Here is a 49,119-nt window from a genome sequence, read left to right as displayed (position 1 = left end):
GACCTTCTCGTCGTGCCCTCTGCCGAGCTCTCCCGCGGCCGCGGCGGCCCGCGCTGCATGAGCATGCCCTTCTGGCGTGAGGACCTCTAAGTCTTTCCGTTTCCGGTGCGGTCTCCCTACAGCCGCACCGGCTTCGCCCGTCAAACGGGTGACACTAATACTTACGTAATTCATTTTTTCGAAAGGAAACGAACCATGGGTGTTAACCTCTCCGGCCGTAGCTTCCTCAAGCTTCTCGACCTCACCACCGAGGAGATCGAGTACCTGCTCAAGCTCTCTAAGAACTTCAAGGATATGAAGCGCGCTGGCGTTCCGCACCGCTATCTCGAGGGCAAGAACATCGTTCTGCTCTTCCAGAAGACCTCCACTCGCACCCGTTGCGCCTTCGAGGTCGGCGGCATGGATCTGGGCATGGGCGTCACCTACCTCGATCCGGGTTCGTCGCAGATGGGCAAGAAGGAGTCCATCGAGGACACCGCCCGCGTTCTCGGCCGCATGTATGACGGCATCGAGTTCCGTGGCTTTGCCCAGGACGACGTCGAGGAGCTCGCTGCTAAGTCCGGCGTGCCCGTGTGGAACGGCCTGACCACTGAGTGGCACCCCACCCAGATGCTCGCCGACATCCTGACCGTCCAGGAGAACTTCAACTACGACATCAAGGGCAAGACCCTCGTCTTCATGGGCGACTGCAAGAACAATGTTGCTCGCTCCCTCATGGTTGTCTGCTCCAAGCTCGGCATGAACTTCGTGGCCTGCGGCCCCGAGGAGTGCATGCCCGCTGACGACGTCATTGAGGCCTGCAAGCCCATTGCCGAGGCTAACGGCTGCACCATCAAGCTGACCACTGACGTCAAGGACGGCGTCACCGGTGCCGACGTTATCTACACCGACGTGTGGGTCTCCATGGGCGAGCCTGACGAGGTCTGGGCCGAGCGCATCGCTCAGCTCACCCCGTATCGTGTCACCTCCGAGGTCATGGCTATGGCCAACCCGGGTGCCATCTTCCTGCACTGCCTGCCCAGCTTCCACGACACCAACACCACGATTGGCGCCGAGAAGTGCGAGCAGTTCGGCATCACCGAGCAGGAGGTCACCGACGAGGTCTTCGAGAGCCCTGCTTCCAAGGTCTTCGACGAGGCCGAGAACCGCATGCACACCATCAAGGCTGTCATGTACGCCACGCTCAAGTAAGAGCATCTAGCATCTCGCTCGGGGTGTATTGCTGCACACCCCGAGCGGCTTTGTCTGGTAAATATCTCGCACCAGGCGGCAGGCACGGCACGGAAGAGCCGCTTCGGGCGAGATCAGTAAATGATTTATGAAGGGGGGATGAGAACTATGACTGAGACCGCTAAGAAAAAGCGCGGTATGCCTTCATCGTTCACCATTCTTCTTGCTCTGCTGGCAATTGTTGCAGTGATTACCGTTATCGTCTCCGGCACGTCCGGCGGCGCGGTTACTGCCGCCCGTCTGAGCGATTTCTGCACCGCCCCGATTAAGGGCTTCGCTGACGCTCTGCCCGTCTGCCTCTTCGTTATGATCCTGGGCGGCTTCCTCGGCATGATGACCGAGACCGGCGCTCTGGACAACGGCATCGCCGTCCTGGTGCAGAAGCTTAAGGGCAACGAGATCATGCTCATTCCCGTGCTGATGCTCATCTTCTCCCTCGGTGGTACCACCTATGGTATGTGCGAGGAGACCGTTCCCTTCTACGCCCTGCTCGCCGCAACCATGATGGCTGCCGGCTTCGACCCGATGGTTGGCGCCGCCACCGTCCTGCTCGGCGCTGGCTGCGGCTGCCTGGGCTCCACGGTTAACCCGTTCGCCGTCGGCGCTGCCGTCGACGCTCTGACCGGCGTTGGCATTGAGGTCAACCAGTCCATCATCATCGGCCTCGGTGCCGTCCTGTGGATTGTTACCACTGCCATGTCCATCTTCTTCGTCATGAGCTATGCCAAGAAGGTCAAGGCTGACAAGGGTTCCACCATCCTTTCGATGCAGGAGCTCAAGGACGCCGAAGAGGCTCACGGCAAGGCTGCTTCCGAGGTTCACAATGAGGTCAAGCTCACCGGTCGTCAGAAGGGTGTTCTGATTGCCTTTGCTTTCACCTTCGTCGTCATGATCGTCGGCTTCATTCCGCTGGCCGACCTCAACGAGGGCGTCGCCAACTTCTTCGACGCTGGCGCTGTCTACGACGCCGACGGTAACGCCGTCGTCCAGGGCTGGTCTGCCCTGATCACCGGCCTGCCCATTGGCCAGTGGTACTTCGACGAGGCTTCCACCTGGTTCTTCCTCATGGCCGTCCTGATCGGTATCATCGGTGGCCTGTCCGAGAAGCAGATCGTCAACACCTTCATCACCGGCGCTGCCGACATGATGTCCGTTGTTCTCGTCATCGCCCTCGCCCGCGGTATCTCCGTCCTCATGGCTAACACCGGCCTCGACGTCTACGTTCTCGACGCTGCCGCCAATGCCTTGGCTGGCCTGTCCGGCGTGATCTTCGCTCCCATGAGCTTCCTGGTCTACTTCGGCCTGTCCTTCCTGATCCCCTCGACCTCCGGTATGGCCACCGTTTCCATGCCCATCATGGGACCGCTGGCTGTTAAGCTCGGCTTCTCGCCCGAGGTCATGGTCATGATCTTCTCCGCCGCCATCGGTGTCGTGAACCTGTTCACCCCGACCTCCGGCGCCATCATGGGCGGTCTCGCCCTGGCCAAGATCGAGTGGACGACCTGGCTCAAGTTTGCCCTTAAGCTCATCGTCGCGCTCTCCGTCGTCTGCGCCATCATCCTGACCGTCGCCTGCGTGTTGCTCTAAGTACCCAACGGGTACCCCACGGAAACCTTGACGATCCTGTAAAGGATCACCTGGTCATCGTCTGTCCGGTGGGGTCAACCCACCGGTAGACTCCTACCTTTAGCCCCCTCCCGTTCCGTGCGCGGGAGGGGGCGCACTTATGTTGCGCGGTTCTACGAACCGCGCAACCAGTCGACGCTGCGCGCCGTCCAGGACGACAATTTGTCATTCAAAAGGCAAGGCATGACCAAAAGGTCTATGCCTTGCCTTTTTCATGCCAACTTGTACGTCCTGGACGTCGCTCGCTGACTCATGCTCCACCTGCGATGTTCCCCTTATTGGTGCAGGGGGCTGTTTGCTCGCTCTGGTGCCCGTTCGCTGTCCGTTCTCTGCCCGCGACGTTTCTGTTGTTGGTGCAAAGGTGTGAGGTTACTTTGCGCCAAAAGGGGAAGTTGCGGTGGAATAGTTCCTGTTTGGCCGTCTTGAGGGGTTAAACAGGAACTATTCCAACGCAACTTATCGATGGCATGTTTGGTTCATGCCTGTTGATGGCCTGGGCATCGGGGAGGGTCTGCTCCGTTATAATCGCCTAGGACATTAAATGGAAACGGGACGGGAGCCATACATGCGTCAGGGTTTCGACAACGCGAAGTATATCGAGCTGCAGGCTGCTCACATTAAGGAGCGCATCTCGCAGTTTGGCGGTAAGCTCTATTTGGAGTTTGGCGGCAAGCTGTTCGATGACTATCATGCCAGCCGCGTGCTGCCGGGTTTTGAACCGGACAGCAAGTTCCGCATGCTCAAGAGCATTGCCGATGATGTTGAGGTCATCATCGCAATCAATGCAAACCATATCGAGAAGAACAAGGCCCGTGGCGACCTGGGCATTACCTATGACGAGGACGTCTTGCGCCTGGTCGATCTGTTCCGCGGCAACGGTTTTGCTGTCGCGGCCGTGGTTATCACGCAGTATGCCGGTCAGCCCGCTGCCGACGTCTTCCGCAATCGTCTGAATGCACTCGGCATTCCCGCCAAGCTGCACTATCCCATCGAGGGCTATCCGCACGACGTCGATCTGATCGTGTCTGACGAAGGCTACGGCAAGAACGAGTTCGTTGAGACCACGCGTCCGCTCGTTGTCGTGACGGCACCCGGCCCTGGCTCGGGCAAGCTCGCCACTTGCCTCTCGCAGCTGTATCACGAGCATAAGCACGGTACCGCCGCCGGCTATGCCAAGTTTGAGACCTTCCCGGTCTGGAATCTTCCTCTGACGCATCCGGTCAATATTGCCTACGAGGCCGCCACGGCGGACCTCGACGATGCCAACATCATCGATTCCTTCCACCTTGAGGCCTACAACAAGACCACGGTCAACTACAACCGCGACGTCGAGGCCTTCCCGGTGGTCCGTGCCCTGATGGAAAAGATCCTGGGCAAGAGCCCCTATCAGAGCCCTACGGACATGGGTGTCAACATGGTTGGATTTGCCATTACCGATGACGATGCCTGCCGCGACGCTTCCAAGATGGAGATCGTCCGCCGCTACTTTACCGCGGTCGAAAATGTGCGCCGCACCGGCGTGGGCGATGAGCAAGTCGACCGTCTCAAGATTATTATGAAGAAAGCCGGCATCGATAAGAACTACTCGCCGGCGCGCTCGGCTGCCCTTACCAGGGAGCAACTGACGGGCGGTCCCGTGGGTGCCATGGTCATGCCCGATGGCTCCGTGGTGACCGGTAAGACCTCCACGCGCCTGGGCGCCGCGAGCTCGCTGATCATGAACGCTCTCAAGCATGTCTCGGGCGTCGACCTTGAGCTTGAAGTCATCAGCGACGAGGCGATCGAGCCCATCAGCAAGCTTAAGACGCACTTCCTGGGCAGCAAAAACCCGCGTCTCCACACCGACGAGACGCTTATGGCGTTGTCAATTACCTCGGCTACGAGCGAGACGGCCGCTCGTGTCCTTTCGGGCCTGGAGCAGCTGCGCGGTTGCGATGCCTTCTTTAGCGTGATTATCTCGCCGACGGACGAGACGGTGTTGCGCAAACTGGGCATCAACGTGTGCTGCGAGCCCAAGTTTGAGCGCCGCGGTTTCTTCCATCGATAAGTTTGAAGTACCGCGGTAATTGCATTGCATTTTGGCCGTATCGGGTTAGCGCCCGGTACGGCTTTTTGATCAATAAAGCGTCTATTTCGGCGAAAAATAGCCGTTTACCTGCTTAGAAACAATTTGAGCGGTATAAAATAACCGTAACTGTTTCATCCTTAGCGGGATGCCGCATGATGGATATTACCTGCCATCGTGAGGTGTGTCGGTCGTGCACGGCGCGCTGGATGCTCGTGCTCGGTTAGAGGAGGCTGCCATGGCGGGCAAGGGTCGTGCGAGTGTCAACGATATGAAGCGTGTCGAAGTGCTGGTGTTGATGGAGATCGCCCAGCAATCCGAAAGTGGCGGGACATATGGTTTCTCGCGCAAAACGCTTGCGGAGCACGTTGGGGTGTCTCCGTATCGAGCCCGTGCCGCAATTGAACGTTTGGATTCTGATGGCTTGATCGAGGTCGTTTCGCGATATAGCGAGGATGGCGGCCAGCTTGCAAATGGTATTTGCCTTACCGAGCGCGGCGGGTGGTATCTAAAGGGCATCCGCGCGGGTATGCTCGTTCAGGATATGCTCGGAGACGAGCTTGCCGATCGGTAGCGATCTGTCGCCTAAGTTGTTGTGACGCCGCTCGGGCCCCGGTCGGCGTTTTGTTTCGAGATTGAGAAATGCGAGCGCGCGCGAGAAAAGATACGAACGGCTTGCGGTCCGAGTATTACAATGAAGACCCGTAAGATGTGTATGGACAACTTCTACGGGAAGCGCAGGTAACTCAATATGACCAAGCATGTGTTCGTAACCGGTGGCGTGGTTTCGTCCCTAGGCAAGGGTATCACCGCGGCCTCATTGGGCCGTCTGCTCAAGTCACGCGGCTACAAGGTAACGATGCAAAAGGCCGACCCGTATCTGAACGTCGACCCCGGTACCATGAGTCCGTTCCAGCACGGTGAGGTCTTTGTGACCGAGGACGGCTACGAGTCCGATCTGGACCTGGGCCACTACGAGCGCTTTATTGACGAGAACCTGACCCGCGATTCTAACTTTACGACGGGCGCCATTTACAAGAGCCTGATTGCCCGCGAGCGCCGCGGTGACTTTTTGGGCGGCACCGTCCAGGTGATTCCGCACGTTACTAATGCCATCAAAGACAAATTCCGCCGCATCGAGGAGCAGACCGGCTCCGACGTTGTCATTACCGAGCTGGGCGGCACGATCGGCGACATCGAGTCGCAGCCGTTTGTGGAGGCTATCCGCCAGTACCGCAAGGAGGCCGGTCCCGAGAACGTCTGCTACATCCACGTATCGCTCGTTCCCTATATCGCCGCCGCACACGAGGTTAAGACCAAGCCCACGCAGCACTCCGTCAAGGAGCTGCGCAGCTTTGGTATCCAGCCCGACATTATTGTGCTGCGCTCCGATCACCATATTGACGACGCTATCCGCGGCAAGATCGCAAGTTTCTGCGACGTCGACACAGACTGCGTCTTTACCAACGAGGACTGCGCGAGCATTTACGACGTGCCGCAGCTGCTCGCTGAGCAGGACTTTGACCTGCGCATTTGCGAGCGCCTTGGCCTCGATCCGCGCGAGCGCGATATGAGCGAATGGAATGAGTTCCTGCGCAAGCAGAATCATGCCAACCATCACGCCGATAAGGTTAAGGTTGCCGTCGTGGGAAAGTACACCCAGCTTCCCGATGCATATCTGTCGGTTATCGAGGCCCTGCATCACGCGGGCGTTTTCTACGATCGTCACGTAGATGTGCAGCTGGTCGATGGTGAGAGCCTCGATGCCGAAAACGTCAACGAGGTTCTGGGCGACGCATCGGGCATCCTGGTTCCCGGCGGCTTTGGCAAGCGCGCCCTGGAGGGCAAGATCCTTGCTGCCGAGTTTGCTCGCGAGCACAAGATTCCGTATCTGGGCATTTGCCTGGGTATGCAGGTTGCCGTGTGCGAGTTCGCCCGCAACGTTGTCGGCCTTGCCGGTGCCAGCTCCTCCGAGTTTGATCCGGACGGTCCGTATAGCGTAATCGACCTGATGAGCTCGCAGGAGGACGTGACCGAGAAGGGCGGCACCATGCGCCTGGGCGCCTATCCATGCAAGCTCGCTGCCGATACCCTCGCGCGTGAGGCGTATGGCGAGGAACTTGTCTACGAGCGCCACCGTCACCGTTTTGAGTTCAACAATGCCTTCCGCGATCAGCTCGAGGACGCCGGTCTTGTCATCTCGGGCCTTTCGCCTGATGAGCGTCTGGTCGAGATGGTCGAGCTGCCGCGCGACGTGCACCCGTGGTACGTGGCCACTCAGGCCCACCCCGAGTTCAAGAGCCGCCCCACCAATCCTCAGCCGCTGTTCCGTGAGTTCGTGCGCGCCTCGATTGGCCAGCATGAGGGTGTCGATCGCCTACAGGTGACGCCCATGAATCGTGCGACGGACTAAGGTTGCCGTCGAACAGGGAACATATCGAAGAAGCTCCTTCGTCGCTCGCTGTGGCGGCGGGGGAGTTTCTTGATTACCTTGCAGTCGAGCGGGGCTTGGCGCGTAACACGATTGCCGCCTATCGCCGAGATCTGACGACCTACTGTGCCTATCTGGAGCGGACGGGTATTGCATCCTTTGAGGAAGTGAGCCGGCGGGTCGTCGAGGATTTTATCGCCGATCGGCGCGACGGGGGCTATTCCGACGCTTCGGTGGAGCGCGCGCTTGCGGCCGTCAAAGGTCTGCATGCCTTTCTGGTGCGCGATGGGGCCGTGGCCCAAAATCCCACGGCGGCATTGCGCTTGCCAAAAAAGGCCGAGCGCCTGCCGGAGTGCCTTTCGGTGGAGGATGTTTCGGCGCTGCTTGACCAGGATTTTCCCGATGGAGAGATGGGTCTGCGCGATCGCGCCATCTTGGAAGTGCTGTATGGGTGCGGCCTGCGCGTGAGCGAGCTGGTGGGGCTCGATGTGAGTGATATCCATGTCGATGACGGCTTTGTGCTGGTTCGCGGCAAGGGCTCCAAGGAGCGTCTGGCCCCTTTGGTGGGAAGTGCGGCGCGTGCCCTGACGCGCTATATATGCGATGGACGCCAGCTTCTGGCGGTTCACGCCCGTGGGACAGAGACGCCGGCGGTTTTTTTAAACAAGAACGGCGGGCGTCTGTCGCGTCAGGGTGTTCACGTCATATGCGAGCGCTACGGGCGCCAGGTGGGGTTGGTGGGCCTCCATCCGCACACGTTGCGCCACTCCTTTGCCACTCACATGCTTGCGGGCGGTGCGGACCTTCGCGTGCTGCAGGAGATCTTGGGGCACGCCGATATATCGACCACTCAGGTCTACACGCATGTCGATCGTACACAGCTGACCGAGGTTTACCTGGCGGCCCACCCGCTGGCGCATCGCTAATACGCTGCCGAGCTGCAATTACATGCTATCAAGGGCGGACCCTCGATTGCTGGAACGTGCTGTTGCACACGTTTTGGCAATCGGGGGTCCGCCCCATTTTGCGCCGTCGGCCAATGTCGCGGTGGGGCGCGCATACCGTGCATGGGGGAGTTTGGGGGCGATGTGAACGGCGTGTAAAGGGATATAAAATTCGCCTCAAGGTCAACTTGAAGGTTGAGGTTGAAAGGCGGGGTGCTACAGGTGGCATCTCGCCTTTGCGTTAAACACAACATATTGTGTTTTCGAACATATGCTCGGGGGTGGTGCCCAATAGTTAGGGGATGGAGTAGTGGGGCGGGGTGGGGGAAGGGGTGGGGAAAGGTGTTGAAAAATGGGGCGGTTCCCCATATTATTAATGACGTCGACAGGCGGGGTGGTTCCCCGCGTACGTGCCATCTGAGTAACCGAGGGGAGGGCGCACATGGGAATGACTGGTGCATACGAGCGCAATCTCGATGCAAAAGGTCGCCTGTCCCTGCCTGCACCCCTTCGCGAGGAGCTTGGAGAGCACGTTCGCGTGTTCAAAGCCCTGGATGTCGATGCTCTGTACGTGTTCTCTGCCGAGGCCTTCGATAAGTGGGTCGAAGGACTCTTCGCGGGTCGTGAGGGCCACGAGGGTTTTAACCCGCGTGACATCAACGACCAGAAGCTCATGAGGGCGATCAACAAGCGCACCACGTCGATGGATGTGGACAGCGCCGGTCGTATCGGTCTTTCTGAGTCTCTCCGCAAGCAGGCGAACCTCGACCGCGAGGTCACGGTTGTGGGTAACTACGACCACCTTGAGGTTTGGGACCGCGCCGCGGCCGATGAGGACGATGACGACGAGGCTCTGCTTGACCTCTTCTTCTCGTAAGGGCAAGGCACGAGTAACGGATGGAGCGTGGGATCTTGACACAAGAATATCGGCATGAACCTGTCATGCTCGGCGAAGTACTTGAGTCGCTGCAGCTAAAGAGCGGCTCCGTTGTCTGCGATTGCACCCTTGGCGGTGCCGGCCATTCGGTAAAGATGGCCGCGCAGGTGGGGGAGACGGGCCTTTTGCTCGGCGTCGATCAGGACGACATGGCCCTCGAGGCCGCTGGCGCCCGTCTGGACCGCGAGGTTCCCGGCGTCCCGCACCAGCTGCTGAAGGGCAACTTCGGCGACTTGGACGAGCTGCTTTGCTCGGCCGAGGTGCCCGGGGTCGATGGCTTCCTGTTTGACTTGGGCGTTTCGTCACCGCAACTCGATATCCCTGGCAGGGGCTTTTCGTATAACGAGGACGCCCCATTGGACATGCGGATGGATCCGGGCAATAACACCTTAAACGCAGCTGAGGTCATCAACACCTATAACGAACACGACCTCGCCCGGATTCTACGCGTCTACGGCGAAGAGAAGTTCGCCTCGCAGATCGCGCGCGAGATCGTGCGCCGCCGCGAGCAAGAACCGATCGAAACCACCGGCCAATTTGTCGAGATCATCAAGGCGGGTATCCCGGCTGCCGCTCGTCGGCATGGCGGACACCCGGCCAAGAAAAGTTTCCAGGCCATTCGCATCGAGGTCAATCACGAGCTCGATGTGCTCGAACGAGGGCTTGATGCCGCCACCAGGTGGCTCAACCCGGGCGGACGTATCTGCGTCATCTCGTATCACTCGCTCGAGGACCGTATCGTAAAGAACCACTTTAAGGAGATGAGCCAGGGGTGCACGTGTCCGCCGGAGATTCCGGTGTGCGTGTGCGGCAACGTGCCGATACTCAAGGTCATCACCCGCAAACCCTTGGTTGCCCAGCCTGATGAGGTTGAGCGCAACCCTCGGGCGAGATCAGCCAAAATCCGCGTGGCGCAGCGTCTGTAGGCGCGACCGCGCGATATTGGACCTCCCGCTCGCACCATAAACGAAGCTTAAACACACTACCAACGTACTCGGGATGGGAGGCGGCATATCATGGGCTACAACACTTCAAGCGCAGCACTCGCCTATGATATGAACGCCATGCCCGCCTATCGTGAGACGCCGCAGGCCCCCGTTGCTCCCCGTGAGCAGCGCGCGCCGCGCTTTGATGTCTACACGGGCGCGGGCCGTCAGGCAAACCAGGCGGTAAGCCCGGTTTTCATGAGCGTTCTTAAAACGTTTTGCATCATTGCGGCTATCTTCATGACGATCGGCGTCGCCCGCGTGGCGCTCGCCGGCGTTACGGCCCAGGTGCTCAACAGCAACGCCGAGCTTACCAGCACGCTCGAAAAGGCGACCGATGAGAGCTCCGACCTGGAGGTCATGCATTCGGTCTATGGCGCCGACACGCGCATTCGCGACCTTGCGGGCGCTTATGGCATGGTGGAGCCCAGCGAGAGCGTTACACTTGACTTTTCGCAGGATGCAGCCGCGGGCGCCAACGCGACCGCGACCGCTCAGTAGCAAGACGGTAGCTGAGTATGACAAATGACTATCGCCGCGGTTCCGATGGGGGCCGCGGTTCTGGACGTCCCTCGTCGCGGGGACGTTCTGGTTATCAAGGAACGGGTCGGCAATCTTACAACGCCGGGCAGTCCCGTGGCAACGACCCGGCGTCGCGACTTCGCGGCTCGGGCGACCCTCAAGTGCATAACACCAGGTCGCGCAAGAGTTCGTCGACCGAATGGCTCACAGGCGCACCTCTGCCTCGCCGCAAAGCCGTCATGGGCTTCATCGGGCTTGGCTTGGGCTTGGGCGTCTTTCGCCTTGCCGACTATCAAATTGTCGAAGCCGATAAACTGCGCGAGCGTGCCGATGCGCGCCGCCTGCTTGCGCAGACCCTCTATGCCAAACGCGGCACCATCTACGACCGCAACGGCAACGTGTTGGCGTCGTCGGTCGAATGTCGCAACATCGCCGTGAACCCGCAGCTTGTCGAGGATGTTGACAAGACGGTGTCGGCGCTGGTCAAGGCAACTGGAATCGATAAAAAGACCTGCCGCAAGCTCGTTGAGTCCGATGGAACCTGGGTGTATATCAAGCGCCAGGTGGACGAAGACGATGTTGCGGCGCTGGAGAAGAAGAACCTGCCCGGCGTGCTTTTTGAGCAGGCCATGAAGCGCGTATATCCATACGGCAATCTGGCATCGCAGGTGCTGGGTGTAGTGAATGTAGACAACGACGGCTTGACGGGTCTCGAAAAGCAATACAACAAGCTTCTGACCGGCACGAACGGTTCTCTCGTACGCGAGCGCGCGAGGGACGGCAGCTATATCGCGGGCGGTGCCTATAAAAAGGTGGCTGCGGTCGACGGCGTTGATATCGTGACGACGCTCGACGTCAATATCCAGCGTGCGGCCGAGGATGCCCTGGCAGAGGCAGTTGAGAAGACTAAGGCCAAGAACGGCTCGGCGCTGGTCACCGATCCTACGACAGGCGAGATTTTGGCAGCCTGCTCGTACCCGACCTACGACCAGACCGATCTGGAGAATGCCAAGACCGAGGATATGAATCTGCGCCTGGTCACCGACGCCTACGAGCCCGGCTCGGTCTTTAAGACGCTCGTGGCGGGCGCCGGCTTCGACTTGGGCGTCGTGCGATCGAGTACGTCGTTTGAGGTGCCGGCGAGCATTAAGGTGGGTGACGATACCGTCACCGATGCCGACAAGCGCGACTATGCCATGACCATGGATGTGCGCGAGATGATGCGCCGTTCGTCCAACGTGGGCTTTGTCCTGGTGGGGCGCAAGATCGGTGCCGACGACTTTGCCGCCTATGTGGACAAGTGGGGCATCGGTCACAGCTCGGGTGTCGATTTTCCGGGAGAGAGCCTGGGTATCGTCAAGGAGCGTGACCAGTATGACGGCGCCACGCTGGGCTCGATGAGCTTTGGACAGGCACTGTCCGTCTCGCCGATTGAGATCGCACGTGCCGTGGGCGGCATCGCCAACGGCGGCGTGATGATGACACCGCACTTCTATAAGTCCAGCAAAGGCGACGAGAAGGACTGGGGTGAAGGCGAGCGCGCGATTTCGGAGGACGCCGCATCCCAGGTGACATCGTGCATGCAGACGGTCGTGTCCGAGGGAACGGGCGTTGGCGGCGCGGTTGACGGCTATGACGTGGCGGGTAAGACCGGTACGGCCGAACGAGCCGACGAGAACGGCGGCTACCTCAAGGAGAACTACATGTCGTCCTTTATGGGCTTTGCACCGGCACAATCGCCCAAGGTGCTGTGCTATATCACGCTCGACGGAACGCCGAGCGGCTCAGATGCCGCTGCGGTGCCGTTCCAGTCCATTATGGCCAACGCGCTCGACGTGCTGGGTATCCCGCGCACGAAGTAGGGGGTTACAATCTTTGGGGCGTGGTTTGTTGTCCCATATGAGGGGTGTTCACATGCCCTGCACCACGCATGCGCGGCGCTGGGATACAATACGCCGATAGCATTATTAGGTTTACAGGGGAGCTGCAATGATAGAGATCGCCGTCAACAACCTCGTGGCCGCAACAGGGGCCCGAACCGTGACGGGAGAAGCCGATCGGGTATGCCGCGGGTGCGTTATCGACTCGCGCCAGGTCGAGGAAGGGACAATTTTCGTCGCCTTTCCCGGTGAAAACGTCGACGGCAATGATTTTGCTTCCCGTGCCGTCCAGTCGGGTGCCGGCGCCGTCGTGATGACGCGTGAGCCCGAGGCCGAGCTGGTCTCGCTGGCGCAGGACAAAGGATGCGCCATCCTGCTGACCGATGATCCCGAGGAGTTTCTGCTGCGTTTGGCGCACGCGTATCGCCTGGAGCTTGGCTGCCTGGTCGTTGGCATTACCGGTTCCATCGGCAAGACGACGACCAAGGACGTGCTAGCCGCTGTGCTCGCCAAGCGCTATCGTGTCTGGGCCACCAAGGGCAATTTCAATAACCTGATCGGCATGCCGCTCACGGTGCTTTCCGCTCCGGCCGATACCGAGGTCCTGGTGCTCGAGATGGGCATGAACCATTTCCACGAGATCGAGCGCCTTTCCCAGTCCGCCAATCCCAACTTTGCCATCGTGAGCAAGATCGGCACCTCTCATATCGGTATTTTGGGCAGCCGCGAGAACATCGCCCGCGCCAAGTCCGAGATCGTCCAGGGTATGTGCGCCGCCGGCGACTATTTGCCGCTGCTGGTTTTGGGTGGCGAGGACGACTTTACGCCGTTCATTCGCGATACGTTCGCCCAGCCTGCTGGTATCGACGTGATGCTGGCCGGCGTCTCGGACGACGATGAGGTCCGTGCCCGCGACATTCGTGTTGATGACGAGGGACGTCCGGTCTTTACGCTCGATTTTGGCCAGGGTGAGACGATCGATACCATGCTTGCCATCCCCGGCGTGCAGTCCGTTCCTAATGCCGTTAAGGCCGCCGCGGTTTCCTATCGCCTGGGCGTGACGCCCGAGCAGATCGATGCTGCTTTTAGGGGCCTCACGATCACCGGTCACCGCCAGGAGATCAAGCGCGCCAAGAGCGGTGCCCGCGTCATCGACGATTCCTATAACGCCAGTGCCGAATCCATGGCTGCTGGCCTCGATCTACTGTGCTCGCTTTCGTGCACGGGGTCTCGCATGGCGATCCTGGGCGAGATGGGCGAGATGGGCGATGAGGCTCCTCGCATGCATGAGCTCGTGGGCGCCTATGCCGCCGCCAAGAAGCTCGACATGCTGGCGTGCGTGGGTGGTGAGCTGGCCCAGCTTATGGCCGATGCCGCGCGCATGATGGGTATGGACGAGGACCGCATCCAGGTGTTCTCCGATTATCAGCAGGTGCTCGACCGCATGGGCGGCGCGCTTGAAAAACATGATGTTGTACTGGTCAAGGGTTCCCGCTTTGTTGAGCTCGACCGCTTTGTGGAAGGTGTGTGCTAGCCCATGTTCGGCAATCCCTCGTATCCAACGTATCAGGCTTTTTTGGGGCTTGGCATCGCCGCTGCCATTGCGCTGCTGCTCATGCCGTGGTGGATCAAGCTGCTCAAGGTCGAGGGTATCGGCCAGCAGGTTCGTGCCGACGGCCCCAAGCGTCATTTGGTTAAGCAGGGAACGCCCACCATGGGTGGCGTTGTCATCCTCGTCGCGATCTCGCTGACCTGCCTGCTGATGGGCAAGCTCACCACCGAGCTCGTGCTCGTGCTGCTCGCCACGCTGGCGACCGGCGTGCTGGGCCTGATCGACGACCTGACCTCCGTTACGCACGGGCGCTCGCTCGGTCTGACGCCCCATGCCAAGATGATCGGCCTAACCATTATCTGTGTCACCTTTACGGTACTTGCCGTCAACTGGTGCGGCGTCGCCCCCGAGATTCGTTTTCCCGGCGGCCTGACGATTGACCTCGGTGTTCTTTCGACCACCATCTGTGGCCTTTCGTTCCCGTGGCTCTACATTGTCTTTTGCTGGCTGATGATCGCCGGTCTTTCTAATGCCGTGAACCTGACCGATGGCCTTGACGGTCTTGCTGGCGGCACCTCCATGATTGCCATGCTCGCCATGGCCGCCATGGCGTTTTTGCACGGAGACGTGAACCTGTCCATCTTCTGCACCGCGTGTGCCGGTGCCTGCTTGGGCTTTCTGTGGTTCAACTGCTATCCGGCGAGCATCTTTATGGGCGATACCGGCTCGCTTGCCCTGGGCGCCGCGTTTGCCTGCACGTCCATCATGACCAACACCGAGGTCGTCTCCCTCATCATCGGCGGCCTGTTTATCGTTGAGACCCTGTCGGTCATGATTCAGGTTGTCTACTTCCACTTTACGCACAAGCGCGTCTTCCTTATGGCGCCCATCCATCATCATTTCGAAAAGAAGGGCTGGGCCGAGACCAAGGTCGTCATCCGTTTTTGGATTATCGCTGCGGCCTTTGGTGCCGTTGGCCTTGCTCTGTTCTTCCAGTTGGGATAGTGGTCTTTCATGCCTCTTGCTGATGTCTTTAGCCTGCTCGTTTTGGGTCAGGGCAAATCCGGTCTCGATGTCGCCCGCTGGGCGCTGGCACATCCCGAGCGCGTAAGCGCCGTTACCGTGTATGGCGGCGGCACCTCTGAGCCCAATGACGCCACGCGTGCGCTCGAGGCTGCTGGTGCGTCGTTTGTCTATGGGACCGAACAGGTCGAGGGCGCCTATGACGTATGCGTGACGTGCCCGGGCATCTCGGAGTTCTCGGGCTTCTTTAAGGCCGGGCGCGAGCATGCCGCCCAGATTATGGGTGAGCCCGAGTTAGCCTATCGCCTGTCGCCCGATAACTGGATTGCCATTACGGGTACCAACGGCAAGACGACTACCACGTCGCTGACTGATTATCTGCTCAAGGCTGCTGGTGAGGCCAGCGTAGCTGTCGGCAACATCGGCGAGCCGCCGGTCAACGAGATTGACGGCCGAGCCCACAACGAGTGGTTTGTGGCTGAGCTCTCGAGCTATCAGATTGCTACGACAACCGAGCTCCACCCCCGCGTGGCGGTGCTGCTCAACATCACTCCCGACCACTTGGGCTGGCATAAGAGCCATAAGAACTACGCGCTTGCCAAGATCAAACTGTTTGACAATATGGTCGATGACGATCTGGCGGTTGTCGACGTCGAAGACGCCGGCATTCACGAGTTCGATGAGTACATCTACACGCCGGGTCGTCGCATCTGCAAGGTTGCCTTTGACGAGCCTGAGGGCGAGGATGCCGCCTTTGTGCGCGACGGCAAGATGGTCGTGCGCCTGAAGGGCGTCGAGACCCCGCTCATCGCTACATCCGAGCTCAAGATCTCGGGCCATCACAATGTTATCAATGCCCTGTGCGCCGCCACGGCTGCCTTGGCGGTCGGTGCCGATGTCGATGGTGTCTGCCGCGGTCTTGCCTCGTTCCAGCCGCTCGAGCACCGCGTGGAGCCGTGTGGCGAGATTGACGGCGTGCGCTACGTCAACGATTCCAAGGCGACCAACACCGATGCGGTCGAGAAGGCACTGACGGCATTTCCCGATGACGACGTGATCTTGCTGCTCGGCGGCCACGATAAGGGCACGCCGCTCACGGACTTCGCGCGCGTCGTTATGGACAACGTGCGCTCGGTCGTCTGCTTTGGCGATGCGCGCGAGCGCTTCACCGCCGCTATGGACGAGGCCGATGTCGATGGCGATGTGGATATCGCCCAGGCGGATGACCTACGCGACGCCGTGGACGTCGCCCGTTCGCTGTCGAGCCGTGGTGACGTGATCTTACTTTCTCCTGCCTGCTCTTCGTTCGATGAGTTCTCGGGCTATGAGGAGCGCGGCCGCGTGTTTAAGGACTACGTGGCCCAGCTTGCCGCTGCAGCGAAATCACAAATGGAATAGGGGTTGCGGTGAGAGAGGAGAGCCCCCGACAAGGTATGAGGAGGCCCGACTCGGACCGTGCTTCCTCACGTCGTATCACACCGCGTTCCAGCCGCGGCGGGCAGTCGTTTAGCGAACGCTATATTGCCGGCGTTCCCGCCCGTATCATGCGCCCCCGTTTGATATTCATGGCCTGCTTGTTTACCTTGGTATGCTTTGGCCTGTTGATGGTGTACTCGGCGTCTTCGGTCGAGGCGCTGCACGAGAATGGCTCGGCGACGTTTTTTCTGGGTCGACAGGCCGCGTTTGCCGTGGTCGGTGTTCTAGCGCTGATTGCCATCGTGCGCGTTTTGCCGGACAGCTGGTTTGGGGAGGATATGCTCAGGATCTTCCTTATCGGCATGATAGGGCTACTGCTTCTGGTGTTCTTGGTGGGCAGCGGCAGCCGTGGCGCCACGCGCTGGCTCAACATCGCCGGTATTCAGTTCCAGCCTTCCGAGTTTTTAAAGCCATTTGCCATTGCGTATTCGGCCATCATGCTTGATCGCTTCTTTTCGCCCGGTGGCAACATCAACGAATTCCTTCGCAAGATGGGCATCTACCTGGGTATTTCGCTCTTTCTGATCTTTATCCAGCCCGATTTCGGTACTGTCCTGATCATCCTGTTGACCCTCATGTGCATGGCGTTGTTTGCGGGTCTCGACCCCAGATTTATCATCGGCGTGCTAATCTTCGGCATTCTCGTGATCGTGATTGCGCTTGTCGCAGAGCCGTACCGTATGGTGCGCATTCAGGTTGCCTTGAACCCTTGGGCCGACGAGTATGGTGACGGCTATCAGGCCACGCTTGCCATCATGGCCTTTGCCTCGGGCGGTCTGTTCGGCCGTGGCATCGGCAACTCAACCATGAAGTACTCGTATCTTCCCGAGGCGCACAATGACTACATCCTGGCCATCATTGGCGAGGAAGTCGGTTTTGTCGGAACCGTGCTGTTCTTCTTGGTGTTTGCGATGCTGATCTACTCGGCGTTTCGCATTGCCGAGCAGGCGACCGATCGTCGGGGCGCGCTTATGGCGTCTGGCTCCGCGGTCATTCTCGCGGTGCAGTTTTTGATTAACGCGCTGGGCATCCTCAACGTGTTTCCCATGACGGGCAAACCGTTGCCGTTTATTAGCTACGGCGGTTCGTCGATTATCGTGTCGCTTATGCTCGCCGGTCTGATCCTGCGCGTTTCGTATGAGAGCGCCCGTCGCGATGAGTACGACCGTCGCCGCGAGAGCTTTGCCGTTATGGACGAGAGCACTGCCGGCGTGGCCCATGTGCGCGGTGAACGACCTTCGCGTAGCGGCTTTACCGTTCTTGATGGTTCTCCATCCGAGCCGGCAGCTCGTCCACGCCCGCGAATGGCTCCGCAAGGTCGTCCTCAGCGCCCCAGCCCTCGCAACGCGGGCGGCGGATATAATCGAATCGATTTGAACTCGGACCCGTCGGCGCGTCTGCGCACCGACGACCAGGGACCGCGTGTACGAAGGGACTACCATGACCGATAAAATGACCGTTGCTATTGCAGCCGGCGGCACGGCAGGACACATCAACCCCGCGCTCGCCTTGGCCGAAGAACTGCGTGATCGTGGCCACCACGTTGTGTTCGTGGGCCAGTCGCGCAAGCTCGAGGGTCGTCTGGTCCCCGAGGCTGGGTTTGATTTTGTGCCCATTACGGTCACGGGCTTCGACCGCTCCCGTCCTTGGACGGCGCTGACCTCGCTGTGGCGTGTCAACAAAGCCAAGCGTGCGCTCGCCAGTCATTTCTCAAAGGTCGGCAAGCCCGACGCCGCCATCGGTTTTGGTGCCTATGTCGAGGTTCCGCTGCTGGGGTGGTGCAAGGGCGCGGGCGTTCCGTATCTGCTGCATGAGCAGAACTCTGTTCCGGGCCTGGCCAACAAGATGATGAACTCCCACGCCGCCCGCGTGTGCATCTCGGTGCCGGCAGCGCGTTCGGTTTTTGAGCGCGAAGGTGGCCCTGACCACGTGCTCATGACCGGCAACCCCGTACGTCGCTCGGTGATCGAGGGCGATCGCGCTCGCGGCCGCAAGGCACTTGGCGTTCCCGAGGACGCTACGCTGCTGCTCGTCTTTGGCGGTTCACTTGGCGCCCAGCACCTCAACGAGCGCGTGGTCTCGCTCAAAAACGAGCTGCTTTCGCGCAAGAACCTCTATGTGTTGCATTCGACGGGTGCCGACGGCTTTGAGGAGACCGAGCGCGCTTTGGCGCTGACGCCCGAGGAGGCGAAGCGTTACCGCGTCCAGCCTTACATCGACAACATGGGCGATATGCTGGCTGCTGCCGATTTGGTGCTCTCGCGTTCGGGCGCATCGAGCGTGGCCGAGATCGCTGCGCTCGCTGTGCCCTCAGTGCTCGTGCCGTATCCGCATGCGACGGCCGACCACCAAACCACCAATGCCCGGTATCTGGTCGACGCCGGGGCCGGCGTGCTCTGCGCCGATGCCGATATCGACGGTTCTGCCTTTGCCGATGAGCTGCTGCATCTGGTCGATGACGCGGCGGCGCGCGACGCCATGCGTCAGGCGGCGCGTGGTCTGGCTCAGGATAGGGCCGCCGCTCTTCTGGCGGATGCGGTAGAGGGTTTGCGTTAGTTAGACGGGATATCGTCGGTCGCCCTCGCGCTGATGCGGTAGGTGCGGTACAGTTAATGGGTTACAGGCAGTGTTTACGCAAGGAGTACACGAGCACATGGCTGATTCCCAGACTGCAACCTTCGCGCCCGAGTTTAAGAGCGCCCACTTTATCGGTATCGGCGGCGCCGGCATGAGCGGCATCGCCCTCGTTCTGCACGAGCGCGGTTATGCCGTTACCGGCTCCGACCTTAAGACGTCACGTTATATCCGCCAGCTTACCCGCGCTGGCGTGAAGGTGCATGTGGGCCATGAGGCCGCCACGATCGACGAGGTCAAGCCCGACGTGGTTGTTGTCTCCACCGCTATTCCGGAGTCCAACCCCGAACTCGTGCGCGCTCGCGAGCTTGGTATTCCCGTGTGGCCCCGTGCCAAGATGCTCTCTGCTTTGGGCCACGGCTACACCACCGTCGCTGTTGCCGGCACGCATGGCAAGACTACCACGTCTTCGATGTGCGCCACCATGCTCGACCGCATGGGTCTGGATCCGAGCTTCTTGATCGGTGGCATCGTCGAGGGCTATGACACGAACGGCAAGAACGGCTCGGGCGACTACTTTGTCGCCGAGGCCGACGAGTCCGACAGCTCCTTCCTGTTCCTGAACCCCAACGTGGTCATCGTGACCAACGTCGAGGCCGACCACCTCGATCACTACTCGGGTATCGAGGAGATCGAGGCGACTTTCGCCAAATTCATGAGCCTGGTGGGCGAGGACGGCACCGTCATCGTCTGCGGTGAGGACCCGCATCTGGTCGAGCTCGCCAAGTCGACGGGCCGTCACGTGCTTTCCTACGGCTTTGCCGAGAGCAACGACATCGTCTGCATGCACCCGGATGTCAAGGGCATCCAGAGCGACTTTATCGTTCGCTTTGAGGACGGCACTGAGCACGCTGTGGAGATCAAGAGCAATCCCGGTCGCCACAACATGCTCAACGCCACGGCGGTGCTCACCGTCGCCCATGTCCTGGGCCTTGACATCGACGCCGCCGCCAAGGCGCTCTCGAGCTTTGAGGGCGTCCGCCGTCGCTTTACCCACGTGGGCGATATCGATGGCATCACCGTGGTCGATGATTACGGCCATCACCCCACCGAGATCAAGGCGACGCTTGCTGCCGCTTCGTCGCTGGGCTACAAGCATGTCGACGTCGTGTTCCAGCCGCACCGTTATTCGCGTCTGCAGGCCCTGTGCGACGACTTTGCCGATGCATTTGCCAATGCCGATAAACTGCTGCTGATTGATGTGTTCTCGGCTGGCGAGATGCCCATTCCGGGTGTTACCTCTAAGATGCTCGCCGATACCGTGCGCGCCAAGCATCCTGGCAAGGAGGTCGTGTACTGCTCCAGCCGTCTTGAGCTCAATCAGGAGCTCGAGCAGATGGTGGGCGAGGGCGACCTGCTGCTCACTATGGGTGCCGGTGACGTTACGACCGTCGGTCCCGAGTTCATTGAGTATCTGACTGCCAAGAAAGACGCTTAAGTCTAATGGGTCTGTTTAACGCCGTCATGGCGCTCTCGGGCATGATCGACACGGATGTGATTGAGGACGAGCGCCTTGCGCGTCATACGAGCTATCGTATCGGCGGCAAGGCCGACCTCTTTGTGACGTGCCATAGCTATCATGCCCTCCGCCGCGCCGTGGCGGTGCTCGATCGCGAGCAGGTGCCGTGGGTCATCATCGGCAAGGGCTCCAATCTGCTGGTTGCCGATGGCGGTTATCGCGGCGCCGTCATTTCGCTCGGACGTGAGTTTCAGCGCACGGTTGTTGCCGATGACGGTTGTACGCTGACGGTCGGTGCGGGCGTGATGTTTGCGCGCCTGGTCAACGATGCCCTGTCGCGTAGCCTCTCGGGCCTTGAGTTTGCCGTTGGCATCCCTGGCTCGGTTGGCGGTGCGATATCTATGAATGCCGGCACACGGACCGAGTGGATTGGCTCGCTGGTTGAGGATGTCGTAACGTTTGACCCGGCATCCGGTATCAAGTATTATGCGGGGTCCGAGATCACTTGGGGCTACCGCGAATGTAGCCTTCCCCGCAATGAGATCATCCTCGAGTGCGTGCTCAAGCTTAAACCGGCGCCCAAGGCCGACATTCGCGAGCGCATGGAACGGTACCTGACGAGGCGCAAGCGTACGCAGCCCATGGGTCGCGCATCCTGCGGGTCGGTCTTTCGTAACCCGCCCGATGCGAGTGTGGGCAAGCTTATCGAGGATTGTGGATTAAAGGGTTTTTCGATTGGCGGCGCGGAAGTTTCGCCCGTTCACGCTAATTTTATCGTTAATAACGGAACTGCCTCGGCCGATGACGTTGCCGCGGTTATCAGACATGTGCATGGAAAGGTGAGGGAGGCGTATGGCATCGAGCTCAGACCGGAAGTTAAATTCCTCGGCTTCTAGAGCATCGAAACCCACCTTCCGCCGCGCCGGAGGGCGTTCCGGCGCGCCTGCCAAACCTCAACGCAATACCGTCGCGCACTCTAAGCCTGTCGGGCATGCTCGACAGACCAGTCGTCCGGTCGTCGGCTCGCAGCTCGGTAATCGTCCGGCTGCAAAAAAGTCCTCGCGTCCCTCGGTGACGTCAAAGCCTGTTATGGGCGCCAAGCCTGCCCGCCCCATGGCAACTCCTAAGCCCTCGACGGGAACTAAAGCGGCGCGTCCAGGTCGCACACTGGGCGCATCGAAACCGCGCTCGCTGACATCGGTGCCGCCTACCGCCAAGAAGCCTTTGAGTAAAAAAGGCGTAAACCCGTTGTCTTCACTTGGGGCGATGGCAAATAAAACATCAGACGCCGCTTCTGTCGTTGCAGGCAAAGGCAAAATCGTGGGCGGAGTTCTGGCCGCCTTGGCCGTGCTCGTCGTCGTTGCCGTCGTGGTGATCAACTCTGGATTGTTTACCGCCACTGATATTCAGATTCAAGGCAGCGAGCATGTGACGAAGCACGATGCTATCCAGCTGATCGATTTGCCCGAGGGAACGTCGCTTTTTAACGTCGATCCCGACCAGATTACCGAGGATCTCAAGCAGAACCCGTGGGTCTCGGGCGTGGATGTCCAGCGTCAGTTCCCGCATACGCTCATCATTACGCCGATGGAGCGCAAGGTCATCGCAATTGCCTATATCAGCTCCGATGACCTTGCCTGGGCCATCGGGGATGATGACACCTGGATCGCCCCGCTGTCGACGTCGGTCGAAGTTGACGACCAGGGCAACGTCATCACGACAGGGCAGGGCTCAAATACCCTGACCGGCATTGATGCCGCACTTGCGCTCGCTAAGCACTATGGCGCGGTGTTGTTGACTGATGTCTCGGCGGATGTCGCTCCGGTTTCCGGCCAGGCAGTGAGCTCCAAGGCCGTTAAGGCTGGGTTGGATTATGTGCGTGGTTTTTCGAGCGAGTTCTTGGGACAAGTCAAGGATATTTCCACGCCTTCGGTCGAAGCCATCTCGGCAAACCTCAATAACGGCATTGAAGTGTCGCTGGGCGATTCGGACGATATCGTCAAGAAGGAACGCGTAGTCACCAAGTTGCTTTCGCAGGTAGAGGGCGTAACGTATATCAATGTGCGCTCTCCGGGTAACTACACATTTAGGAATGCTCCGACCTCGTAGCGCTGGTTGATGCTTTGTTGAGGGGCCATACCACGCCGTTTATCTGGTTTGTTTGGTTTTCACGGTCAATTATTTGACTGATACGTTCATAATGTGCAACCATAATACGGTTTACCTTTGCATTTACTTTCAACCTGAAGGTTAATGTGCGCAGGGGTCGACCCATGCTATGGCTATAACCTTTGTTCGGAGGACCGACATGCACGAGACAGAGATCAACAACTACCTTGCCGTCATTAAGGTGGTCGGCGTCGGCGGCGGCGGTACCAACGCGGTCAATCGAATGATCGAAGAGGGCATCCGCGGCGTCGAGTTTGTTGCCATCAACACCGATGCTCAGGCACTCGCGATCTCTGATGCCGATATCAAGGTGCACATCGGCACCGACCTTACCCGCGGCCTGGGCGCCGGCGCCAACCCCGAGGTTGGCCGCAAGGCTGCCGATGAGTCCCGCGACGACATTGCCGAGGCGCTCGCTGGCGCCGATATGGTGTTCATCACCTGCGGCGAGGGCGGTGGCACCGGTACCGGCGCTGCTCCTATCGTTGCCGATATCGCGATGAACGAGGTCGGCGCACTGACCGTCGCCGTCGTGACCAAGCCCTTCACCTTCGAGGGCCGCAAGCGCAAGAAGAGCGCCGAGGAGGGCATCAAGACCCTCTCCGATTGCGTCGATACCATGATCGTCATCCCCAACGATAAGCTGCTCGACATCGCCGAGAAGAAGACCACCATGCTCGAGGCCTTCGCGATTGCCGATGGCGTCCTTTCCCAGGGCACCCAGGGCATCACCGACCTCATCACCGTCCCCGGTATCATCAACTTGGACTTCGCCGATGTTAAGACCATCATGAAGCAGGCCGGTACCGCCATGATGGGTATCGGTACCTCTTCTGGGGATACCCGTGCCGTCGACGCTGCCCAGCAGGCCATCTCCAGCCCGCTGCTCGAGAGCTCCATCGATGGCGCCACGCGCGTGCTGCTCTCCATCGCCGGTTCCAAGGACCTGGGCATCCAGGAGATTAGCGACGCCGCCGACGTTGTCGCCAACGCCGTCGACCCCGAGGCCAACATCATCTTCGGTACCGTTGTCGACGAGTCCCTGGGCGATCAGGTGCGTATCACCGTCATCGCTACGGGCTTCTCCGACTCCAACGTCAACCGTCAGGACGAGCTCTTTGCTGCTCAGCAGTCTCAGAGCAAGGCCGCTGCCTCCGCTGAGCCGCAGCGCACCGCTCCTGCCACGAGCCCGGCTCAGGCCGCTCCGACCCGCAACGTCGGTGGCACCGAGCTTCCTAACTTCGGCAACGATCAGTTCGAGCTTCCCGACTTCCTGAAGCGCGGTAGCTTCTAAGTCGTTCTTTGCATTGTTGTGCACAGGGGCGTGTCCGTATGGACGCGCCCTTTTTATTTCGACTTTGTAAACTAGAACCTCCAATCTCTTTACGTTCCCTTTACGATTGCCTCCAGCGCAGCAGGTATCCTTTTAGAGAAGTATGACAGCCGTATAAACGCGGGCTGTAGCGGCGATGCCGCGGTACTTGTGTTATTAGGAGGCTTTAGTATGGCAGCACGTGCGGACAAAGTTTCGCGTGTCGACCATGATGGAGTTACGTTGGTGGAGGGCGCGACATCCGATGTTCGCTTTGCCTTCACCGAGCGCGCCGGTGGCGTTTCCGAAGATGCGTACTCCTCACTCAACTTGGGCTCGCATGTTGGCGATGACCCCTTTGCTGTTCAAGAAAATCGTCGTCGTGCGCTCGAGGCTATGGGTGCCGCCGAGTGCGAACACAACCTGCTCGTTCCCAATCAGGTCCATGGTGATCATATCGTTGCGGTGACCTCGAACGGCGCCGATGACCTTGAGGACGTTCGCGAGCAGATTGCCGAGGGCTGTGATGCCATCGTCTGCACGGCGCATAACGTGCCCGTGCTGCTCTGCTTTGCCGACTGCGTTCCCGTGGTGCTGGTGGCCCCTGGCGGATTTGCCGTGGTGCACTCCGGTTGGAAGGGCACGATTGCACGTATTTCTGCCAAGGCGTGCCAGGCGCTTTGCGATGCTGCCGGCTGCGATGCGAGCAACGTTTCCGCCTATATCGGCCCCCATATCTTGGGTGACGAATATGAGGTATCCCAGGAACTCATGGATCGCTTTGCCGCCGAGTTCTCTTGCATCGATGCGAGTGCCTCTCACATGCTCGATCTTTCCGCTGCCATTCGCGAGGCGCTGGTAGATGTCGGTGTCGACGCGGATAATATCGTGGATACCCAGCTTTCGACTGTGCGTCAGAACGACCGCTTTTATTCCTACCGTAACGAGGACGGCACCTGTGGGCGCCATGCTGCGATCGGCGTGATGCTATGAGAAAGATCGTATCGGTCCTGAGCGCCGCTGTGCTTACGCTTACGCTGTGCGCCTGTTCTTCGGGATCTTCTACCTCTTCCATTACCGTCGCCGGCTCCACGACCTGCCTTCCTATCGCCGAGATTGCGGCCGAGGGCTTTAAGGAGGAGACCGGCATCGACGTGCTCGTTTCCGGTTTGGGTTCTTCCGCTGGCATCGAGGCCGTCAGCGCCGGCACAGCCGATATCGCCAGCTCCTCCCGTGGACTCAATGCCGACGAACAGGATCTGGGCCTGACTCCCATCGTCATTGCCCACGACGGTATCGCGGTCATCGTGAACGACGATAACCCGGTCGATAACCTCTCGACCGAGCAGCTCCGCGATATTTACGCCGGCAAGATCACCAACTGGAAAGAAGTCGGTGGCGAGGACCTGAGGATCCAGGTCATCAATCGAGATGAGGCGTCCGGCACGCGTGAGGCCTTCCGCACCATCGTGATGGACGGCACCCCGTTCGATCGCCGCTCGGCCGTTCTTTCGGGCACGGGCCAGGTGCGCGACGTGGTATCTCGTTCGCGCGGTGCCATTGGCTACATTTCGCTGGGCTTCGTCGATAGCCTCAACGCCAAGACCTCGGTCAAGGCCGTCTCGGTCAATCATGTTGAGGCGTCCGAGAAGACGGTCGCGAGCGGCGGCTATCCCATCTCACGCGACCTTTACTTCTTTGTGAAGGGTGCGCCTTCGCAGCAGGCGCAGGATTATATCGACTATGTGACGTCCGAAAAGATGGACAAGCAGATTCGCGAGGCGGGCTTTATTCCCGTCACCAACGACGAGAAGGGGAGTGAGTAGCATGGAAGCACAGGAAAACTCCCAGACTGAGCAGAATGTTCAGACGCCCAAGAAGCGCGAGCTGGCGCTCGTATCGCGCAGTACCTATATCAAGGAGAAGGCGCTGCAGTGGATCTTCATTGCCTGCGCGTTCTTGGCGGTCGTTACCGTCATCCTGATTTTTGTCTTTACCACGTACTCGGCGCTTCCCGTCTTTACTGACATCGGTCTGGCGGACTTCTTTAGCTTTACGTGGGCGCCTTCCGAGGGCCACTACGGCATCTTGTCGCTGCTTGCCGGCTCGGGTCTGGTGACCGTCGGTGCGCTCGCCATGGGCGTGCCGCTGGGCGTGGGTACGGCCGTTTACCTGGTCGAGATTGCCAGCAAGCGCGTGCGCAAGCTCATCAGCCCCGCCGTTGACCTGCTGGCGGGCATACCCTCCATCATCTACGGCTTCTTTGGCATGATCATCATCCGCCCGTTTATCGCACAACTGACCGGCGGCCTTGGTTTTGGTGCGCTGACGGCGTGGTTTGTGCTCGCCATCATGATCGTCCCTACCATCACCACGCTCACCATCGATGCTCTCAATTCCATTCCCATGGGCATTCGCGAGGCATCGTATGCCATGGGCGCCACCAAGTGGCAGACCATCTATAAGGTCGTGCTACCTGCCGCGAAGCTGGGTATTGTGGACGCCATCGTTTTGGGCATGGGGCGCGCCATCGGCGAGACTATGGCCGTGCTCATGGTCGTGGGCAATGCTCCGGTCATTCCCGATAGCATCGCGAGCCCCATCTCGACGCTCACGAGCCAGATTGCGCTCGACATGAGCTACTCCTCGGGCTTGCACCGCTCGGCGCTCTTTGGCATGGGCGTGGTCCTGTTTATCATCTCCGCCGCGCTGGTGGGCATTGTCCGTCTGATTTCCAAGAAGAAGAGGGGGTAGGCTATGTCCGATTTCGTTGACACGACGGTCGATACGACCTCGTCGCGCGAGCGCATTAAGCGTGCCCTTTCCCACGGCAAGAAGGGCCGCATCAACAAAGACCTGTCCAACAAGATCATGCTTGGCGTGTTTCGTGCCGCTGCCTACATCACCACGCTGGTGCTGGTCGCTATCATCGCCTACGTGGTCATTAACGGCCTGCCACATATCTCGCTCGACTTTATCTTCGGTTGGCCCCAGGGCGTCAACGCCGAGGGCGGAATTTGGCCCACGATCGTCTCGACCGTCTATGTGACGGCGCTCGCCATGCTTATCTGCACGCCGATCGCTGTGCTGGCAGCCGTCTATCTGGCCGAGTACGCCAAGCAGGGCAAGGTCGTCGAGCTCATTCGCTACGCTGCCGACGCTTTGGCCTCGGTGCCCTCCATCGTTATGGGTCTGTTTGGCTACGCCTTGTTTGTCGAGGCCATGGGCCTGGGCCTTTCGATGGTCTCGGCCGCTCTGGCACTCGCGCTCTTGATGCTTCCCATCGTCATGCGCACCACCGAAGAGGCCATTCGCGCCGTTCCGCGCTATATCCGTTGGGGCGCGTACGGCCTGGGCGCTACCAAGTGGCAGGTTGTCTCCAAGATCGTGCTTCCTTCTGCCTTTGGTCGCATCGCCACCGGTATCGTCCTTGCCATCGGCCGTGCCATCGGCGAGACCGCGGTGGTGCTCTACACCATGGGCCAGGCCATCAATCTACCTATTTCGCCGCTCGATTCCGGCCGCCCCATGACGGTTCACCTGTACCTGCTTGCCAACGACGGCATCAACATGAACGCAGCCTACGGCACCGCGCTCTTGCTGATGGTGATCATTCTGGCCTTCAACCTGTTTGCGCGCTTCCTGTCGCGCAGGCGTCGCTAGTTAAGGAGTCCCATGTCCGTTTATCAGTCCGCTCCCACGCTGGAGCAAGCGGCCATTACGGCCAAGGATTTCAACTTTTGGTACGGTGACTTTCATGCGCTGACGGGGCTTGACCTCAACATCGCCAAAAACGCCATCACCTCCTTCATTGGCCCTTCGGGCTGCGGTAAGTCGACGTTTTTGCGCTGCATCAACCGCATGAATGACCTGATCGAGGGCACGCGCGTCGAGGGCACCATGACGCTCGACGGCAACGATATCTATGCCGAGGGTGTCGACCCGGTCGATCTCCGTCGTCGCGTGGGCATGATCTTTCAGCAGCCAAACCCGTTTCCTAAATCCATCTACGAGAATGTCGCCTTTGGCCCTCGTCTGCAGGGCGTGACTAGCAAAAGTGACCTCGATGACATCGTGGAAGAATCGCTCAAGCGCGCCAACCTCTGGAAAGAGGTATCCAATCAGCTCAACAAGGATGGTTTGGCGCTCTCGGGCGGTCAGCAGCAGCGTCTGTGCATCGCGCGCGTGCTTGCGGTGCAACCCGATGTCCTTCTGATGGACGAGCCCTGCTCCGCCATCGACCCCACGTCTGTCTCTAAGGTCGAGGATCTGATGGCCGAGCTGGCGCCCGAGATGACGATCATCATCGTCACGCATTCAATGCAGCAGGCAGCTCGTATTAGCGACTACACCGCATTCTTCTTGCAGGAAGTTGCCGGCGAGTCCGCCACGCTCATCGAGTATGGTCAAACCGACGCGATCTTCACCAGTCCGGTGGACTCGCGGACGGAAGACTATATCACCGGCCGCTTTGGCTGATCGGTGCGACTAGTCCCAAGCTGATCGGACCTGGTCCGGTGTGTATTTACTGTGCGGGCGGCATGACCGCACCCAACTGATTGGAGTGAACCATGCGCAAACTGTTTTCCCGTCAGCTCGTCGAGGCCCGTCACGAGATGCTGAGCATCTATGAGGCCGTCGATCTGGCCCTCCACGATGCCGTGAAGGCCTATGTGACCGACGACCGCAAGCTCGCCACCAAGACCAAGAAGCGCACGCTTTCGATTGACGCGCGCTGCGCCAACCTGGAGGCCGTCTGCTACAACCTGATCGCCACGCAGTCACCGGTCGCCTCCGACTTCCGCCTGCTTCAGACGATCATCTACGTCGACTTTAACCTGCAGCGCATGACCGATAAGGTCCGTCAGATCTGCCGCGCCACGCGTCATATGATCAAGGCTGACATCTCGCTGCCCAAGGAGCTTGTCGGCACGGTCGAGGCCGAGGCTGAGGCCGTCTACCAGGTGCTGGGCTCTTCGCTTTCTGCGCTCGTCACCAATGACATGTCCATCATTTGCAACTTGGCCGTCGAGGACGAGCCAGTGCACGCCGCCTACGAGAAGTTCTTCCGCACCTTTAACCGTATGGATGCGGGCGACTTTATGGACGACGACAGCAACTATGACGACCTGCGCCGCGCCATCATGGTTTCGCGCTACCTCGATCGCATCGCCTCGATTTCCATCGATGCCGCCTGCCGTCTGACCTTCCTGTTGACTGGTCAGCGCATGAATGCCGGCGATATCGCCCGCACTGATGAGGATGAGCTCGAGAGCATGCGCGTGCCTTCGGGCGAGGGTGTTATCATGAGGCCCGCCGTCGACGCTCGCTACGTTGCCAAGGTGCCCGCTAACGAGGTCAGCGAGGGTCTTCGCTACCTGCTCGATCATCTTGAGGATGAGGACGATGGCGAGGACGACGAGGAGTAAGCAACCCCGTTCGTCGAAAGATTGTAAATACCTAAGTGAGCGCGGCCTTGCACATGCGGGGCCGCGCTCTTGCGTTAGCATGGGACTACTTGTTTGGCTGTCAGCGGAGGCGATTAGCAATGGATAACTATTTGGACTTGATGCGCGCTCGCCGCGAGCAGATTCTGGAACGTTTTTATGCGGCGCTCGATCGCGCAGGCCGTCCCCACGACGCCGCGCGCCTCATTGCCGTGTCCAAGACCGTTGGTGTCGATGAGACCGTTGCCGCCATCCAGGCGGGGTATCGCCATTTTGCCGAGAATCGCCCGCAGGAGCTGGTTCGCAAGCTCACGGGTCTGGCGGAGCATCCGGAGCTGCCCGAGGTGCGCTTCGATATGATCGGCAACCTGCAGACCAATAAGATCAATGCGGTGCTGGGCTCAGCCGAGCTGATTCACTCGGTGGGTTCGCTGCATCTGGCGCAGGCGATCTCGAGCCGTGCTGCCCGCAAGATTGAGGCAGGCGAGCTCGCCGGCCCCCAGCGTGTGCTCATTGAGGTCAATGTGAGTGGTGAGGAGTCGAAGGGAGGCTTTTCGCCCGATGAGATTCGCGCCGCCGCGGGTGAGCTTGCGGAACTTGAGGGAATTTGCGTACAGGGGCTTATGACTATGGCGCCCCGGGGGAATAAGGATGTGGCACGCCGCACCTTTGCGGGGCTTCGTGAGCTGAGGGATGAGCTGGAGGCGGCGCATCCCGATTTGAACCTGCCTGAGCTTTCCTGCGGTATGAGCGAGGACTTTGAGCCTGCCCTTGAGGAGGGCTCTACGCTCGTTCGCCTGGGCAGGGTAGTATTTAGCCCGGAGTTTGCAGTAAAATAAGGCTCTGAAGTGTGCACTGATTATCGGGGCGCCTGCACTAAACCGCGAGAGGACACAACCATGGGCTTCCTTGACGAGATTAAAAATAAGATGCACCTGGGCGGCCAGCAGGGTTACGACCAGGGTTATGGCCAGGACGACGACTACGGCTACGATGATGGCTATGACGATGGCTATCAGGGCAACGGCTACAGCGGTGCTTCGGGCGAGGGCTTCTACACCCAAGACGAGCCGAGCAACGGCCTGCTTGGTCAGACGCGCCGTGGTGAAGCTGAGTCGGTTGCCGTGTATACACGCTCCGGACAGCTGGTCGGCGATGACTCTCGCCATGCCACGACGTATAACCCGCCTTCGCGCTCGCAGGACAGTGTTGCGAGCGGTTATCGTCCTGGTGCCTATGACACGCCGTCGAGCTACGCCGAGAACACCCGCGCCCGTGCCGCCGCTGCGCCCGCGCCTGCACCGAGCGATGCCTCGGCCTATGCGAGCAATATCATCAACGCCACACCGCAGCTGCCGGCCTATGTCCTGCGCCCCGAGAGCTATGACGACGTGGAGACCGTGGTGCGCCGCGTTCGCACCAAGCAGCCTGTCGCACTGATTTTTGTGGGCGTACGCACCGAAGTTGCCAAGCGCGTCTTGGACTTCTCTTACGGCTTTGCCTGCGGTCTGGGTGCCACGGTCAAGGAGGTGGGCGACCGCGTGTTCATGGTGCTGCCCGCCGGTTGCGAGGTCAAAGATTCCGATCTCAAGAAGCTTCGTGCCGACGGCTACCTTAAGTAAAGACAAGACGAGGAGATTCCCATCAACATCTACACTGTCGTCCAGCTGGTCAACACGCTGTTCAACTTCTATTCCACGCTCATTGTCGTCTACTGCTTTATGACGTGGATTCCCATGAAGCAGGGTGGTTTGCTTCAGGATATTGCCGCGGTGCTTGATAGCGTGTGCGGTCCGTGGCTCAACCTGTTCCGTCGTTTCATCCCGCCGATGGGCGGTATCGATTTTTCGCCGGTCGTTGCGATTATTGCGTTGCAGTTGGTGCAGAGGCTGGTTCTGCAGCTTCTTATAGGTATACTCGTGTAGAACTGACTTAGTAACTTACGTCGGGCGTGTAGCGCCGAGGCGATGAAAAAGGAGACTTGTTATGGCTATTACCCCTGCAGACATCCAGGCTCAGACTTTCTCTGAGGCCAAGCGTGGCTACGATCCTGCTGAGGTCGACGTCTTCTTGGAGACGCTGTCCTCCGAGGTCGACGCTATGCTCGCTAAGATCGTCGACCTTAAGGGTCGTCTGACTGCTACCGAGCAGCAGCTTGCCGATGCGCAGGCTCAGCTTGCCCAGGCTCAGGATGCCACCGCCCAGGCCGTTCCTGCCGCCCCCGTGGCTGCTCCCGCCCCTGACTTCTCCGCTCAGGAGCGCCAGATTTCCGCTGCCCTGATCGCTGCCCAGCAGACCGCTGAGACCATCGTTAACGATGCCAACGAGAACGCTGAGCGTATCCGCAATGAGGCTGACGCCAAGGCCCGCGAGGTTATCCGCCAGGCTCTGACCGAGAAGCAGGCCGAGCTCGAGGAGATCGATCGTCTCAAGGCTTCCCGTGAGGAGTTCAAGGCCGAGTATCTTAAGCTCATCCAGCACTTCATGGACGATGCCCAGAACTCCTTCCCGGCCGACCTCATGGCCTCCACACCGGTCGGTTCTGCCGCTTCTCCTGCAGTGACTGTTCCCGCCGAGCCGCTGCCCGTCGCTGACCCGGTTGTCCCCGTGGCCGATCCCTTCGCCCCGATCGACAACTTTGCTGCCGACGACCTGGACTAACATTCGGCCTACAATTTAGTGCCTAGAAAGGACCCGCAGCTTGCGGGTCCTTTTTTATGACTGTGCCGGGGTGCGTAACATAAAAACCGAGCCCTGCACATAGTGGCGCAGAACTCGGCGAACGGATGAACGGTCAAGGGTAGGTTTTAAGGCATGTCCCAAAAATCTACTTGAGGAGGAAGTCGGAGAGGGGAATGGTGCGGGCCTCGCGATGCTCGGGATCGGCGATGTGGTCGGCAGGATAGCCACAGACGAGCATGTGATAGGGGTAGACGCCCTCGGGCAGGTTGAACCGCTCCTGTGCCACCTCAGGCTTAAAATGGCATACCCAGCACGTTCCCAGACCCTGCTCGGTGGCCTCCATCATCATCTGATCACACACGATGGACGTATCGATTTCACTGGAATTCATCTGGTCATACGGGCGCACCCAAGCATCATCGGTAACGCTGCAAATAAGGAAAACAAGCGGAGCCCCAAAGATAGACCCATCACGAGCAAACCGAGGCTGACAAGCAGCAGCCTTCTCCAGAAGCTCAGGCGTATCCAACACCATCACACGGGTTGGATGGTTATTACAAGCAGAAGGAGCAATACGCCCAGCCTCAACAATGGCATCCACAACAGCTTGCTCTACAGCCCGATCTTCAAACTCACGACAAGAATACCGAGCCCGAGCCAGATCCAAATATCCCATAACCAAACCCTCCAAAGTCAGCAAATCAATCCAAAGTAAACCAAAGGGTACCCAAAGCCCCATCCACCCAAACGTTTAAGGCGGTCCCAAAGTTCCCCATCGGGCTCAAAGGCCCTGCCAACAAAAGCCCCATCGCTTTCAAAGTATCAGCCAAAGTTCCCAATGGTGGTACGTAAGGCGAAGGGCCGGCCGCGGTTTACTTTCGAACGACTCTGCAAAGCAGCCGGAGTGAGAAAGCAAACCGCGGCCGGCCCTTCGCCGCCGGGACACGTACCCCCAATTAACTGTTCTTCATGACAATCGAATCCACGACATCGGCCACATTCTCGCAGCAGTCGGCGCAGTACTCCAGGAAGGCGTACACGTCACGCCAGGCGATGACCTCGAGCGGGTCCTTGCCGTTAACGTGCAGGTTGCGCATGGCGTTGATGTAGAGCTCGTCGGCCTCGGACTCGATGGTGTTGATCTGGATGACGAGCTCGCGCAGCGTTTTGGACTTGCGGTAGTTAGGCAACTCGACCATCAGGTCCTTCATGGCGCGGCAAGCGTCGGTCACCTTGTGGGCGATGACGATGGCGTCGGGATGGATGCTCTGGATGTTGGTGAAGTAGACGCGCTGCACGACGCCCTCGATGCGGTCGAGCACGGTGTCGAGTGAGCAGCTCATCAGATCCAGATCCTCGCGCTCGAGCGGGGTGATAAAGGCGGTGAGCAGGGCGTCTTCGAGCTCGTGGTGCTTCTTGTCTGCCGCATGCTCAATCGCATGCATCTTATCGAGCATGTCGTGGATCTGCGCGGGGTCAAAGTTCTCAAAAATCTTGGTGAGCAGCTCTGCGGCCTGGACGGCGAGGTCGGCGCAGGCGACGTAGTTGTCAAAGTAGAACGAATCGGGTTTCTTTGCCATGAGTGGTCCTTTCGAGGTGAAGATGGGCGGGCGAGGTAATGCAGTCCGGATGGACGTTCGGTTTGACTAGAGGAACATCATGAACAACTTGGCCATGACAAAGCTGATGAGTCCGCAGGCAGGGAAGGTGAAGAACCAGGTGAACATCATGTCCTTGACGACGCCGAAGTTGATGGCCGAGAGGCGCTTGACGGCACCGACGCCCATAATGGCGCAGGTCTTGATGTGCGTGGAGGACACGGGGATGCCGGTAAGGGTGGCAAGCAGCAGGTTCGCGGCGCCTGCGAGGTCGGCAGAGAAGCCCTGATACTTCTCGAGCTTAACCATGCTCTGGCCGACGGACTTGATGATGCGCTCGCCGCCCACGCTGGTGCCGATGCCCATGGTTGCCGAGCACAGCAGCATAATCCAGATGGGGATGCCGGCATCGCCGACGCTCGTCTGGCCGCTGGCGAAGGCCACGCCTAAAAAGAGCACGCCGATGAACTTCTGTCCATCCTGCGCGCCGTGCATAAAGCTCATGGCCGCGGCACTCGCGATCTGAGCGTATTTAAAGAAGACGTTGGCACGTCGCCTGTTGGCGGCGGCAAACAGAATCGAGACGAGTTTGCACAGGATCCAGCCCATGACAAAGCCCAGACCGATGGAGAGCGCCAGGCCGTAGATGACCTTCATCCATTCGTGGACGTTGACGCTGCTCGCGCCGCCGAGGGCGATAGCGGCACCGGTCAGGCCGGCGATAAGGCTGTGGCTTTGCGAGGTGGGGATACCAAAACGCGACGCTGTGGCGCCGTAGACGACGATGGAGAACAGCGCCGCGCAGAGGCACGCGAGCGCCATGGTGCTGTTTCCGCCAAAGTCGACGATATGTGAGATGGTGTTGGCGACGCTCGCGTTAAAGTGCGTCATGATGAGCACGCCGAGGAAGTTGAATGCGGCGCTCATGAGAATGGCGGCGCGGGCGGGCATGCAACGCGTAGTGACGCAGGTCGCGATGGCGTTGGGCGCGTCGGTCCATCCATTGACGAAGATGGCGCCCAACGCGAGGATCACGGTGACGGCAAGGACTGGGTTCGACACAATTTGGCCGAGGAAGGTTGAGAACGTTACGTCCATATATGGGCTTTCTCGAAGTTTGCAGACACGTTACAAAAACATGATAAATCGTATCACCTCCTGCGGGTCTCTTTACCGAGTTCTGATGGGAGAAGTGAACTTTTTGGCACTAAAATTGAATATTAGCCCTGTTGACCGCGGGTGTTCTTTTTGCTAACACGCCATGCGGACACGTGCGATTACTACGACACTCCAAAACCACAGTCTGTTCGCTTTACAACATGCAAACATGCGTTCGATAATAGGAGGCATGGAATATCGACAGACAGACGGCAAAACTCGGCGCGTACACAAGCAGTATGTGGACGTCGTGGCTCGCATCCTCGCGGGCGGACAAGTCGTGCCGGTTACCGTCTGCTGGGTCGACGGTCGCTGCTTTACGATTGACGAGATTGTCTCGTCCACGGGCTTTGGCTTAACGGTTCACGGTGTTCGTACGGCGACCTATAAGGTGCGTTTTGGCGGGCACGCGACCGAGTTGTATCTGGAGGACCAGACGCGCGAGCGGGCGGACGGCTCGCAGGCACACGTGATGCGTTGGTGGGTCTGGGCCTTTGATCGCACGCTCGAGGGCGAGCGCCGTGGGTAAGGACGTACGGCATTCGGGTACAATGACAGGAATCTTGTCACCTGCTGCGCCGTCTTTCACGGCACTTTTTGAAAGGACGAACCTATGAACGATATCCAGGGCTATCAGAACGGCCCCGTCGAGAGCGGCGCAAGCCGCGCCAAGGAGATGTCGCCGCGCGCGTACAATCTCGCCATGTCTGCCCTGATCTTCTTGGGCTTTTGCGCCATGGGCGCCGGCGCCTACTTTACGAGCACCATGTCGTTTGCGCGCATGATGATGAGCGGGGCCGCCCTGCCACTGGTCTTTGGCTCGTTTATCCTGACTATTGTCGGCATCGTCATGATGTCGGCTGCTGCGGGCAAGCAGTCCGTGGGTCTGTCGCTCGTGGGTTACGTGATCTTTGCGAGCACCTTTGGCTTGACCGCGTCGTTTGGCCTTGCCAACTACGACCTGCCCACTATCAACACCGCCTTTATCGCCACCGCTGCTATCACCTTTGTCTTCGGTGCGCTGGGCGTGACCTTCCCCAAGTTCTTCCAGCGTGTGTACGGCATCGGCTTTGGCATCCTGCTTGCCACGATTCTGGTCGAGATCGTGCTGATGTTCATGGGCGTCTCGCAGTCCATCACCGATCTGATCGTGATCGTGGTGTTCGCCGGGTTTATTGGCTACGACACCTATGTTGCCACGACGGTGCCGCCCACGCTGCCCAATGCGGTGCTCATGGCGTCCAATCTGTTCGTGGACATTATCAACGTGTTCCTGCGCATCCTGAACATTCTCGGTCGTCGCGACTAGCGCGGCGTTGCGACGTTTCCTGCCGGACACGGTAAAACGATACGAAAGGCGGTCCTTCGGGGCCGTCTTTTTTGTGCGTGGCGGGGTATCATGGATGGGAAAAAGCCGATAGCGGCAGCGACAGGAAAGGTGGCCACGTATGGCAGATGTCGACAACAGGAACCGTAACCGTAGGTCTAACCGAGCGGGTCAGCCCAATCCCAAGCGCGAGGCGCGTGCCAAGGCCGCCGAGCGCCATGTGGCGGCTGTGTCCGAGGCCTGCGCCAAGGACATCGAGCGTTCGCTTGCCGGCGTGCGCGAGTTCGATGGTATGCCTGCCGGTTTTGTCGCGGCGATGAAGGCCAAGGCCCAGGCGGCTGCGGCTGCCGAGGAGCAGGTTGCCGAGGACGTCGAGGTTGCTGAGGCCGCTGAGGTGGAGACTGCCGAGGTGGAGACTGCGGTCGAGCCCGAGGCGGCACCCGAGTCCACCGAGTCGGCCGACGAGGCTGAGTCCGCGCCCGCGGAGGAGGCTGCTCCGGTCCTGCCCGAGGTCACTGTGCTTGATGCCTCCGCTACGCAGGCAATCCTCGATAACGGCCGCGGCTATGCGCAGTTCTGCGATATGGCCGTGCTTGCCTTTGCCTCGTTCACCAACCCTGGCGGTGGCTACATCCAGGGCTACCTGGGCCAGGAGGCGACGCTCTGCGCCGATTCGTACCTGTACAACGTGCTCGACAAGCAGCGCAAGTGGTACGGCGAGAACCGCCGCCGCAACATCAACTGCGAGCTGTACCGTAATCGTGCGCTGGTGGTGCCCGCCGTGCGCTTCGACCGCAACCATGTGCACGCCTATGCCGACGTAATCGTGGCCGCCGCGCCCAACGCCAAGCGTGCCCGCCAGGAGTATCGCGTGAGCGACGATGCCTTGCTTGACGCTCTGCGCGATCGCATCCGCTTTGCGCTTGCCATTTGCGACGAGCTGGGTCGCGAGAAGCTCGTACTGGGTGCTTGGGGTTGCGACAATAACGGCTTTGACGCCGAGGCCGTGGCAGAGCTCTTCTGCGAGGAGCTCGCATCGGGCGACTTTAAGGTCAAGCAGGTGTTCTTTGCCGTGCCTTCTACGCGCTGGGATGAGGATTTTGCCAAGTTCGAGCACGTGCTGGCAAACTTCCCCGAGCGCAACGAGGAGTCCTATGCCCAGGTTGCCGCACGCGCTGCGGCTGCTCGCGCCGCCGAACAGGCCCAGACTGCCGCCGAGGACGATGAGGACGAGGACGACTGGCGCAAGTACCTGTAATCGGTACGGGCCGACAGATAGGTCGAGCCGGCGGGAGGGCTGCTCCCGTCGGCTTTTTACTAAAGGAGAGGCTTACGATGAAAAACGTTCTGTGCTTTGGTGACAGCAATACCTATGGCTATGATCCGGCTGGTATGCGCGATGGCACCGCGGTGCGCTATGCGCAGGATGTGCGCTGGTGCGGCGTGGCGCAGCGTGACCTGGGCGAGGGCTGGCATGTGATTGAGGAGGGGCTTAACGGCCGCACGACGGTGCGCGACGATATGTGTCATCTGGACACTAACCTCAACGGCATTCGCGCGCTTCCGATGCTGCTCGAGGCCCATAAGCCGCTGGACGCCATTGTGATTATGCTGGGCACCAACGACTGTAAGACGGTCTTTAACGTGACGGCTTCCGATATCGCCCGTGGCGCCATGGCGCTGATTCGCACCGTCCGAGCGTTTCCGTGGACCGACGCCGCGCCTTGTCCGCGCATTCTGCTGATGGCTCCTATCAAGATCAAGCCGCAGATCGCCGATGTATATATGACCGACTTTGACGAGCATTCCGTTGAGGCATCTGAGCATTTTGGCGAGTACTATGCGCACGTGGCCGAGCAGTTTGGCTGCGACTTTTTGAATGCCGCCGAGTTTGCCGAGCCGGGCGATATCGATTATCTGCACATGATGCCCGAAAGCCACGAGAGCCTGGGGCACGCCGTGGCAGCCAAGCTCCAGGACATGCTCGGTGAGTAGCGCGACCCCAAACCACCACAAAGGTATCCTTGCGGTGGCTTGATTCGTTTGTTTGTCTTGATCTGTAACAGTTGTAAGGCCGAAAACGGGCTAGATGTTACAGATTGAGATTATTTAGGTCGATATCGGTCGTTTGTCTCGATCTGTAACATCTAGGGTCGATTTTGCCGAGTTACTGTTACAGATCGAGACGTTTGTGGTAGCCACCGCAAAGGTGCCTGTCCCCTTTATGGTGGCTTTGGGCTGCAAATCTTAATATTGCCACTATTAATAGCGCCCGTTTTACCTGCTGGTTTGTTGGGAAATATCCCAATTTATCCCACGTGCGTCGCAAACGGAACGCGCCACCTGCTCACGGGAGGGGCGAATATAATGTCGCCCCGACACGCCCGGCAGGGAGTGACCCATGAGCATCTCCATGAGGTCCCAGGGCATGTGCAGCTCCATCTCGCAGATGGTTCGCCACGAGTTGCGGAGGTTCGACCATGGGATGTGCTCGATGCCCTCGGCTGCGCACCACTTCTTCCATCTATGATTGCACATCCCTCGGTTCATGGGCAGTCCGTCCCCGCGATCTGCTAGCCACTCGGAGCCTGCCGCACGGCGCTCGCCTGCAATTTCGAGCAGGCGCCCGGCGGCATCCGGCAGCACCACGACTGTGCGTATGGACTTCCGCGTCTTGAGTACGCCGTCCGCCGTGGGCTCGATGCCCGCTTGCTCCATCTGGCGCACGAGGTCGACCGTTGCGAGCGTTGTGGATTCCGTCGCGAACGGCAGAACCTCGTCGGTGCGGATGCCCAGCGACTCACCTGACCGGCATGAGCCAAAGCACGCCATGATGAACGGCGCCTCGAGCGAGGTCCCGCGCAGGCGCCCCAGGATGTCCTTGGCTTCATCGAGCGTGTACAGGCGCTTGGAGCGCTTGCGCGTCTTGCGCGTGGGCATGGTGTATTTCACGGTGGCGGCAAACGGGTCGATGGGCAGCACGACAAAGCCCGACACAGTGCCGTAAATCTTGCGCAGGGTGAGTAGGGCGGTGTCCGCCGTCGCCGCGGGGAGAGTCAGAAGCCATTCCTGCAGATGCACGGGGCGCAGCTGGTCGACCGGCATTGAGCCCCATGTGGGGCCGACGTAGTTCGCCCACGACCTTGTGACGAGGTTGCGGGTGTTCGGCGCGAGCGTACCGGCGGCCACCTGCGCCGCCATGGTCGGTTCGAGCCATGTGCCGTATGCCTGGGCGACAGTTGGCACCGGCTTGTCATCGGCACGCTCGACGTGGATGCGGTCGAGTTCGGTGCATGCCTCGCGATAGGTGCCGTATACCGTCTTGGTTTTGCGCTTGCGTCCACACGGCGTGTTCTCTTGCCATCGGAGGATGTATTTCTTGCCACGCTTGGCTTCGGTGATTGAGCCCCACGCGCGGCGCCTCTGCTTGCGTGTCATATAATGTCCCTAGGTTGCCCAGAGCTATCTCCGTGTTACTCCGGCATCCTTGTTGTCACCCCACCGCGCCAAGGTTCCAGCCGTGCGCGGTGGGGTTTCTTTTTTGCTGCCGTTAGTCCATCTTTTATGACGGACTAACGGCTACGCGATTGTGCGGCGCTTGGGCCTGCCCGAGCGTGGCGTGTCGATCAGGCGGGCCGCTATGCTCTCCACGGTTACGTAGGTGCGGCGGCCCTTGCGGTAGCCCGTAAGGATCCCCGAGTCGAGCATGTGGGTGATCCTGCCGGGGGAGACGGAGAGCCTGCGCGCGGCTTCGGCCGCCGAGACCGTCTCGCCCTCCACGATGTACCCCTCGTCCGTGGAGAAGGCGACCATCATGGAGAGCCCGCCGTCTGCGGGCTCGATGAACTCGGGCTCAGGCACGGCAAGACCGTCCTTTATGAGCGCGGCCACGTAGGTGCTCGCCGCGTCCACGGACTGCTCGGCGGCCTCGGCAATCGTATCGCCGTAGGTGAAGCATCCCGGCAGTGAGGGAAACTCCACGTCGTAGCCGCCGTCCTCGTCGGGTGTGAGCACCGCCTGGTAAACGTATGTCTTCATATCTTTCGACCCCCAAGGGGGCGGGGCTAAAGCCACCCCGCCGTCTTAGCTATTTTTCGGTACGTCCCTATCGGTATCTCCTTCTTGGAGGTGGGCACGCTGATCTGGACCCCGTCCTTTCGCGCGACCACATGGCTGCCCTTGCCGGTGTAGAGCGTCCAACCCTCCTTCTTGAACCGCTTGAGCACCTGCGCGGGCTCCTGCTCCTTGGGCATCTCTCCTCCTTTCGACAATTAAATTATAAACAATTGATAGTTATCAATCAAGTAAAATAGCAAGTATTTATAGTTTTGATGCTGCCCAAGCGGATCCGCCAAGATCGCCGCCCGGGGCTTCTTTGTTTAGCAGCAGTCGTTGCGCTTTCTGCAACAATTTAATCAGCCACCTGCCCATTTTCGTGGGGTTACGAAAATGGGGGAGTAACTGGTGTTTTGGTGTGCCCGTTGGAGGTTTTTCCGGAAAAACCTGAAAAACCTAGGCGCCGAAGAGCTTCGCGAGCACACCGAGGGCCACCAACGCCTTGGGTACGAGATCCACGCTCTTCGTTGCAAGGTCGATGACCCTTGCAGCGTGTTCGGCGAATCCAGTCTTGTTCTTCGCCTCGGCTGCCATGCGCACCCGTGACAGCGCCAGCTCGAGTGCCGCTTTCGTCTCGTTGTCGAGAACGGGGTCGTTGCCGATTTCAGCCACCGCCTGGCTTACCTCTACCGAAACGTCCGCCGTCGCCGTGGCCTGTGAGACGCTGCTGGAGCTAACCGTCGTACCGTTTCCGCTGTTCGTGAGCGCCGCCATGTTTGCCACGAGCCATCCCTTTGCGCGCTTTACGCCATCCAAAGTCTTGTCTCTGGGAATTGCTGACGATCCCGTGCGCATGAGCGAGAAGGAAAACCCTTCCATCTGCAGCATGAGGTCGTCGATGTGTTCTTGGGTGCTTTCACCGTAATCTCCCGCAGTGATGCAGTCGCACTCATAGATGAGATCCTCCACGTGCGTCTCCGCTAATGATTGAGACATGGTTATCACTCCTTCACATAAATGAATTGAATAACGCGGCCTACGCGGACCTTACTTGATCCGCTTCCGGCCCTTCTCTTCTAGTCAAATACCAGATAGAGCTTTGTCTGGTCGGTGCCGTCTTGGTAGTAGTCCCACATATAGATGGCGCGGCACGGTCTTTCCCTGTTCGCGGAGATTTGCTTGTAAACCTCGGTGCTCATGGCGCTAATCTCGACGAGCGGATTGCCGTCGGCGAGCACTCTGATATGGGGCTTTGCCGACGAGCCCTTTGGCGTCGGGACTATCTCAAATGACGGAGTGAAGCGGAGGTCCTTTCCGGGCAGTTCGCCGCCAATCCAGTTGCGATCGGTAACGGTAATCCATACCTCAAGCGAATCCTTTGCAAGCTCGATGCCTGTCCGCTTGCGCCTCACCTGGGCGACCCTGGCCCTATACTGCGCCTCGCGTCTAGCGAGCTCGTCTTCCTCGGAGAACGGAACGGGAACCGTCAGCGTCTTCTGGCGTTCCCACCACTGCTCCAAGAGCCAGGGCTCCGCAGTCAGGCTGATTAGCTCGGGGACGCCGGGGGAGTACATGCCGGTCTTTTTGACCTTGAGACGGATCGTGAAGCCGGCCGCCACCATCTCCTTGAGGAACCCGAGTCCCGAGTAGGTAAATCCGAATGCGGTGCCGTTGTAGGAAAGTGGCGTATCTCCAAACTCGGCGCTGTCCGCCGTCGTGCCGGTCGACTTGCTGTGGATGACCATGTCGCGACCGAGCGGATCGACGTAGAACTCGGTTCCCTTCCGGATACCCTTGAAGGGCACACCGACGTAGGCAAACACCGTCTTCTCGCAATCGCCGTCGATGTCTATGACGCGTGCGGCGGGGTGCCTGCTATCTCGTGCGGACATGGCGGCAGAGTCGGACACGCCATTGCCCGTCAAAATCGCTTTGGCCAATGAGCTGAACAGCCCCATGAATACCTCCTTACCTTGCTACGCGGATCTTACTTGATCCGCTTCCAGCCCTTCGATTTCAGGCGCTGCAGCCTGAGCTTGGGACAGCTCGGCCTGGTCGCGTGCCGTCTCCAGGATCTTCGAGCGCCTCTTCTCGGTGCTCTGCCGGTAGCAGGTGATCAGCTCGCCCTCCGCGCCCGCCGGCGCCGTCGGCTTGTCCTCGGGATGCTCCTCGTACCATCCGAGCAGGTCGTTGGGGTCGGTGTGGAGAACCTTCGCGCACTTCCAGAGCTGCTCAATATCGGGAAGGGTCTTCCCTCGTTCCCAGTTGCCTACCGTTTTGATGTCAACGTTCAACGCGTTTGCCAGATCAGCCTGTGAATATCCGTTTTCTTTCCTAGCCTGCTTAAGTTTTAAGTTCATCGTCACCTCCAATATGGGGAAGTATTTACCGAGGATTCTATAGATACACAAAAGAAAAGGCAAGAAAAGCCCTAGTTTGCTATTGCAATCGGGAAAAGATTACCTATACTCTGAATTGCACAGGGAAGAAGTTCCCTATTTCAGAAGGAGGAAAAGATGAAGTTTTCGAAGGACGAGTTCGGAGCGAACCTGCGCGCCGCCCGCGCTCGCGCCGATATGTCTCAGGAGCAGCTGGCCAACAAGGCGGGGCTCTCGGCATCTTCAATCATCGGCTACGAGAACGGCTCGATGGTCCCGGGTGTCGACAAGGCCTACGCCATCGCCCAGGCGCTGGGCTGCACGCCCAACGACCTGATGGGCTGGAACACGGACGAGGCAGCGTAGGGATGGGGGAAGAGATGGAAAGTCGGGAGAGGGATGCGGGTCCCCGGCGGTTCCGGTCTCGGGGGCGGTTCGGTGCGCAACCCTCGCCGCCTCCCTAGCCGGGTCGTTATCCGCCATCCTGCACGGTTATCAGACCAGATCCCGCCCGGATTTCCCCGTGCCTGCCCTATATCCCATTTATGACTGCCAATCGGGAGAGGGACTGGAGAGCTTCGGCGGGACTTTCGGTAGCCCGCGGTCTGGCTGCCTCGCCGCGCGTCGTTGCGCCGACGCCTTCGGCTCGGGCTTTTCCGGCTTCCGTATGCCGGGCGGGGCCCTACTTTACGGCGGCCCGCGTCCTCAAAACTGCCTTCAAGGAGATGGCTCCCTTCCGTCGGTTGACAGGACGCTTGGATTGTACCGCCGTGAGCGGCGGATTGAAAGCGACTACAGGAAAGAGGTTACGGGCTATGGCGACACGAAACGCGATTGCGCGGCTGCGCAGGGAGGCCGGTCTTTCCCAGTACCGGCTCGCCGTCATGGTCGGCGTTACCGAGAGGACGGTCTGGAACTGGGAGCGCCGGGGGATAGCCGACGCGAAGTACGGGGCGGCCAAGCGGCTCGCGAGGGCGCTGGGCGTGCCCATGGAGGATCTGGAGGAAGAGGAATGACAGGCTCGCGAATGACCCGGGCGCTGTTCGCCTCGGCCGTCGTGATGGACGCCGCCGGCTGGATGTGCGCCGCGCAGGGGGCCTACGGCCTGGCGCGGATGTGCTTTTCCGCCGCCGTGCCGTTCATCGCGGCGTGGGCGCTCGCGTCGCTTCGGGGCTGAGGCCCTTCCCCGAGGCGGCACCGGTCCCGGCGGGCTCCGTTAACCATCCGCCGGGCGTTCCAGCCGGTGCCGTGCCGGGGGAGGGTCCGCCCTACGCCCGACCCAAAAAAAGAGCCTCCCGCAGCGTTAGGACCGTACGCGGGAGGCCGACCTGAAAGGAGGTCATCCATGGATGATACCAGCAAGAAGCCCCAGACGTTCAGAGCACTTGCGGCCGAGCTCAAGTTGCCGCGCAAGCTGCTGTACACGCTCGACGAGGTGTCGCGCGTGCTGGGGGTGCCCTACAACACCCTTCGAGACGAATGCACCGCGCGCAGGCTCACCTACTGCCTGCCCGACGGCCGCTGCCGCGGCTACCTGGTGCGCCCCGAGTGGGTCGACGAGTGGATCGAGGAGGGAACCCATGAGCGAGATTCTTTTGCTGCTTAGCGACCGGGTGTCGGCCTGGTGGGGAACGTTGTCCGAGCGGACGCAGAGCGTTGTGTGCGCCGTCGTGATGCTCGCGCTCTTTGCCATCGCCGGCGCCATCGAGGGGACCACCCCGAGCGGGATGTACTACTAGGAGGAATGACATGCAGTTTGAGAAGAGGGCCGTGCGCCTGGGCGATATCCGCCCCAGCGAGCAGAACCCGCGCGAGGACTTCGGCGACATCGGCGCCCTGGCCCGCAGCATCGAGGCGACCGGCGGCGAGCCGCTGAACCCGCCCGTGGTCGTGGCGGACGGCAACGTCTACCGCATCGTGGACGGCGAGCGCCGCTACCGCGCGTTGTCGTCGCTCTACGGGGAGGACCGCGAGGTGTCCGCGCTGGTGGCGGAGAGCATGGACGAGGCCAATGAGCTCGTGGCCATGCTCGCCACCGACGACAAGCGACAGCTGACCGAGGCGGAGCGCGCCCGCGGCGTGCAGCAGATGCTCGTGCTAGGCATCGACGAGCAGCGCATCGAGCGCGCGAGCCGCGCCACCGCCGGGCAGATCCGCGCCGCGCGCAAACTACGCGGGAGTATCGAGGGCCGGCAGGTGACGTTGGAGCAGCTTGAGGCCGCGAGCGCCTTCGACGACGAGAAGGACGTTGAGGCCGTGCTGGCGGCCGGCGAGGGCTGGGCGGACAAGGCCGACCGGATCCGCCGCCGCATCGAGCGCGAGGAGGCCAAGGCCGAGGATTACGACGCGTTCGGCGATGCGGGCATCCCGGTCGCGAAGGAAAAGCCTGAGGGGTTCGTCTACAAGGACTGGGCCCACCCCGGCCTCGTTGCCGCGAAGCTCGAGGCGAAGGAGTTTGCCGCCGGCACCGTTGCCGTGTGGAATGACTACTACTGGGAATTCTTCGCTCCGAAGGGCGGCGAGGACGCCGAGCCCGAGAAGACCGAGGAGGAGATCCGAGCCGAGCAGGAGGCCGAGCGCGAGGAAGCCGCGCTCGAGGACATGTACGGGCGCATGGTCGACTTCACCGCGGACGGAGCCTTCGTTGTGTGCGATGGCATTGCGCGGCATGTGCTCGAGAACCGCATAGTTCCGGTTGGATTGTCTGACACGATGGGCGAAGAGCGCCTCCAGCAGGCGCGAGACAGGTTCATGGCACGTCTCGGAGCGACGGATCCCGGTAAGTACGAGGCCGGCTGCAGCCTCATGCGCATAGCCAAGAACATGGCCCAGCTCAACTCCAGCTACTGCGGCGACGACGCGGAGGGGTGGATCGAGCACTGGAACGTGTTCCGCGCCGCAGGCTTTACGCCGAACGATGAAGACGAGTGGCTCAGGGCGAGGGTTCAGGAGAGTTTCAAGGAGGAGAAGGATGAGTAGCGAAGAGGACGAGAACTACGTCACGGTGACAGTGAAGGCCAGGGGGCGCGAGCACTCGCTCTACTGCCGCACCGCCGTGGTGGTGACGGCTAGGGCGGACAACATTCCCGGCCCCGCGTGCCATATCGGCGACCTCGACCGCGACGCGCTCCCGGTCCTCGCCGACGGAGCCGTCTCCGAGCTGCTCTCGTTCGGTATCGGGGCCGGCGTTCCCGAGGACCGCATGCGCATCGAACTCGTCCACGCAGCGACAAGCTGCGGATACACGGAGGAGGAAGAGCGGGACGCGATCAGATACAACCTCGACATCGATGCGGACGAATCTGCCAAGGAGGAGAAGGATGAGTAGGGACGACCAGATGACCAAGATAACGGTCGAGTACAAGGGGTGCCGCCGCGAGCTGGAGGCAAAGTCCGCCATGGTCGTGGTGACGCTCGATGACTCGTCTGAAGACGGTGTGCTGTCCGGCTCCTTTGGTGTCCGGGACCTCGCGAACCTCGCCCACGGCGCGGTGGCGATGGTCCTGAAGCTCGCCGCCAAGTTGGGGGTCGACCCCAATACCGCGAAGGGGTTCATCCTCCTTCCTGCGCTCGAGGACGACATCGCCGCGGCCGCCGAGGAGGCGTACTGCGTCGACTTCGGTGCGCGCGACGAGATCGCCCGCATTGCCGAGGACCTCGGTGTCGATGCCGACATCTAGCGAGCGCCGGGCGGTCGTGCAGCGCGGGGCGGACGGGCGCTGGTTCGCGCGCCCCTACATGGGCACCGACCGCGTGACCGGCAGGCGGATCAGGCCGTACAGGTCGTGGGACGCGGAGTCGACGCGCGAGCAGGCACAGGCCGAGTGCGACAGGTGGGCGGCCACGTTCGACCCTTCCTCCGCGCGCGACAGTTCCAAGCGCCTGTCCTCGATGCTCGAGACGTACATCTCGGACCCCGTCAACGGCCTGTCCGACAACTCGGTGGCCACGTACCGCAGCGTGGTAAGGACGATGGTGGAGCCGACCATCGGCCGGCTGCCCTACGACCAGCTTGAGCCCTGGGACGTGTCGGCGGCGTACCGCATGCTGCTCGCCCCCAGGAGCGGCAAGGGGCTGTCGCCCAAGACGCTGCTCAAGATGCACGCGCTGCTGAAGGGCGCCTACCGCTCGTGGCGGCCGGCGCTGGGCCGCGACATCATGCTCGACGTCCCCGCGCCCTCGCCCGACCCCGTGGAGCCGTTCGCGCTGTCCGAGCTCGACACCGACGAGCTCTCCCGGGCGCTGGCCTCCGCCATGTCCTCGCAATCTGCCTCTGCCGCCAACATCTCGCGGCGCACCGAGGCCATGGCGGTCTACCTCGCCCTCAACACGGGCCTGCGCTGCGGGGAGATCTGCGGGCTGCAGCGCCGAGACTGGCGCCGCTCCCTGCACGACCTGCACGTGGTGGGGCAGGCGGTCGAGCACCCCGAGCTGCACCGGCAGGCCTACACCAAGGGCAGGCGCGTGCGCAACGTGGCGCTCGCCCCGGCGGTGGAGGCGCGGCTGGAGCGCCACCTGGAGTGGCAGGACACGTGGCTCTCGCGCAAGGGCCCGGCGGCGCTGGTGGTGACCTTCGGGCCCGCCGGAGCCATCGCGCGCCCGTCCACCGTGACGAGCCGCTTCAAGTCGCTCGTGAGGGACCTGGGGCTGCCGGAGGAGACGGTGTTCCATTCCCTGAGGCACACGCACGCCTCGTGGCTGCTCATGAACGGGTTCGACATGAGGACCATCCAGGAGCGCCTGGGGCACGCGAGCGTCAAGACGACGCTCGACATCTACGGCTCGGTCATGCCGGGCCGCGACCAGGCCGCCGCCGCGGCCTTTACCGATTCGATCTGCGGAGGTGATACGGATGACGATACTTGATTCCCTCGTGGAGGGCGCCCTGTGCCTCGGCAACAGGCGCGAGAGCAACGAGCTGCTCGGCATGATGGTTCGCTACCTCGTGACCGGCGAGGTGCCCGAACCGCGCACCGACGCCCAGCGGATGGCCATCACGATGATCATGCCGGTCCTCGAGAACAGCCGCGCCAGGGCGGAGGCCGGAAGGAAGGGCGGGCAGAGCAAGGGCAAACCAGAGAGCAAACGTGCAAGCAAAACGGAAAGCAAAAGCGTAAGCAAAGCAGATAGCAAAAGCGTAAGCAAAGCAGATAGCAAACGCGCAAGCGAAGAGGAAGAGGAAGGGGAAGAGGAGTTAGGAGTCTGGATTAACCCCTCAGATTGTGAAAACGAAGGGGGAGGGGGCGCCGAGTTCGTCCCGCCGACCCTCGAGGAGGTCAAGACATACTTCGCGGTGAACTGCCTGCGCGGCAGCGCCAGCAAGTTCTACGACTACTATGAGTCCAACGGCTGGACCAGGCAGGGCTTCCCCATCGCGAAGTGGGAGCCGGTCGCCCGAATCTGGTCCGACCGCGAGCGCGGCTACGACGCCGAGCGCAAGGCCCGCGGCGGGCAGACCTCACAGGAGGTCGAGCGCGCGTCGGTGTGGAAGCCCGCCGAGACCGAGGACGACGTCATCGCAGCCCTCGAGCGGGAGCTTGGTGAGTCGGCATGATCACCCTCAGGGAGATGCTCGACGGCTTCGACCCCGCAGCCGGCCGGCCGCTCGATGTGACGCGGATCTACATGGCCAACGTCATCAGCGCCGACGAGGGCGCGCGCCTGGCCAAGAAGCAGAAGCTCGACGAGTACCGCGCTCGCAAGCGCGCCAAGGAGGACCTGCGGATGGACATCGCCGCCATCGCAAGGGGCGAGAAGCCGAGCTGGAGGTATGCCAAAAGTGTGCCAACACCGGCGGGGCAGCTGGGCCAGCAGGCGATGGGGTTTCCGCCGCTAGGCAGTGGAAACGGCGCCGGCGGGGAAGCCCCCGGCGCAAAGAACACCTAATTCTTTTGAGATAGGAGAGTGAGAGAGGTTTTGACCGAGATCTCAGCGGTGATGAGGGCCTACCGCGACGCCCTCGACAGGCACCGGATTCCCTGGGCCGACGACACGTACGACACGGAGCGGGTGGGCGGCTATAGGTTTCGCGTGGAGCGCACCGAGACCATCCTGGACGAGCACAGGGTGAGCGTGGCCTGGGGCTACCAGCTTCTTCCGGGGCGCGAGCCCACGGGCGTGACGATCGGCTACCCGGGCTACCTCGAGGTGACTTACGACCCAATCAGCCCCGAGCCGTTCGTGGCATCGCCGGGCGACATCCTGGCCGACATCTTCGGCGTGAGGGG

55 protein-coding genes (1 of these 55 running past the window's edge) are annotated in these 49,119 nt (G+C 60.5%); 46 read left to right on the top strand and 9 right to left on the bottom strand.

The window, feature by feature from the left end:
- From ABG996_RS01270 to ABG996_RS01125, 30 genes are all read left to right on the top strand, one after another.
- Positions 1–90: arginine deiminase family protein (locus tag ABG996_RS01270; protein ID WP_221696322.1), on the top strand; the 90-nt coding region annotated here is incomplete at its 5' end.
- A gap of 105 nt (positions 91–195) precedes the next feature.
- Positions 196–1,191: an ornithine carbamoyltransferase gene (gene argF / locus ABG996_RS01265; RefSeq protein ID WP_006234279.1), complete on the top strand. Its 996-nt coding sequence runs from the start codon at positions 196–198 to the stop codon at positions 1,189–1,191.
- Positions 1,192–1,329: 138 nt separating this feature from the next.
- A complete protein-coding gene (locus ABG996_RS01260; RefSeq protein WP_373094151.1) occupies positions 1,330–2,817 on the top strand; it encodes a YfcC family protein in 1,488 nt (495 codons plus the stop codon).
- 604 nt (positions 2,818–3,421) lie between these two features.
- Positions 3,422–4,903: a DUF1846 domain-containing protein gene (locus tag ABG996_RS01255; RefSeq protein WP_022094206.1), complete on the top strand. Its 1,482-nt coding sequence runs from the start codon at positions 3,422–3,424 to the stop codon at positions 4,901–4,903.
- A 256-nt stretch (positions 4,904–5,159) separates the two neighbouring features.
- Positions 5,160–5,495, top strand: coding sequence for a helix-turn-helix domain-containing protein (locus ABG996_RS01250; RefSeq protein WP_347478298.1), 336 nt, complete (start codon positions 5,160–5,162; stop codon positions 5,493–5,495).
- Between the two features lie 177 nt (positions 5,496–5,672).
- Complete coding sequence (pyrG, locus tag ABG996_RS01245) at positions 5,673–7,334, top strand: CTP synthase (RefSeq protein ID WP_347478299.1); 1,662 nt, start codon at positions 5,673–5,675, stop codon at positions 7,332–7,334.
- A 2-nt stretch (positions 7,335–7,336) separates the two neighbouring features.
- Complete coding sequence (gene xerD, locus ABG996_RS01240; protein ID WP_347478300.1) at positions 7,337–8,278, top strand: site-specific tyrosine recombinase XerD; 942 nt, start codon at positions 7,337–7,339, stop codon at positions 8,276–8,278.
- Between the two features lie 460 nt (positions 8,279–8,738).
- A complete protein-coding gene (locus ABG996_RS01235) occupies positions 8,739–9,173 on the top strand; it encodes a division/cell wall cluster transcriptional repressor MraZ (RefSeq protein WP_006234269.1) in 435 nt (144 codons plus the stop codon).
- 20 nt (positions 9,174–9,193) lie between these two features.
- Positions 9,194–10,159, top strand: coding sequence for a 16S rRNA (cytosine(1402)-N(4))-methyltransferase RsmH (rsmH, locus tag ABG996_RS01230; protein WP_117584231.1), 966 nt, complete (start codon positions 9,194–9,196; stop codon positions 10,157–10,159).
- 90 nt (positions 10,160–10,249) lie between these two features.
- Positions 10,250–10,720, top strand: a complete 471-nt coding sequence (locus ABG996_RS01225) for a hypothetical protein (protein ID WP_055309808.1) — start codon at positions 10,250–10,252, stop codon at positions 10,718–10,720.
- Between the two features lie 182 nt (positions 10,721–10,902).
- The gene (locus ABG996_RS01220) at positions 10,903–12,603 is read left to right on the top strand and encodes a peptidoglycan D,D-transpeptidase FtsI family protein (RefSeq protein ID WP_347478301.1); all 1,701 of its coding nucleotides are present in this window, start codon (positions 10,903–10,905) and stop codon (positions 12,601–12,603) included.
- Positions 12,604–12,730: 127 nt separating this feature from the next.
- The gene (locus ABG996_RS01215) at positions 12,731–14,155 is read left to right on the top strand and encodes a UDP-N-acetylmuramoyl-tripeptide--D-alanyl-D-alanine ligase (RefSeq protein ID WP_148332212.1); all 1,425 of its coding nucleotides are present in this window, start codon (positions 12,731–12,733) and stop codon (positions 14,153–14,155) included.
- A 3-nt stretch (positions 14,156–14,158) separates the two neighbouring features.
- Positions 14,159–15,178: a phospho-N-acetylmuramoyl-pentapeptide-transferase gene (gene mraY, locus ABG996_RS01210; protein ID WP_006234262.1), complete on the top strand. Its 1,020-nt coding sequence runs from the start codon at positions 14,159–14,161 to the stop codon at positions 15,176–15,178.
- A 9-nt stretch (positions 15,179–15,187) separates the two neighbouring features.
- On the top strand, positions 15,188–16,594 hold the full coding sequence (murD, locus tag ABG996_RS01205) for a UDP-N-acetylmuramoyl-L-alanine--D-glutamate ligase (RefSeq protein ID WP_347478302.1): 1,407 nt from the start codon (positions 15,188–15,190) through the stop codon (positions 16,592–16,594).
- A 167-nt stretch (positions 16,595–16,761) separates the two neighbouring features.
- On the top strand, positions 16,762–18,123 hold the full coding sequence (gene ftsW / locus ABG996_RS01200) for a putative lipid II flippase FtsW (RefSeq protein WP_347478303.1): 1,362 nt from the start codon (positions 16,762–16,764) through the stop codon (positions 18,121–18,123).
- Entirely contained in the window at positions 18,113–19,228 is a 1,116-nt protein-coding gene (gene murG / locus ABG996_RS01195) for an undecaprenyldiphospho-muramoylpentapeptide beta-N-acetylglucosaminyltransferase (protein WP_347478304.1), read from the top strand. Before ftsW ends, murG begins: the two co-directional genes overlap by 11 nt.
- A 97-nt stretch (positions 19,229–19,325) precedes the next feature.
- On the top strand, positions 19,326–20,744 hold the full coding sequence (murC, locus tag ABG996_RS01190) for a UDP-N-acetylmuramate--L-alanine ligase (protein WP_347478305.1): 1,419 nt from the start codon (positions 19,326–19,328) through the stop codon (positions 20,742–20,744).
- 5 nt (positions 20,745–20,749) lie between these two features.
- Positions 20,750–21,661 (top strand): UDP-N-acetylmuramate dehydrogenase, encoded by a 912-nt coding sequence (murB, locus tag ABG996_RS01185; protein WP_347478306.1) that lies wholly within the window; start codon positions 20,750–20,752, stop codon positions 21,659–21,661.
- 424 nt (positions 21,662–22,085) lie between these two features.
- Positions 22,086–22,874, top strand: a complete 789-nt coding sequence (locus ABG996_RS01180; protein WP_347478307.1) for a cell division protein FtsQ/DivIB — start codon at positions 22,086–22,088, stop codon at positions 22,872–22,874.
- A 199-nt stretch (positions 22,875–23,073) separates the two neighbouring features.
- Positions 23,074–24,228, top strand: a complete 1,155-nt coding sequence (gene ftsZ, locus ABG996_RS01175) for a cell division protein FtsZ (RefSeq protein ID WP_022094491.1) — start codon at positions 23,074–23,076, stop codon at positions 24,226–24,228.
- Between the two features lie 210 nt (positions 24,229–24,438).
- Entirely contained in the window at positions 24,439–25,239 is an 801-nt protein-coding gene (locus ABG996_RS01170) for a purine nucleoside phosphorylase YfiH/LACC1 family protein (RefSeq protein ID WP_347478308.1), read from the top strand.
- Positions 25,236–26,072 (top strand): phosphate ABC transporter substrate-binding protein, encoded by an 837-nt coding sequence (locus ABG996_RS01165; RefSeq protein WP_055251678.1) that lies wholly within the window; start codon positions 25,236–25,238, stop codon positions 26,070–26,072. Before ABG996_RS01170 ends, ABG996_RS01165 begins: the two co-directional genes overlap by 4 nt.
- Before the next feature lies 1 nt (position 26,073).
- Positions 26,074–27,000 (top strand): phosphate ABC transporter permease subunit PstC, encoded by a 927-nt coding sequence (gene pstC, locus ABG996_RS01160; RefSeq protein ID WP_347478309.1) that lies wholly within the window; start codon positions 26,074–26,076, stop codon positions 26,998–27,000.
- Between the two features lie 3 nt (positions 27,001–27,003).
- Positions 27,004–27,909, top strand: a complete 906-nt coding sequence (gene pstA / locus ABG996_RS01155; protein WP_347478310.1) for a phosphate ABC transporter permease PstA — start codon at positions 27,004–27,006, stop codon at positions 27,907–27,909.
- A gap of 12 nt (positions 27,910–27,921) precedes the next feature.
- Complete coding sequence (gene pstB, locus ABG996_RS01150; RefSeq protein ID WP_347478311.1) at positions 27,922–28,725, top strand: phosphate ABC transporter ATP-binding protein PstB; 804 nt, start codon at positions 27,922–27,924, stop codon at positions 28,723–28,725.
- A gap of 92 nt (positions 28,726–28,817) precedes the next feature.
- Positions 28,818–29,675: a phosphate signaling complex PhoU family protein gene (locus tag ABG996_RS01145; protein WP_347478312.1), complete on the top strand. Its 858-nt coding sequence runs from the start codon at positions 28,818–28,820 to the stop codon at positions 29,673–29,675.
- A gap of 119 nt (positions 29,676–29,794) precedes the next feature.
- A complete protein-coding gene (locus ABG996_RS01140; RefSeq protein ID WP_138112193.1) occupies positions 29,795–30,532 on the top strand; it encodes a YggS family pyridoxal phosphate-dependent enzyme in 738 nt (245 codons plus the stop codon).
- A gap of 60 nt (positions 30,533–30,592) precedes the next feature.
- Positions 30,593–31,315: a cell division protein SepF gene (locus ABG996_RS01135; RefSeq protein ID WP_022094497.1), complete on the top strand. Its 723-nt coding sequence runs from the start codon at positions 30,593–30,595 to the stop codon at positions 31,313–31,315.
- Between the two features lie 15 nt (positions 31,316–31,330).
- Entirely contained in the window at positions 31,331–31,618 is a 288-nt protein-coding gene (locus tag ABG996_RS01130; protein WP_328517311.1) for a YggT family protein, read from the top strand.
- Positions 31,619–31,679: 61 nt separating this feature from the next.
- A complete protein-coding gene (locus ABG996_RS01125) occupies positions 31,680–32,354 on the top strand; it encodes a DivIVA domain-containing protein (protein ID WP_006234242.1) in 675 nt (224 codons plus the stop codon).
- Positions 32,355–32,520: 166 nt separating this feature from the next.
- Here ABG996_RS01125 and ABG996_RS01120 read toward each other — a convergent pair whose 3' ends face one another.
- The 3 genes from ABG996_RS01120 to ABG996_RS01110 all read right to left on the bottom strand — a co-directional run bounded on the left by ABG996_RS01120 (position 32,521) and on the right by ABG996_RS01110 (position 35,071).
- Positions 32,521–33,051 (bottom strand): nitroreductase family protein, encoded by a 531-nt coding sequence (locus ABG996_RS01120; protein WP_347493920.1) that lies wholly within the window; start codon positions 33,049–33,051, stop codon positions 32,521–32,523.
- Between the two features lie 280 nt (positions 33,052–33,331).
- Complete coding sequence (locus ABG996_RS01115; RefSeq protein WP_055309822.1) at positions 33,332–33,955, bottom strand: DUF47 domain-containing protein; 624 nt, start codon at positions 33,953–33,955, stop codon at positions 33,332–33,334.
- Positions 33,956–34,021: 66 nt separating this feature from the next.
- Positions 34,022–35,071 carry an inorganic phosphate transporter gene (locus ABG996_RS01110; RefSeq protein ID WP_055309823.1) on the bottom strand — a complete coding sequence of 350 codons (1,050 nt, stop codon included), beginning with the start codon at positions 35,069–35,071 and terminating at the stop codon, positions 34,022–34,024.
- A 250-nt stretch (positions 35,072–35,321) separates the two neighbouring features.
- On the opposite strand from ABG996_RS01110, the gene ABG996_RS01105 reads away from it, so the two are divergent.
- The 4 genes from ABG996_RS01105 to ABG996_RS01090 all read left to right on the top strand — a co-directional run bounded on the left by ABG996_RS01105 (position 35,322) and on the right by ABG996_RS01090 (position 38,453).
- The gene (locus ABG996_RS01105) at positions 35,322–35,660 is read left to right on the top strand and encodes a hypothetical protein (protein ID WP_347478314.1); all 339 of its coding nucleotides are present in this window, start codon (positions 35,322–35,324) and stop codon (positions 35,658–35,660) included.
- Positions 35,661–35,744: 84 nt separating this feature from the next.
- On the top strand, positions 35,745–36,440 hold the full coding sequence (locus ABG996_RS01100) for a Bax inhibitor-1 family protein (protein WP_347478315.1): 696 nt from the start codon (positions 35,745–35,747) through the stop codon (positions 36,438–36,440).
- Between the two features lie 139 nt (positions 36,441–36,579).
- Entirely contained in the window at positions 36,580–37,716 is a 1,137-nt protein-coding gene (locus tag ABG996_RS01095; RefSeq protein WP_347478316.1) for a TIGR02452 family protein, read from the top strand.
- A gap of 77 nt (positions 37,717–37,793) precedes the next feature.
- Positions 37,794–38,453, top strand: a complete 660-nt coding sequence (locus ABG996_RS01090) for a GDSL-type esterase/lipase family protein (protein WP_347478317.1) — start codon at positions 37,794–37,796, stop codon at positions 38,451–38,453.
- A 282-nt stretch (positions 38,454–38,735) separates the two neighbouring features.
- Here ABG996_RS01090 and ABG996_RS01085 read toward each other — a convergent pair whose 3' ends face one another.
- The 6 genes from ABG996_RS01085 to ABG996_RS01060 form a co-directional block, all read right to left on the bottom strand.
- On the bottom strand, positions 38,736–39,896 hold the full coding sequence (locus ABG996_RS01085) for a site-specific integrase (protein WP_347478318.1): 1,161 nt from the start codon (positions 39,894–39,896) through the stop codon (positions 38,736–38,738).
- Between the two features lie 141 nt (positions 39,897–40,037).
- On the bottom strand, positions 40,038–40,496 hold the full coding sequence (locus ABG996_RS01080) for a type II toxin-antitoxin system HicB family antitoxin (protein WP_346968586.1): 459 nt from the start codon (positions 40,494–40,496) through the stop codon (positions 40,038–40,040).
- A 26-nt stretch (positions 40,497–40,522) separates the two neighbouring features.
- Positions 40,523–40,711 (bottom strand): type II toxin-antitoxin system HicA family toxin, encoded by a 189-nt coding sequence (locus ABG996_RS01075; protein WP_152078921.1) that lies wholly within the window; start codon positions 40,709–40,711, stop codon positions 40,523–40,525.
- 259 nt (positions 40,712–40,970) lie between these two features.
- Positions 40,971–41,510: a hypothetical protein gene (locus ABG996_RS01070; RefSeq protein WP_347478319.1), complete on the bottom strand. Its 540-nt coding sequence runs from the start codon at positions 41,508–41,510 to the stop codon at positions 40,971–40,973.
- Positions 41,511–41,590: 80 nt separating this feature from the next.
- Positions 41,591–42,472 (bottom strand): hypothetical protein, encoded by an 882-nt coding sequence (locus ABG996_RS01065; RefSeq protein ID WP_347478320.1) that lies wholly within the window; start codon positions 42,470–42,472, stop codon positions 41,591–41,593.
- Positions 42,473–42,490: 18 nt separating this feature from the next.
- Positions 42,491–42,874 carry a helix-turn-helix transcriptional regulator gene (locus ABG996_RS01060; protein WP_347478321.1) on the bottom strand — a complete coding sequence of 128 codons (384 nt, stop codon included), beginning with the start codon at positions 42,872–42,874 and terminating at the stop codon, positions 42,491–42,493.
- A 156-nt stretch (positions 42,875–43,030) separates the two neighbouring features.
- Between ABG996_RS01060 and ABG996_RS01055 the strand changes: the two genes are divergently transcribed.
- From ABG996_RS01055 to ABG996_RS01000, 12 genes are all read left to right on the top strand, one after another.
- Positions 43,031–43,258: a helix-turn-helix domain-containing protein gene (locus tag ABG996_RS01055; protein ID WP_006235491.1), complete on the top strand. Its 228-nt coding sequence runs from the start codon at positions 43,031–43,033 to the stop codon at positions 43,256–43,258.
- 449 nt (positions 43,259–43,707) lie between these two features.
- Complete coding sequence (locus ABG996_RS01050; RefSeq protein WP_195520542.1) at positions 43,708–43,908, top strand: helix-turn-helix transcriptional regulator; 201 nt, start codon at positions 43,708–43,710, stop codon at positions 43,906–43,908.
- Complete coding sequence (locus ABG996_RS01045) at positions 43,905–44,069, top strand: hypothetical protein (protein WP_346968590.1); 165 nt, start codon at positions 43,905–43,907, stop codon at positions 44,067–44,069. The genes ABG996_RS01050 and ABG996_RS01045 overlap by 4 nt, the downstream gene beginning before the upstream one ends.
- Before the next feature lie 168 nt (positions 44,070–44,237).
- On the top strand, positions 44,238–44,498 hold the full coding sequence (locus ABG996_RS01040) for a helix-turn-helix domain-containing protein (RefSeq protein ID WP_195502899.1): 261 nt from the start codon (positions 44,238–44,240) through the stop codon (positions 44,496–44,498).
- The gene (locus tag ABG996_RS01035; protein ID WP_346968591.1) at positions 44,473–44,631 is read left to right on the top strand and encodes a hypothetical protein; all 159 of its coding nucleotides are present in this window, start codon (positions 44,473–44,475) and stop codon (positions 44,629–44,631) included. Before ABG996_RS01040 ends, ABG996_RS01035 begins: the two co-directional genes overlap by 26 nt.
- A 10-nt stretch (positions 44,632–44,641) precedes the next feature.
- Positions 44,642–45,871, top strand: a complete 1,230-nt coding sequence (locus ABG996_RS01030) for a ParB/RepB/Spo0J family partition protein (protein ID WP_347478322.1) — start codon at positions 44,642–44,644, stop codon at positions 45,869–45,871.
- Positions 45,864–46,220 carry a hypothetical protein gene (locus tag ABG996_RS01025; RefSeq protein WP_347478323.1) on the top strand — a complete coding sequence of 119 codons (357 nt, stop codon included), beginning with the start codon at positions 45,864–45,866 and terminating at the stop codon, positions 46,218–46,220. Before ABG996_RS01030 ends, ABG996_RS01025 begins: the two co-directional genes overlap by 8 nt.
- Positions 46,213–46,572, top strand: a complete 360-nt coding sequence (locus tag ABG996_RS01020) for a hypothetical protein (RefSeq protein ID WP_347478324.1) — start codon at positions 46,213–46,215, stop codon at positions 46,570–46,572. Before ABG996_RS01025 ends, ABG996_RS01020 begins: the two co-directional genes overlap by 8 nt.
- Positions 46,559–47,758 carry a tyrosine-type recombinase/integrase gene (locus tag ABG996_RS01015; protein ID WP_347478325.1) on the top strand — a complete coding sequence of 400 codons (1,200 nt, stop codon included), beginning with the start codon at positions 46,559–46,561 and terminating at the stop codon, positions 47,756–47,758. Before ABG996_RS01020 ends, ABG996_RS01015 begins: the two co-directional genes overlap by 14 nt.
- Positions 47,745–48,446, top strand: coding sequence for a hypothetical protein (locus ABG996_RS01010; RefSeq protein WP_347478326.1), 702 nt, complete (start codon positions 47,745–47,747; stop codon positions 48,444–48,446). Before ABG996_RS01015 ends, ABG996_RS01010 begins: the two co-directional genes overlap by 14 nt.
- Complete coding sequence (locus tag ABG996_RS01005) at positions 48,443–48,778, top strand: hypothetical protein (RefSeq protein WP_347478327.1); 336 nt, start codon at positions 48,443–48,445, stop codon at positions 48,776–48,778. Before ABG996_RS01010 ends, ABG996_RS01005 begins: the two co-directional genes overlap by 4 nt.
- Positions 48,779–48,808: 30 nt before the next feature.
- A protein-coding gene (locus ABG996_RS01000) for a hypothetical protein (RefSeq protein ID WP_347478328.1) crosses the window boundary here: on the top strand, positions 48,809–49,119 show its 5' portion. The gene runs 13 nt beyond the window's last position; only the first 311 of its 324 coding nucleotides appear in the window; the start codon lies at positions 48,809–48,811; the stop codon falls past the right edge of the window.

It is taken from the genome of Collinsella aerofaciens, assembly GCF_039836695.1.
GTDB lineage: Bacteria > Actinomycetota > Coriobacteriia > Coriobacteriales > Coriobacteriaceae > Collinsella > Collinsella aerofaciens_BD.
The sequence above is the reverse complement of the archived record's forward strand: the minus strand, read 5'-3'. Positions and strand labels throughout refer to the sequence as shown.

What these genes read in the sequence shown, in the direction of transcription:
- ABG996_RS01115 (WP_055309822.1), bottom strand. Translation starts at nt 33,955, where the DNA reads ATGGCAAAGAAACCCGATTCGTTCTACTTTGACAACTACGTCGCCTGC.
- ABG996_RS01145 (WP_347478312.1), top strand. Translation starts at nt 28,818, where the DNA reads ATGCGCAAACTGTTTTCCCGTCAGCTCGTCGAGGCCCGTCACGAGATG.
- ftsW (WP_347478303.1), top strand. Translation starts at nt 16,762, where the DNA reads ATGGCCTGCTTGTTTACCTTGGTATGCTTTGGCCTGTTGATGGTGTAC.
- ABG996_RS01045 (WP_346968590.1), top strand. Translation starts at nt 43,905, where the DNA reads ATGACAGGCTCGCGAATGACCCGGGCGCTGTTCGCCTCGGCCGTCGTG.
- ABG996_RS01215 (WP_148332212.1), top strand. Translation starts at nt 12,731, where the DNA reads ATGATAGAGATCGCCGTCAACAACCTCGTGGCCGCAACAGGGGCCCGA.
- argF (WP_006234279.1), top strand. Translation starts at nt 196, where the DNA reads ATGGGTGTTAACCTCTCCGGCCGTAGCTTCCTCAAGCTTCTCGACCTC.
- ABG996_RS01100 (WP_347478315.1), top strand. Translation starts at nt 35,745, where the DNA reads ATGAACGATATCCAGGGCTATCAGAACGGCCCCGTCGAGAGCGGCGCA.
- ABG996_RS01085 (WP_347478318.1), bottom strand. Translation starts at nt 39,896, where the DNA reads ATGACACGCAAGCAGAGGCGCCGCGCGTGGGGCTCAATCACCGAAGCC.
- pstC (WP_347478309.1), top strand. Translation starts at nt 26,074, where the DNA reads ATGGAAGCACAGGAAAACTCCCAGACTGAGCAGAATGTTCAGACGCCC.
- ABG996_RS01120 (WP_347493920.1), bottom strand. Translation starts at nt 33,051, where the DNA reads ATGGGATATTTGGATCTGGCTCGGGCTCGGTATTCTTGTCGTGAGTTT.
- ABG996_RS01030 (WP_347478322.1), top strand. Translation starts at nt 44,642, where the DNA reads ATGCAGTTTGAGAAGAGGGCCGTGCGCCTGGGCGATATCCGCCCCAGC.
- ABG996_RS01260 (WP_373094151.1), top strand. Translation starts at nt 1,330, where the DNA reads ATGAGAACTATGACTGAGACCGCTAAGAAAAAGCGCGGTATGCCTTCA.
- ABG996_RS01225 (WP_055309808.1), top strand. Translation starts at nt 10,250, where the DNA reads ATGGGCTACAACACTTCAAGCGCAGCACTCGCCTATGATATGAACGCC.
- ABG996_RS01110 (WP_055309823.1), bottom strand. Translation starts at nt 35,071, where the DNA reads ATGGACGTAACGTTCTCAACCTTCCTCGGCCAAATTGTGTCGAACCCA.
- ABG996_RS01060 (WP_347478321.1), bottom strand. Translation starts at nt 42,874, where the DNA reads ATGAACTTAAAACTTAAGCAGGCTAGGAAAGAAAACGGATATTCACAG.
- murG (WP_347478304.1), top strand. Translation starts at nt 18,113, where the DNA reads ATGACCGATAAAATGACCGTTGCTATTGCAGCCGGCGGCACGGCAGGA.
- ABG996_RS01065 (WP_347478320.1), bottom strand. Translation starts at nt 42,472, where the DNA reads ATGGGGCTGTTCAGCTCATTGGCCAAAGCGATTTTGACGGGCAATGGC.
- mraY (WP_006234262.1), top strand. Translation starts at nt 14,159, where the DNA reads ATGTTCGGCAATCCCTCGTATCCAACGTATCAGGCTTTTTTGGGGCTT.
- murB (WP_347478306.1), top strand. Translation starts at nt 20,750, where the DNA reads ATGGGTCTGTTTAACGCCGTCATGGCGCTCTCGGGCATGATCGACACG.
- ABG996_RS01070 (WP_347478319.1), bottom strand. Translation starts at nt 41,510, where the DNA reads ATGTCTCAATCATTAGCGGAGACGCACGTGGAGGATCTCATCTATGAG.
- ftsZ (WP_022094491.1), top strand. Translation starts at nt 23,074, where the DNA reads ATGCACGAGACAGAGATCAACAACTACCTTGCCGTCATTAAGGTGGTC.
- ABG996_RS01020 (WP_347478324.1), top strand. Translation starts at nt 46,213, where the DNA reads ATGAGTAGGGACGACCAGATGACCAAGATAACGGTCGAGTACAAGGGG.
- ABG996_RS01170 (WP_347478308.1), top strand. Translation starts at nt 24,439, where the DNA reads ATGGCAGCACGTGCGGACAAAGTTTCGCGTGTCGACCATGATGGAGTT.
- ABG996_RS01165 (WP_055251678.1), top strand. Translation starts at nt 25,236, where the DNA reads ATGAGAAAGATCGTATCGGTCCTGAGCGCCGCTGTGCTTACGCTTACG.
- ABG996_RS01025 (WP_347478323.1), top strand. Translation starts at nt 45,864, where the DNA reads ATGAGTAGCGAAGAGGACGAGAACTACGTCACGGTGACAGTGAAGGCC.
- pyrG (WP_347478299.1), top strand. Translation starts at nt 5,673, where the DNA reads ATGACCAAGCATGTGTTCGTAACCGGTGGCGTGGTTTCGTCCCTAGGC.
- pstB (WP_347478311.1), top strand. Translation starts at nt 27,922, where the DNA reads ATGTCCGTTTATCAGTCCGCTCCCACGCTGGAGCAAGCGGCCATTACG.
- ABG996_RS01010 (WP_347478326.1), top strand. Translation starts at nt 47,745, where the DNA reads ATGACGATACTTGATTCCCTCGTGGAGGGCGCCCTGTGCCTCGGCAAC.
- ABG996_RS01125 (WP_006234242.1), top strand. Translation starts at nt 31,680, where the DNA reads ATGGCTATTACCCCTGCAGACATCCAGGCTCAGACTTTCTCTGAGGCC.
- ABG996_RS01035 (WP_346968591.1), top strand. Translation starts at nt 44,473, where the DNA reads ATGAGCGAGATTCTTTTGCTGCTTAGCGACCGGGTGTCGGCCTGGTGG.
- murC (WP_347478305.1), top strand. Translation starts at nt 19,326, where the DNA reads ATGGCTGATTCCCAGACTGCAACCTTCGCGCCCGAGTTTAAGAGCGCC.
- ABG996_RS01250 (WP_347478298.1), top strand. Translation starts at nt 5,160, where the DNA reads ATGGCGGGCAAGGGTCGTGCGAGTGTCAACGATATGAAGCGTGTCGAA.
- ABG996_RS01140 (WP_138112193.1), top strand. Translation starts at nt 29,795, where the DNA reads ATGGATAACTATTTGGACTTGATGCGCGCTCGCCGCGAGCAGATTCTG.
- pstA (WP_347478310.1), top strand. Translation starts at nt 27,004, where the DNA reads ATGTCCGATTTCGTTGACACGACGGTCGATACGACCTCGTCGCGCGAG.
- ABG996_RS01080 (WP_346968586.1), bottom strand. Translation starts at nt 40,496, where the DNA reads ATGAAGACATACGTTTACCAGGCGGTGCTCACACCCGACGAGGACGGC.
- ABG996_RS01075 (WP_152078921.1), bottom strand. Translation starts at nt 40,711, where the DNA reads ATGCCCAAGGAGCAGGAGCCCGCGCAGGTGCTCAAGCGGTTCAAGAAG.
- ABG996_RS01235 (WP_006234269.1), top strand. Translation starts at nt 8,739, where the DNA reads ATGGGAATGACTGGTGCATACGAGCGCAATCTCGATGCAAAAGGTCGC.
- ABG996_RS01255 (WP_022094206.1), top strand. Translation starts at nt 3,422, where the DNA reads ATGCGTCAGGGTTTCGACAACGCGAAGTATATCGAGCTGCAGGCTGCT.
- ABG996_RS01040 (WP_195502899.1), top strand. Translation starts at nt 44,238, where the DNA reads ATGGATGATACCAGCAAGAAGCCCCAGACGTTCAGAGCACTTGCGGCC.
- murD (WP_347478302.1), top strand. Translation starts at nt 15,188, where the DNA reads ATGCCTCTTGCTGATGTCTTTAGCCTGCTCGTTTTGGGTCAGGGCAAA.
- ABG996_RS01105 (WP_347478314.1), top strand. Translation starts at nt 35,322, where the DNA reads ATGGAATATCGACAGACAGACGGCAAAACTCGGCGCGTACACAAGCAG.
- ABG996_RS01135 (WP_022094497.1), top strand. Translation starts at nt 30,593, where the DNA reads ATGGGCTTCCTTGACGAGATTAAAAATAAGATGCACCTGGGCGGCCAG.
- ABG996_RS01055 (WP_006235491.1), top strand. Translation starts at nt 43,031, where the DNA reads ATGAAGTTTTCGAAGGACGAGTTCGGAGCGAACCTGCGCGCCGCCCGC.
- rsmH (WP_117584231.1), top strand. Translation starts at nt 9,194, where the DNA reads ATGGAGCGTGGGATCTTGACACAAGAATATCGGCATGAACCTGTCATG.
- ABG996_RS01015 (WP_347478325.1), top strand. Translation starts at nt 46,559, where the DNA reads ATGCCGACATCTAGCGAGCGCCGGGCGGTCGTGCAGCGCGGGGCGGAC.
- ABG996_RS01005 (WP_347478327.1), top strand. Translation starts at nt 48,443, where the DNA reads ATGATCACCCTCAGGGAGATGCTCGACGGCTTCGACCCCGCAGCCGGC.
- ABG996_RS01090 (WP_347478317.1), top strand. Translation starts at nt 37,794, where the DNA reads ATGAAAAACGTTCTGTGCTTTGGTGACAGCAATACCTATGGCTATGAT.
- ABG996_RS01050 (WP_195520542.1), top strand. Translation starts at nt 43,708, where the DNA reads ATGGCGACACGAAACGCGATTGCGCGGCTGCGCAGGGAGGCCGGTCTT.
- ABG996_RS01095 (WP_347478316.1), top strand. Translation starts at nt 36,580, where the DNA reads ATGGCAGATGTCGACAACAGGAACCGTAACCGTAGGTCTAACCGAGCG.